Annotated in this window: 59 protein-coding genes, 4 tRNA genes and 2 pseudogenes (2 of these 65 only partly in view); 27 read left to right on the forward strand and 38 right to left on the reverse strand. The window is 70.1% G+C overall.

Going from position 1 to position 54,172, the window contains the following annotated elements:
• A protein-coding gene (locus tag AB0K05_RS15060) for a sugar-binding domain-containing protein (RefSeq protein WP_364229533.1) crosses the window boundary here: on the forward strand, positions 1 to 210 show its end. The gene continues 1,515 nt to the left of window position 1, outside the view; the window shows 210 of its 1,725 coding nt (coding positions 1,516-1,725); its start codon lies beyond the left edge, outside the window; its stop codon occupies positions 208 to 210.
• A gap of 10 nt (positions 211 to 220) precedes the next feature.
• Positions 221 to 1,189, forward strand: coding sequence for an acyltransferase domain-containing protein (locus tag AB0K05_RS15065; protein WP_219542987.1), 969 nt, complete (start codon positions 221 to 223; stop codon positions 1,187 to 1,189).
• Positions 1,190 to 1,270: 81 nt separating this feature from the next.
• On the opposite strand, the pseudogene AB0K05_RS15070 reads toward AB0K05_RS15065, so the two are convergent.
• Positions 1,271 to 1,345: pseudogene (locus AB0K05_RS15070) on the reverse strand (hypothetical protein); the annotation flags it as partial.
• A 587-nt stretch (positions 1,346 to 1,932) separates the two neighbouring features.
• Entirely contained in the window at positions 1,933 to 2,601 is a 669-nt protein-coding gene (locus AB0K05_RS15075) for a hypothetical protein (protein WP_364229535.1), read from the reverse strand.
• Positions 2,602 to 2,782: 181 nt separating this feature from the next.
• Between AB0K05_RS15075 and AB0K05_RS15080 the strand changes: the two genes are divergently transcribed.
• Positions 2,783 to 4,825: a GAF domain-containing sensor histidine kinase gene (locus AB0K05_RS15080; protein WP_364229537.1), complete on the forward strand. Its 2,043-nt coding sequence runs from the start codon at positions 2,783 to 2,785 to the stop codon at positions 4,823 to 4,825.
• Positions 4,826 to 4,966: 141 nt separating this feature from the next.
• Positions 4,967 to 5,596, forward strand: coding sequence for a response regulator transcription factor (locus AB0K05_RS15085; protein ID WP_364229539.1), 630 nt, complete (start codon positions 4,967 to 4,969; stop codon positions 5,594 to 5,596).
• 3 nt (positions 5,597 to 5,599) lie between these two features.
• Here the strand turns inward: AB0K05_RS15085 and AB0K05_RS15090 are convergent, their stop codons facing one another.
• The 4 genes from AB0K05_RS15090 to AB0K05_RS15105 are packed head-to-tail and all read right to left on the reverse strand — an operon-like array spanning position 5,600 to position 9,003.
• The gene (locus AB0K05_RS15090) at positions 5,600 to 6,229 is read right to left on the reverse strand and encodes a response regulator transcription factor (RefSeq protein ID WP_148035327.1); all 630 of its coding nucleotides are present in this window, start codon (positions 6,227 to 6,229) and stop codon (positions 5,600 to 5,602) included.
• Complete coding sequence (locus AB0K05_RS15095) at positions 6,222 to 7,388, reverse strand: sensor histidine kinase (RefSeq protein ID WP_364229542.1); 1,167 nt, start codon at positions 7,386 to 7,388, stop codon at positions 6,222 to 6,224. Before AB0K05_RS15095 ends, AB0K05_RS15090 begins: the two co-directional genes overlap by 8 nt.
• Before the next feature lie 2 nt (positions 7,389 to 7,390).
• Positions 7,391 to 8,086, reverse strand: coding sequence for an ABC transporter permease (locus AB0K05_RS15100; RefSeq protein ID WP_364229544.1), 696 nt, complete (start codon positions 8,084 to 8,086; stop codon positions 7,391 to 7,393).
• A 5-nt stretch (positions 8,087 to 8,091) separates the two neighbouring features.
• Complete coding sequence (locus tag AB0K05_RS15105; protein WP_271277379.1) at positions 8,092 to 9,003, reverse strand: ABC transporter ATP-binding protein; 912 nt, start codon at positions 9,001 to 9,003, stop codon at positions 8,092 to 8,094.
• Positions 9,004 to 9,259: 256 nt separating this feature from the next.
• Between AB0K05_RS15105 and AB0K05_RS15110 the strand changes: the two genes are divergently transcribed.
• Positions 9,260 to 11,296 carry a cellulose binding domain-containing protein gene (locus AB0K05_RS15110; RefSeq protein WP_364229546.1) on the forward strand — a complete coding sequence of 679 codons (2,037 nt, stop codon included), beginning with the start codon at positions 9,260 to 9,262 and terminating at the stop codon, positions 11,294 to 11,296.
• A 302-nt stretch (positions 11,297 to 11,598) separates the two neighbouring features.
• Here AB0K05_RS15110 and AB0K05_RS15115 read toward each other — a convergent pair whose 3' ends face one another.
• Positions 11,599 to 12,414, reverse strand: a complete 816-nt coding sequence (locus AB0K05_RS15115; RefSeq protein ID WP_364229548.1) for a metalloregulator ArsR/SmtB family transcription factor — start codon at positions 12,412 to 12,414, stop codon at positions 11,599 to 11,601.
• Between the two features lie 66 nt (positions 12,415 to 12,480).
• Positions 12,481 to 13,134: an HNH endonuclease family protein gene (locus tag AB0K05_RS15120; RefSeq protein WP_261808938.1), complete on the reverse strand. Its 654-nt coding sequence runs from the start codon at positions 13,132 to 13,134 to the stop codon at positions 12,481 to 12,483.
• Between the two features lie 57 nt (positions 13,135 to 13,191).
• Here AB0K05_RS15120 and AB0K05_RS15125 point away from each other — a divergent pair, with 57 nt between their 5' ends.
• Positions 13,192 to 13,647 carry an NAD(P)H-dependent oxidoreductase gene (locus tag AB0K05_RS15125; protein ID WP_148035321.1) on the forward strand — a complete coding sequence of 152 codons (456 nt, stop codon included), beginning with the start codon at positions 13,192 to 13,194 and terminating at the stop codon, positions 13,645 to 13,647.
• Between the two features lie 7 nt (positions 13,648 to 13,654).
• On the opposite strand, the gene AB0K05_RS15130 is transcribed toward AB0K05_RS15125, so the two are convergent.
• Positions 13,655 to 14,536, reverse strand: coding sequence for an RNA polymerase sigma-70 factor (locus tag AB0K05_RS15130; RefSeq protein WP_364229551.1), 882 nt, complete (start codon positions 14,534 to 14,536; stop codon positions 13,655 to 13,657).
• Positions 14,537 to 14,701: 165 nt separating this feature from the next.
• Here AB0K05_RS15130 and AB0K05_RS15135 point away from each other — a divergent pair, with 165 nt between their 5' ends.
• Entirely contained in the window at positions 14,702 to 16,042 is a 1,341-nt protein-coding gene (locus AB0K05_RS15135) for an FAD-binding oxidoreductase (RefSeq protein ID WP_364229552.1), read from the forward strand.
• Between the two features lie 40 nt (positions 16,043 to 16,082).
• Here the strand turns inward: AB0K05_RS15135 and AB0K05_RS15140 are convergent, their stop codons facing one another.
• From AB0K05_RS15140 to AB0K05_RS15155, 4 genes are all read right to left on the reverse strand, one after another.
• A complete protein-coding gene (locus AB0K05_RS15140) occupies positions 16,083 to 17,324 on the reverse strand; it encodes a prenyltransferase/squalene oxidase repeat-containing protein (protein ID WP_271277383.1) in 1,242 nt (413 codons plus the stop codon).
• A 1,085-nt stretch (positions 17,325 to 18,409) separates the two neighbouring features.
• Positions 18,410 to 19,372: a carbohydrate kinase family protein gene (locus tag AB0K05_RS15145; RefSeq protein WP_364229553.1), complete on the reverse strand. Its 963-nt coding sequence runs from the start codon at positions 19,370 to 19,372 to the stop codon at positions 18,410 to 18,412.
• Positions 19,373 to 19,374: 2 nt separating this feature from the next.
• A complete protein-coding gene (locus AB0K05_RS15150; RefSeq protein ID WP_148035316.1) occupies positions 19,375 to 19,893 on the reverse strand; it encodes an NUDIX domain-containing protein in 519 nt (172 codons plus the stop codon).
• A 356-nt stretch (positions 19,894 to 20,249) separates the two neighbouring features.
• Complete coding sequence (locus AB0K05_RS15155; protein WP_148035315.1) at positions 20,250 to 20,735, reverse strand: DinB family protein; 486 nt, start codon at positions 20,733 to 20,735, stop codon at positions 20,250 to 20,252.
• A gap of 142 nt (positions 20,736 to 20,877) precedes the next feature.
• Between AB0K05_RS15155 and AB0K05_RS15160 the strand changes: the two genes are divergently transcribed.
• The 6 genes from AB0K05_RS15160 (at position 20,878) to AB0K05_RS15185 (ending at position 25,187) form a co-directional block, all read left to right on the forward strand.
• Positions 20,878 to 21,393: a MauE/DoxX family redox-associated membrane protein gene (locus AB0K05_RS15160; RefSeq protein WP_364229788.1), complete on the forward strand. Its 516-nt coding sequence runs from the start codon at positions 20,878 to 20,880 to the stop codon at positions 21,391 to 21,393.
• 128 nt (positions 21,394 to 21,521) lie between these two features.
• Complete coding sequence (locus AB0K05_RS15165) at positions 21,522 to 22,073, forward strand: redoxin domain-containing protein (RefSeq protein WP_364229556.1); 552 nt, start codon at positions 21,522 to 21,524, stop codon at positions 22,071 to 22,073.
• Positions 22,070 to 23,872, forward strand: coding sequence for an ABC transporter ATP-binding protein (locus AB0K05_RS15170; protein WP_364229558.1), 1,803 nt, complete (start codon positions 22,070 to 22,072; stop codon positions 23,870 to 23,872). The genes AB0K05_RS15165 and AB0K05_RS15170 overlap by 4 nt, the downstream gene beginning before the upstream one ends.
• 104 nt (positions 23,873 to 23,976) lie before the next feature.
• Complete coding sequence (locus AB0K05_RS15175) at positions 23,977 to 24,183, forward strand: hypothetical protein (protein ID WP_148035312.1); 207 nt, start codon at positions 23,977 to 23,979, stop codon at positions 24,181 to 24,183.
• Positions 24,184 to 24,293: 110 nt separating this feature from the next.
• Positions 24,294 to 24,713, forward strand: a complete 420-nt coding sequence (locus tag AB0K05_RS15180; protein WP_222709224.1) for a S26 family signal peptidase — start codon at positions 24,294 to 24,296, stop codon at positions 24,711 to 24,713.
• Between the two features lie 108 nt (positions 24,714 to 24,821).
• Positions 24,822 to 25,187 (forward strand): YciI family protein, encoded by a 366-nt coding sequence (locus AB0K05_RS15185; protein WP_148035311.1) that lies wholly within the window; start codon positions 24,822 to 24,824, stop codon positions 25,185 to 25,187.
• Positions 25,188 to 25,202: 15 nt separating this feature from the next.
• Here AB0K05_RS15185 and AB0K05_RS15190 read toward each other — a convergent pair whose 3' ends face one another.
• Entirely contained in the window at positions 25,203 to 26,411 is a 1,209-nt protein-coding gene (locus AB0K05_RS15190) for a DUF6596 domain-containing protein (RefSeq protein ID WP_364229561.1), read from the reverse strand.
• A gap of 175 nt (positions 26,412 to 26,586) precedes the next feature.
• Between AB0K05_RS15190 and AB0K05_RS15195 the strand changes: the two genes are divergently transcribed.
• The gene (locus AB0K05_RS15195; RefSeq protein ID WP_364229563.1) at positions 26,587 to 27,015 is read left to right on the forward strand and encodes a DUF6223 family protein; all 429 of its coding nucleotides are present in this window, start codon (positions 26,587 to 26,589) and stop codon (positions 27,013 to 27,015) included.
• Positions 27,016 to 27,069: 54 nt separating this feature from the next.
• Positions 27,070 to 27,603, forward strand: coding sequence for a GNAT family N-acetyltransferase (locus AB0K05_RS15200; RefSeq protein WP_364229565.1), 534 nt, complete (start codon positions 27,070 to 27,072; stop codon positions 27,601 to 27,603).
• 14 nt (positions 27,604 to 27,617) lie between these two features.
• Here AB0K05_RS15200 and AB0K05_RS15205 read toward each other — a convergent pair whose 3' ends face one another.
• Complete coding sequence (locus tag AB0K05_RS15205; protein WP_364229567.1) at positions 27,618 to 28,253, reverse strand: hypothetical protein; 636 nt, start codon at positions 28,251 to 28,253, stop codon at positions 27,618 to 27,620.
• Positions 28,254 to 28,410: 157 nt separating this feature from the next.
• On the opposite strand from AB0K05_RS15205, the gene AB0K05_RS15210 reads away from it, so the two are divergent.
• Both AB0K05_RS15210 and AB0K05_RS15215 read left to right on the forward strand, forming a co-directional pair.
• Entirely contained in the window at positions 28,411 to 29,574 is a 1,164-nt protein-coding gene (locus tag AB0K05_RS15210; RefSeq protein WP_364229569.1) for a histidine kinase, read from the forward strand.
• Complete coding sequence (locus AB0K05_RS15215) at positions 29,571 to 30,230, forward strand: response regulator transcription factor (RefSeq protein WP_364229571.1); 660 nt, start codon at positions 29,571 to 29,573, stop codon at positions 30,228 to 30,230. The genes AB0K05_RS15210 and AB0K05_RS15215 overlap by 4 nt, the downstream gene beginning before the upstream one ends.
• Before the next feature lie 54 nt (positions 30,231 to 30,284).
• On the opposite strand, the gene AB0K05_RS15220 is transcribed toward AB0K05_RS15215, so the two are convergent.
• Together AB0K05_RS15220 and AB0K05_RS15225 are read right to left on the reverse strand one after the other, a co-directional pair.
• Positions 30,285 to 30,494 (reverse strand): hypothetical protein, encoded by a 210-nt coding sequence (locus tag AB0K05_RS15220; protein WP_219543003.1) that lies wholly within the window; start codon positions 30,492 to 30,494, stop codon positions 30,285 to 30,287.
• A gap of 148 nt (positions 30,495 to 30,642) precedes the next feature.
• Entirely contained in the window at positions 30,643 to 30,948 is a 306-nt protein-coding gene (locus AB0K05_RS15225) for a hypothetical protein (RefSeq protein WP_364229573.1), read from the reverse strand.
• 587 nt (positions 30,949 to 31,535) lie between these two features.
• Between AB0K05_RS15225 and AB0K05_RS15230 the strand changes: the two genes are divergently transcribed.
• Positions 31,536 to 32,081 carry an AAA family ATPase gene (locus tag AB0K05_RS15230; protein ID WP_364229575.1) on the forward strand — a complete coding sequence of 182 codons (546 nt, stop codon included), beginning with the start codon at positions 31,536 to 31,538 and terminating at the stop codon, positions 32,079 to 32,081.
• Positions 32,082 to 32,412: 331 nt separating this feature from the next.
• Here the strand turns inward: AB0K05_RS15230 and AB0K05_RS15235 are convergent, their stop codons facing one another.
• The 6 genes from AB0K05_RS15235 to AB0K05_RS15260 form a co-directional block, all read right to left on the reverse strand.
• Entirely contained in the window at positions 32,413 to 32,820 is a 408-nt protein-coding gene (locus AB0K05_RS15235; protein WP_271277396.1) for a PIN domain-containing protein, read from the reverse strand.
• On the reverse strand, positions 32,805 to 33,065 hold the full coding sequence (locus tag AB0K05_RS15240; RefSeq protein WP_271277397.1) for a type II toxin-antitoxin system prevent-host-death family antitoxin: 261 nt from the start codon (positions 33,063 to 33,065) through the stop codon (positions 32,805 to 32,807). The genes AB0K05_RS15235 and AB0K05_RS15240 overlap by 16 nt, the downstream gene beginning before the upstream one ends.
• 397 nt (positions 33,066 to 33,462) lie before the next feature.
• Entirely contained in the window at positions 33,463 to 34,347 is an 885-nt protein-coding gene (locus AB0K05_RS15245) for a helix-turn-helix domain-containing protein (protein ID WP_364229578.1), read from the reverse strand.
• A gap of 37 nt (positions 34,348 to 34,384) precedes the next feature.
• Positions 34,385 to 35,194, reverse strand: coding sequence for an alpha/beta hydrolase (locus tag AB0K05_RS15250; RefSeq protein WP_271277399.1), 810 nt, complete (start codon positions 35,192 to 35,194; stop codon positions 34,385 to 34,387).
• Positions 35,195 to 35,390: 196 nt separating this feature from the next.
• Positions 35,391 to 35,549 carry a hypothetical protein gene (locus tag AB0K05_RS15255; protein ID WP_271277400.1) on the reverse strand — a complete coding sequence of 53 codons (159 nt, stop codon included), beginning with the start codon at positions 35,547 to 35,549 and terminating at the stop codon, positions 35,391 to 35,393.
• A 1-nt stretch (position 35,550) separates the two neighbouring features.
• Entirely contained in the window at positions 35,551 to 36,522 is a 972-nt protein-coding gene (locus tag AB0K05_RS15260) for a YafY family protein (RefSeq protein ID WP_364229580.1), read from the reverse strand.
• A gap of 80 nt (positions 36,523 to 36,602) precedes the next feature.
• Between AB0K05_RS15260 and AB0K05_RS15265 the strand changes: the two genes are divergently transcribed.
• Complete coding sequence (locus AB0K05_RS15265; RefSeq protein WP_364229582.1) at positions 36,603 to 37,310, forward strand: alpha/beta hydrolase; 708 nt, start codon at positions 36,603 to 36,605, stop codon at positions 37,308 to 37,310.
• A 452-nt stretch (positions 37,311 to 37,762) separates the two neighbouring features.
• Complete coding sequence (locus AB0K05_RS15270; RefSeq protein ID WP_271277403.1) at positions 37,763 to 39,004, forward strand: hypothetical protein; 1,242 nt, start codon at positions 37,763 to 37,765, stop codon at positions 39,002 to 39,004.
• A gap of 130 nt (positions 39,005 to 39,134) precedes the next feature.
• Here AB0K05_RS15270 and AB0K05_RS15275 read toward each other — a convergent pair whose 3' ends face one another.
• Together AB0K05_RS15275 and AB0K05_RS15280 are read right to left on the reverse strand one after the other, a co-directional pair.
• Positions 39,135 to 39,605, reverse strand: a complete 471-nt coding sequence (locus tag AB0K05_RS15275) for an Atu4866 domain-containing protein (RefSeq protein ID WP_261808934.1) — start codon at positions 39,603 to 39,605, stop codon at positions 39,135 to 39,137.
• Entirely contained in the window at positions 39,602 to 40,456 is an 855-nt protein-coding gene (locus AB0K05_RS15280) for a helix-turn-helix transcriptional regulator (protein ID WP_219543009.1), read from the reverse strand. Before AB0K05_RS15280 ends, AB0K05_RS15275 begins: the two co-directional genes overlap by 4 nt.
• A 102-nt stretch (positions 40,457 to 40,558) precedes the next feature.
• Between AB0K05_RS15280 and AB0K05_RS15285 the strand changes: the two genes are divergently transcribed.
• The 3 genes and pseudogenes from AB0K05_RS15285 to AB0K05_RS15295 all read left to right on the forward strand — a co-directional run bounded on the left by AB0K05_RS15285 (position 40,559) and on the right by AB0K05_RS15295 (position 43,610).
• Complete coding sequence (locus tag AB0K05_RS15285; RefSeq protein ID WP_345483003.1) at positions 40,559 to 41,320, forward strand: Atu4866 domain-containing protein; 762 nt, start codon at positions 40,559 to 40,561, stop codon at positions 41,318 to 41,320.
• Positions 41,317 to 42,702 (forward strand): amidohydrolase family protein, encoded by a 1,386-nt coding sequence (locus tag AB0K05_RS15290; RefSeq protein ID WP_364229586.1) that lies wholly within the window; start codon positions 41,317 to 41,319, stop codon positions 42,700 to 42,702. Before AB0K05_RS15285 ends, AB0K05_RS15290 begins: the two co-directional genes overlap by 4 nt.
• Before the next feature lie 180 nt (positions 42,703 to 42,882).
• Positions 42,883 to 43,610: pseudogene (locus AB0K05_RS15295) on the forward strand (site-specific integrase).
• Positions 43,611 to 44,141: 531 nt separating this feature from the next.
• On the opposite strand, the gene AB0K05_RS15300 reads toward AB0K05_RS15295, so the two are convergent.
• The 4 genes from AB0K05_RS15300 to AB0K05_RS15315 all read right to left on the reverse strand — a co-directional run bounded on the left by AB0K05_RS15300 (position 44,142) and on the right by AB0K05_RS15315 (position 46,015).
• Positions 44,142 to 44,215: transfer RNA gene (locus AB0K05_RS15300), tRNA-Phe, on the reverse strand.
• A 5-nt stretch (positions 44,216 to 44,220) separates the two neighbouring features.
• Positions 44,221 to 44,295: transfer RNA gene (locus AB0K05_RS15305), tRNA-Asp, on the reverse strand.
• An 87-nt stretch (positions 44,296 to 44,382) separates the two neighbouring features.
• Positions 44,383 to 44,455, reverse strand: a tRNA-Glu gene (locus tag AB0K05_RS15310).
• Positions 44,456 to 46,015: a metallophosphoesterase gene (locus AB0K05_RS15315; RefSeq protein WP_364229588.1), complete on the reverse strand. Its 1,560-nt coding sequence runs from the start codon at positions 46,013 to 46,015 to the stop codon at positions 44,456 to 44,458. It lies immediately after the preceding tRNA gene.
• A gap of 42 nt (positions 46,016 to 46,057) precedes the next feature.
• On the opposite strand from AB0K05_RS15315, the gene AB0K05_RS15320 reads away from it, so the two are divergent.
• Together AB0K05_RS15320 and AB0K05_RS15325 are read left to right on the forward strand one after the other, a co-directional pair.
• Entirely contained in the window at positions 46,058 to 46,399 is a 342-nt protein-coding gene (locus AB0K05_RS15320; protein ID WP_219543028.1) for a metallopeptidase family protein, read from the forward strand.
• A gap of 109 nt (positions 46,400 to 46,508) precedes the next feature.
• Positions 46,509 to 47,783 (forward strand): MFS transporter, encoded by a 1,275-nt coding sequence (locus tag AB0K05_RS15325; RefSeq protein ID WP_364229590.1) that lies wholly within the window; start codon positions 46,509 to 46,511, stop codon positions 47,781 to 47,783.
• Here the strand turns inward: AB0K05_RS15325 and AB0K05_RS15330 are convergent, their stop codons facing one another.
• The gene (locus AB0K05_RS15330) at positions 47,784 to 48,083 is read right to left on the reverse strand and encodes a PspC domain-containing protein (RefSeq protein WP_148035278.1); all 300 of its coding nucleotides are present in this window, start codon (positions 48,081 to 48,083) and stop codon (positions 47,784 to 47,786) included.
• 93 nt (positions 48,084 to 48,176) lie between these two features.
• Between AB0K05_RS15330 and AB0K05_RS15335 the strand changes: the two genes are divergently transcribed.
• Both AB0K05_RS15335 and AB0K05_RS15340 read left to right on the forward strand, forming a co-directional pair.
• A complete protein-coding gene (locus tag AB0K05_RS15335) occupies positions 48,177 to 49,331 on the forward strand; it encodes an acyl-CoA dehydrogenase family protein (protein WP_148035277.1) in 1,155 nt (384 codons plus the stop codon).
• 49 nt (positions 49,332 to 49,380) lie between these two features.
• Positions 49,381 to 49,456, forward strand: a tRNA-Lys gene (locus AB0K05_RS15340).
• A gap of 153 nt (positions 49,457 to 49,609) precedes the next feature.
• On the opposite strand, the gene AB0K05_RS15345 is transcribed toward AB0K05_RS15340, so the two are convergent.
• From AB0K05_RS15345 to AB0K05_RS15380, 8 genes are all read right to left on the reverse strand, one after another.
• Positions 49,610 to 49,804: a hypothetical protein gene (locus AB0K05_RS15345; protein WP_364229593.1), complete on the reverse strand. Its 195-nt coding sequence runs from the start codon at positions 49,802 to 49,804 to the stop codon at positions 49,610 to 49,612.
• Positions 49,805 to 50,049: 245 nt separating this feature from the next.
• On the reverse strand, positions 50,050 to 51,294 hold the full coding sequence (locus AB0K05_RS15350) for a tyrosine-type recombinase/integrase (RefSeq protein ID WP_364229595.1): 1,245 nt from the start codon (positions 51,292 to 51,294) through the stop codon (positions 50,050 to 50,052).
• A complete protein-coding gene (locus tag AB0K05_RS15355) occupies positions 51,291 to 51,476 on the reverse strand; it encodes a helix-turn-helix domain-containing protein (RefSeq protein ID WP_364229597.1) in 186 nt (61 codons plus the stop codon). Before AB0K05_RS15355 ends, AB0K05_RS15350 begins: the two co-directional genes overlap by 4 nt.
• Positions 51,473 to 52,846, reverse strand: a complete 1,374-nt coding sequence (locus AB0K05_RS15360) for a replication initiator (RefSeq protein ID WP_364229599.1) — start codon at positions 52,844 to 52,846, stop codon at positions 51,473 to 51,475. Before AB0K05_RS15360 ends, AB0K05_RS15355 begins: the two co-directional genes overlap by 4 nt.
• A 97-nt stretch (positions 52,847 to 52,943) precedes the next feature.
• Positions 52,944 to 53,066, reverse strand: a complete 123-nt coding sequence (locus AB0K05_RS15365; RefSeq protein ID WP_364229601.1) for a hypothetical protein — start codon at positions 53,064 to 53,066, stop codon at positions 52,944 to 52,946.
• A 6-nt stretch (positions 53,067 to 53,072) separates the two neighbouring features.
• A complete protein-coding gene (locus AB0K05_RS15370; protein WP_364229603.1) occupies positions 53,073 to 53,234 on the reverse strand; it encodes a hypothetical protein in 162 nt (53 codons plus the stop codon).
• Positions 53,235 to 53,247: 13 nt separating this feature from the next.
• A complete protein-coding gene (locus AB0K05_RS15375) occupies positions 53,248 to 53,592 on the reverse strand; it encodes a hypothetical protein (RefSeq protein ID WP_364229605.1) in 345 nt (114 codons plus the stop codon).
• A 20-nt stretch (positions 53,593 to 53,612) separates the two neighbouring features.
• Positions 53,613 to 54,172 carry the 3' portion of a DUF2637 domain-containing protein gene (locus AB0K05_RS15380; protein WP_364229607.1) on the reverse strand. It continues 130 nt past the right edge of the window, so 560 of the gene's 690 nt are visible here — the last part of the coding sequence; the start codon falls outside the window, past its right edge; the stop codon is at positions 53,613 to 53,615.

A 54,172-nucleotide genomic window follows, 5' to 3' on the forward strand; every position in this document is an offset into this window, starting at 1 on the left:
GACCGGCTGGGCGCGGCCTTCGCCCGGCTGCACGCCGAGCAGATCGTCCCGGCCATCCCGCGCGGCCTGAGCGCCACGGTCTACACCCAGTTGTCCGACGTGGAGGACGAGCTGAACGGGCTGCTCACCTACGACCGCGAGGTGCTCAAACTCCCCGAGGACCTGGTCCGCGCGGTCAACCTGCGACTCACGCTCGACCGGACCCCCTGAGGAGAGCCCTGTGGACAACCCCCTGGACCTGCTCCGCGCCGACGACCGGACGGCCGCCTGGCTCGCCGGGCTGGAGGCCGACGACTCACCGGACGTCGAGGTCGTCCTGCCGGACGCCTTCACCCTGCTCGACCTGGCCGTGCCGCACGAGGACGTCAACGAGATCCTCGCGCTGGCCCAGAAGATCAGGGCCGACCCCGGGCTGTGGTGGCTGCTGGAACGCTGCGCCCGGCGGCTGGTGCGCGGCATCGGGCTGATCGACCACCCCTTCGACCTGCCGTACCTGCCCGCCGGGCTGGGCGCGGCCGGGCGCTACTTCCACCTGTTCGTCTTCGTCGCGGCGCTCCCGCACGTGCGCGCCTACCACCGTGAGCGCGGCGTCCCGGCGGACGTCTCCCGGCACACCCTCGCCGACCTCGGCCGCAACGTCGCCGTCCACCGCAGGCGGCACGGCGTCGGTGGCGTGATCCAGCCCTCCTGGATCAAGATGCACTACCGGGGCGAGATCTACCAGCTGGGCCGGCTGCAGTACCAGCGCGCCACCCTCGGCACCCGCATGGGGACCCTCATCGAGGGCGTCATGCCCGGCGCCCCCTCACTGAACCTGCATATTCCCGACTTCTCCGGGCCGTTGACGCCCGCCGCCTGCGACGACTCGCTGGCCCGCGCCCGCGCCTTCTTCCCTCGCCACTTCCCCGACGAAGAGCCCACCGTCGCCACCTGCTACTCCTGGCTCCTCGACCCCCAGCTCGCCGACCACCTGCCGGAAAGCTCCAACATCGTCGCCTTCCAGCGCCGCTTCCGCCCCGGCTACCCGGCCGAGCAGCCCAACGACGGGGGCCCGATCGAGTTCGTCTTCGGCGACCCCGATCTGCCGCCCGACCAGCTCTCCCCGCGCACCACGCTGGAGCACGCGATCGTCGCCCACCTGCGCGCCGGCGGCCACTGGTACGAGGGCAACGGCTGGTTCCCGCTCTGACGGGGTCCGGAATCCGCCCGTCGGCAGGCCGTACAGGAGCACGCGGACGTGGTCCGTGGCGTCGTCCATGCCGCGCCGCAGGTCGCGTAGCAGCGTGTCGGTGGCGTGCGGGCAGTCCGCCGGCCCGCCCCGGGCCAGGTCGATCGTCCTGGCCATCGCGACGAGCGTCCGGCCGAGCCCGTCGTGCAGGCTGCGGCTCAACCGGCGACGCTCCTCGTCCCTGGCGGCCACGTCGAGCTCCTCGGCGCGCTTCAGCTCGCCGGCCGTCCACAGGGTGTGGGCGAGGCGGGCGGCGTACGGCACGAGCGCGGCCAGCGCCCGGTCCCGGCACGCCCAGGGCAGGCGCCGGGGACCGACGAGCAGCCGTCCGACCCGCTCGCCGTGCCACACCAGCGGCACCTCGCGGGCCTCGGTGCCGGCCCGCCCGCTCTCCACGGAGGTTTCGCCGTCCGCCACCTCCACCGCGACCCCTCGGACGGCCAGCGCGTCACGCGACACCGACACCACCGAGGCCAGCGCCTCCTCCGGGGCGCTGTGCCGCAGACACCGGTCCAGCCGATCGGTCAGTCCCCGGACGGACGTCCAGCCGAGGATCCGCCGGATCGGCAGCCGGGCCAGGCTCTTGCGCAACGGCAGGCAGAGCGTGCCCGCGAGGAGCGCCGCCGCCAGGTCGTATCCGGAGATCAGGCCGCTGATGCCGACGTAGAGGGCGCCGGCGATGGCCGCGGGCGCCAACCGGTCCGTCACACCCGCGTGGAGATCGGGCTGCCGACCCCGCGCCACTCGGCGTCCGGCATGCGCAGCACGCGCAGCGCGATCCAGCCGTAGGCGGCCAGGTGCAGCAGGGCGCCGGTGGACTGCATGACCGGCGCCTGGTCCATGGTGACGAACGGCACGATCGTGCCCGCCAGCGCGGCGACCGGCACCCACCAGGGCGCGACCTTGACCACGGCCAGGGTCACGAGCAGCGTGATCAGGCCGACGTGCAGCAGGAACCCCGGCAGCAGCATCCCGAACACGAATCCCGGCAGCTCGCCGGCCCGCTGGGTGACCGCCTCGGCCTGCGCGTCGGGCAGGACCTGGGCCAGGGCGAGGTCGTAGAAGTCGGTGGTGAAGAGCGTCAGCCCGTGACCGGCGCCGACCAGCCCGAGCGCCGCCCCGATCCCGCTCGCCCGGGGGGCGCGCTCGCGCAGGAGGTGGGCCAGGGCCAGCACGACGGGGATGAGGGCGAGCGCCGCCCACACGTAGAGCAGCGCGCTGACCTGCACGGCCGTCTCGTGCGTACGGAAGACCTCGGGAGCGTGCTCGGCCCCGGGAGGCGAGGTCAGGAAGGCCAGGAACTCGAAGACGGGCCAGGCGAGGAGGGCGATGCCGGCGACAATCCGGCGGAACGAATCAGGATTTTTCAACACTCGCCCAGCGAATCCGAACCCCGTCCCGCCACGCCCGGGCACTCGTCCCCGTCCATCCGGGAGAAATGCCACGGAACTCCCGGGACACCGTCCCGGTGAACCGGGACACAGGACGTATACCGTTTGTCCCGAAATATGGTTTGACCAGGGTTGCGGCAGGCGTCCTGGACGGGAGGGACGGATGGCGACGGCGCGTGTCGCGTGGGCGTGGTGTGCGCTGACCCTGGTCCTGGCGGCGACGGCCGCCACCCTGGCCTTCGCCAACGGCGCCGCCCCGCTCCCGGTGGTCCACCTGCTGTTCGTGGCGGCGTGCGCGGTGGCGGGCGGGCTCATCGGCGCCCACCGCCCCGGTCACATGGTGGGCCGGCTGCTCGCGCTGAGCGCGTTCTGCTTCGCGCTGATGGAGGCCTGCGGCCACTATGCGATCCTCGGCCTCACCCACCCGGGCCTGCCGTTCGTGGCGGCGCTCTCCTGGCCGCAGACCTGGCTGTGGATACCGGCCAACCTGGCGGCCACCCTGATCCCGCTGTACTTCCCCAGCGGCCGGCTGCCCTCCCCGCGCCTGCGCCCGCCGGTCAGGGGAGTGGTGGCCGCCGCCGCGCTCGCCGCCGTGCCGAGCGCGCTCCGCCCGGGCGACAACCTCCAGGTGGGGATGGGAGCGGCGGTGCCCAACCCGCTCGGCGTCCCCGCCCTGGCAACCCCCGCGTCGGCGGCCGAGGCGGTGCTGACCGTCCTGCTGGCGGCGGTGTTCGTGCTGGGCGCCGCGAACCTGGCCGTACGGGCCCGGCGCAGCGAGGACGCCGAGCGCCGCCAGATCGCGTGGCTCGTGTACGTGGTCGCGCTGGAGACGGTGGTGATCGGGGCGCGGCTGGTCGCCGGGCTGACCGACGACGACCCCGCCTCGGTGTGGCCGTCGACCAGCGTCCTGTGGGAGCTGGTCGGCATCGCGGGCGCCACGCTCATCCCGGTCGCCATCTGCGTGGCCATCCTGCGCCACCGGCTCTTCGACATCGACCTGGTCATCAACCGCACCCTGGTGTACGTGCTGCTGTCGGGCTGCGTGACCGGCGGCTACATCCTCGTGGTCGGCTACCTCGGCGCGCTCTTCCCGGCCGGCGACCTGCCGGTCTCCGTGCTGGCGGCCGGGCTGGTGGCGCTCGCCTTCGCGCCGCTGCGCGAACGGCTGCAGAGCTGGGTCAACCTGCTGACCTACGGCGAGCGGAACGACCCGTACGCCGCGCTCACCCGGCTGGGCCGCAGGCTGGAGAGCACCGCCGACCCCGGCACCGTGCTGCCGGGGATCGCCCGGTCGATCGCCGAGGCGCTGCGCCTGCCGTACGTGGCGGTGGAGACCAGCCAGGGCGCCCGCCACGAACACGGTGAGCCGGCCAGGGCCGCCGATCCGGTGCGGCTGCCGCTGACGCACAACGGCGAGCGGGTCGGCGGCCTGGTGCTCTCGCCGCGGCCGGGCGACAGCGGGTTCGGCCCTCGCGACCTGCGCGTGCTCCAGGACCTGGCCCGGCAGGTCGCGGTGGCCGTGCACGCCGTGCGGCTCTCCGCCGACCTGCGACGCTCCCGCGAACGGCTGGTCATGGGCAGGGAGGAGGAGCGGCGGCGGCTCCGGCGTGACCTGCACGACGGGCTCGGCCCCACCCTGGCCGCGCTGACCATGCGGGCCGAGGCGGCGCACGACCTGGTCACCGACGAGCGGGCGCGGCGGCTGCTCGCCGAGATCGTGGACGACGCCGAGACGGCGCTGGCCGACGTGCGGACCCTGGTCGACGGGCTGCGCCCGCCCGCGCTCGACTCCCTCGGCCTGGCCGGGGCGCTGCGCGCGCACGCCATCAGGCAGCCGGCCGGCCTGCGGGTGGACGTGCACGCGCCGCACGACCTGCCCGCGCTGCCCGCCGCCACCGAGGCCGCCGCCTACCGGATCGCGACCGAGGCCCTGGCCAACACCCGCCGCCACGCGGGCGCGACCCGTTCATGGCTGCGCGTCGAGATCGCGGACGGGACGCTCAGGCTGGAGATCTCCGACGACGGCCGCGGCATCGGTCCGGAGGACCGGGACGGATCAGGAGTCGGGCTCGCGTCCATGCGCGAACGGGCCACGGAACTCGGCGGATCGTGCACGATCGAGGAACGCCCCGGAGGCGGCACCCGCGTCCGGGTCGAACTCCCCGCGGAAGCGGAAGGGACCGGCGATGACCCAGGATCCTGGTAGCCGACGACCACGCGGGCGGGGAAGGGGACGGGCGGTGACCCGGCATCCTGGTAGTGATCGGCCACGCGGGCCGCGGTGGGGAACGGCGATGACCCACGATCCTGGTAGCCGACGACCGTGCGGGCAGTGAAGGGGACGGCGATGATCAGGGTCTTGGTGGTGGACGACCATGCGGGGTTCCGCGCCGGGCTGCGGACTCTGCTGGCGACGGCCGAGGGGATCGACGTCGCGGACGAGGCGGGCAGCGGGGAGCAGGCGCTCGCGCTGGCCGGGCGGATCCAGCCGGACGTGGTCCTGATGGACCTGGACATGCCCGGCATGGGAGGCATCGCGGCCACCGAGCGGCTGACCCGCGACCACCCGCACATCAGGGTCCTCGTGCTCAGCATGTCCGACGACGACGACTCGGTGTTCGCCGCCGTCCGGGCCGGGGCCCGCGGTTACGTCGTCAAGGGCGCGCGCCGGGCCGAGCTCGTCCGGTCGGTGCAGACCGTGGCCGAGGGCGGCGCCGTGTTCGGCCCGGCCCTCGCCTCCCGCCTCGTCGGCTACTTCTCCGCGGGCGAGCGCGCCGAGCCCGCCCTGCCCGGCCTGACCCCGCGCGAGCGGGAGATCCTCGCCCTGATCGCCGGCCACCTCACCAACCCGCAGATCGCCGCCCGGCTGGGGCTGAGCCAGAAGACCGTGCGCAACCACGTCTCGGCCGTCTTCACCAAGCTCCAGGTGGCCGACCGCGCACAGGCGATCATGCGCGCCCGGGAGGCGGGCCTCTGACGCTCAGCCGATGAGGCCGCGCCGGAAGGCGACGGCGACGGCCGCCGCGCGGTCGTTCACGCCGAGCTTCGCGTAGATGTGCAGCAGATGGCTCTTGACCGTGGCCTCGCTGACGAACAGGCGCGCGGCCACCTCGCGGTTGGTCGTGCCCTGCGCGATCAGGTCCAGGACCTCCAGCTCGCGGGCGCTCAGCGGGTCGGCCGGCGTGCGCACCTGCCCCACCAGGCGGGTGGCGACGGACGGGGACAGCACCGACTCGCCCCGCGCCGCCGTGCGCACGGCCCTGATGAGGTCGTCGCGCCGGGTGTCCTTGAGGAGATAGCCGGTCGCGCCGGCCTCGATGGCGGGCAGGACGTCCCTGTCGGTGTCGTACGTGGTCAGGACGAGCACCCGGGCCCCGATGCCGAGCCTGGTGAGCTCCTTGATGGCGGCGACGCCGTCCATCCCCGGCATGCGCAGGTCCATGAGGATCACGTCAGGGCTCAGCGCCCGCGCCAGCTCGACCGCCCGGGCGCCGTTCTCGGCCTCGGCGAGCACCTCGAAGTCCGGGTCGCCGGCGAACATGCCGCGGATGCCGTCGCGCACGATGGGATGGTCGTCGGCGATCAGCAGCCGGATCGGGTCGTCAGCCACGCGCCACCGCCGGGACGCTCGCGGAGATCGCGGTGCCGCCGCCGGGCTCGGTCTCGATCTCCAGGGTTCCGGCCAGGCGGCTGACGCGCCCGCGCATCGAGGTCAGGCCGAAACCGCCGCCCTCCCGTACGCGTTCGAGGTCGAAGCCCGCGCCGTCGTCGCGCACGTCCAGCGTCACCATGTCCTCCATGTAGGAAAGGGTCAGCCCCACCCGGGACGCGCCCGCGTGCCTGGCCGCGTTGGCCAGGGCCTCCTGCGCGGTGCGGAGCAGGGTCTCCTCCACCTCCGGGTGCATGGGGCGCACGGTGCCGGTGGTGGTGAAGTCGGCGCGCACCCCGTTGAGCTCGCTCCACCGGGCCACGACCTCGCGCAGCGCCTCGGGCAGCGGGGCGGCGTCCAGCTGGCCGGGGCCGACCGCCTGGACGGAGCGCCGGGCCTCGGCGAGGCTCTCCCGCGCCAGCCGCAGGGCGTTGTCCACGTTGCGGCGCCAGTCGCCGGCCTGGTGTGCCGCCTGGAGCTGGGTGATGATGCCGGTCAGGCCCTGGGCGAGGGTGTCGTGGATCTCCGCCGCCATCCGCTGCCGCTCGTCCATCACGCCCGCCTCCCGGGCCTGGACCAGCAGCTGCGCATGCAGGCCCGCGTTCTCCCGCAGCGTCTCCTCCAGCCGCGTCACCATCTGCTTCCGCTCGGCGCTGCGCGCGGCTGTGATCTCGCCGACGAAGCTGAACAGCCCGACCGCGGCCACGATGGCGGCGGTGAGCAGCAGGTACGAGAGGATCTTGGACGGGACGGGGTCCGGCGGCCCGCCGAAGAAGGCCGTGACGCTGATCGCCGCCGTGGCGGTGACCCCGGCGAAGCGCCACATCCCTTTCAGGTACTCCCATGAGTGCAGGTAGCCGATGAAGCCGAAGAAGCCGGCGAACCACACCGCCTGCGTGCACAGCACGCCGATCAGGACGATCAGCCCGATCACGTAGACGACGCCCCGCGGGACCAGCCGGAGCCACAAGGCGGCCAGCGCCGCCAGCGCCACGACCCGCCATGGCGGGCCGTCCTCCGTGAGGAGCGCGAGCATCGTGCTGGCTGCCAGCAGGACGTACGGTGCTGCCGTCAGCTGGCGCTCCAGCAGGCGCTCCCATCGATCGAGCTGCGCCGTCATGCCTACTCCCAGCGAAAGAACCTGGCCGCGATCATACTGACGACCAGCGCGTACCCGGCCATCACCAGCAGCGGCAGCGGATCGGCCGGGCTGCCCGCCCAGATGTCCTGCAGACTCTGCCGGAAAGCCCCCAGAGGGGTGTATTCACCGACGCGCACCAAAATATCGGGCATCTGGTGCGTCGGCTGCATCAGCCCGGCCAGAAAGGCCATCGGGAAGTACAGCAGGACGCCGATCCCGTTGGCGGACCGCCCGTTCGGGGCCAGCGCCGCGATGAGCAGCCCGATGGCGAACAGGGAACCCGCCCCGAGCAGGAAGACCAGCGCGACCAGCGGCCACCGGGAAGGCAGGTGAGCTCCCAGGACGCCGCCCGCCACGCCCAGCAGCAGGCCGCAGGCGGCCACCGCGAGCACGAGCTGCAGGATCAGCTGCACCACCAGCATCCGCACCGGGCGCACCGGCGTGGCCGAGAGCCGGCGCAGGATGCCCCGCTCGCGGTAGGTGGCCAGGGTGGTGGGCAGCATGTAGAGGCCGACGAGCCCCACCGCGATGGCCAGCGCCATCGGCACCAGCACGGTGTCGCCGGGCTCGATCGAGCTGCCGAAGACCACGAGGATGAACAGCGGGATGAGCAGGGCGAAGATCGCCCCGGGCTCCCTGGTGAGCAGCTTCAGTTCGACGAAGGTCAGCTTGGTCACGGGTCCTACTCCTTGGTGCCGAAGGAACGGCCGGTCAGGGCGATGAAGGCGTCGTCGAGGGTGCGCTTGTCGATGCGCAGGTCGCTCACGAGGACGTGGTGCCTGGCGAGGTGGGCGGTGACCGCGGTGGCGAAGTCGGCCCGCCCGCTGACGACCACCCGGTCGCCGGTCCTGCTCACCCCGGTCACGCCGGGCAGGTCCGCCAGCCCGGCGGGCTCGCCGTCCATCAGCGTGAAGCTCATCCGGTGCTCGGCGTCGATCCCGTCGATCAGGCCCGCCGGGGTGTCGAGGGCGACGACGCGGCCGCGGTCGAAGACGGCGACCCGGTCGCAGAGCTCCTCGACCTCGTCCATGAAGTGGCTGACCAGCACCACCGTCACGCCGCTCGCCCGGACCCGCTTGATCAGCTCCCAGGTGGTGCGCCGGGCCTGCGGGTCGAGCCCGGTGGTCAGCTCGTCGAGGAAGGCCACCCGCGGGTTGCCGACCAGCGCCAGGGCGATGAACAGGCGCTGCTTCTGGCCGCCCGACAGCTTCCCGAACCGGGCGTCGCGCTTCTCGTCCAGCCCCCACTCGGCCATCAGCTCGCGCCAGTCGCGCGGCTGGGCGTAGAACGAGGCGTAGAGGTCCAGGGCCTCCCACACCTTGATGTTCTCCGGCAGTTGCGTGTGCTGGAGCTGCACGCCGATCCGCTCGCGCAGCCGCCTGCCGTCCTTGGCCGGGTCGAGCCCCAGCACGCTGATCGACCCGTCGTCGGGCTGCCGCAGCCCTTCCACGCACTCCACGGTGGTGGTCTTGCCGGTGCCGTTGGGGCCGAGGATGCCGAAGATCTCGCCCTCTTCCACGGAGAACGACACCCCGTCCAGAACCGTCAGCTCCCCGTACGACTTGCGGAGGCCGTTGACTTCGATGACTGCCATGGCTCAAGCGTCGTCCGCCGGCGGCTCCGGCGAATCGACCCGCCGGCCATGATCCGCCGCGGATCCGGCTGGCGCGGAAATCAACCGATCGGTTGATGCGCGGCCGAATCCGGAGCTGAAAGTTTCACCGGCGGTTGACGAACGCACCGCCCGCCGCACATGATCACGCTTGTCTCCTGGTCAGGAGGAGGCGTCGAGTGATGACCGTCGAGTGATGACCGTCCAGTGATGACCACTGCCACGGCGAGGTGCACCGATGCCGAGAACCCTGCTCCGGGCCGCGTCCGCGATCGTGCTGACGCTGGCCGCCCTGAACATCCCTGCCGCCCATGCCCAGGACGCCGCCCCTGTCGAGGTGACCGTCAACACCCGTGCCGCCCTCGCGGCCGTACCCGAGACAGGCATCGGCACCAACCATGCCATCTGGGACACCCACCTGGGCTCGGACCAGACCGCCGACCTCCTCAAGGAGGCGGGCGTGAAGCTGCTGCGCTACCCCGGCGGCTCGTACTCCGACATCTACCACTGGGCCGACCACACCGCCCCCGGCGGCTACGTCGCGCCGAACACCGACTTCGACACCTACATGGCCGGCGTGCGCCGCACCGGGGCCAAGGCGATGGTGACCGCCAACTACGGCACCGGCACGGCCGAGGAGGCCGCCGCCTGGGTCAGGTACGCCAACGTCACCAAGGGCTACGGCGTGAAGTACTGGGAGATCGGCAACGAGAACTACGGCAACGGCCACTACGGCGCCGCCTGGGAGGCCGACGACCACCCCGACAAGAGCCCGGCCGAGTACGCCCGCCACGTCGTCGCCTACGCGGACGCCATGAAGGCCGTCGACCCCACCATCAAGATCGGCGCCGTGCTCACCACCCCCGCCAACTGGCCCGACGCGATCGTGGCCGAGGGCGACGCGGGAAGCTGGAACCAGGTCGTCCTGTCGGCCGCCGGATCCAAGATCGACTTCGTGGTCCTGCACTGGTATCCGGGGGCCCTCGACCGTACGGGACACGTACCCGACATGGTCCAGCTCGCCCGCGAGCAGATCGCCCGGTACGCCGGCCCCGGCGCCGAGCGGATCGGCATCGCGATGACGGAGTTCAACACCGGCTCGAGCAGCAACGGCACCAACACCCAGCCGGGCGCCCTGGCCGCCGCCGACGCGTACGCGACGCTGCTGGCCAACGGCGTGTTCACGGTCGACTGGTGGAACGTGCGCAACGGCATCGGCGCCGTCACCGAGGTCGAGGGGCACACCGACTACGGCGACTTCGGCCTGCTGTCGAGCGCGGCCTGCACGTCCGACGGCTCGGTCTGCGAGCCCGCGCTGAACACCCCCTTCGCGCCCTACTACGCGCTCCAGATGGTCAGCCGCTTCGCCCGTCCCGGCGACCAGTTCGTCCGGGCGGCGGCCGACCAGCCCGCGGTCTCCGCGCACGCCGCCCGCCGCCCCAACGGCGAGCTGGCGGTCATGCTGATCAACACCTCGCGCGACACCTCGTACGCGGCCGCCCTCGACTACGAGGGCTACACCCCCGCCGCGGGCGCGCCCACCGTGCTCACCCACACCAACGGCGCCACCGCGATCACCACCGAGACCGCGGGCACTCCCGCCGGCCGGCTCCTGCCGCCGCTGTCGCTCACCACGATCGTCCTGCGTCCCGCCGCCCCGCCGTCCGGCCCCGGCGCCCCCGGTCAGCCCGCCGCCACCGCCGTGACCGACACCACCGTCACCATCACCTGGCCGCGCGCCACCCCGGGCGCCCGCCCGGTCGCCAAGTACGAGATCCACCGCCAGCACGGCGCCGTCACCGAGCAGCTCGGCGAGACCGGCGGCACCTCGTTCACGGCCGCCAACCTCAGGCCCGGCACCCGCTACACCGTCAACGTGATCGCCCGCGACAGCGGCGGCGGCCTCTCCTGGTCCTCCCCGCCGCTGACCTTCACCACCAAGGCCCCCGCCACGAGCTCCTGCACGGCGAAGCTGACCGTGCAGTCGGACTGGGCCAGCGGCTACGTCGGCAGCATCGAGATCACCAACACCGGCGCCCCGGTCAACGGCTGGACGCTGAACTTCGCCTGGCCGAGAGCCTGGCAGAGCCTCGGCAGCGGCTGGAGCGCGACCTGGACCCAGAACGGCCAGGACGTCAAGGCCGTCAGCGAGCCAGGGAACGGCGCGCTGGGCACGGGCGCGACGACCACGATCGGCTTCGTCGGCAACTACACCGGCCCGAACGTCCTGCCGTCGGTCTTCACCTTCAACGGAAGGGTCTGCGGCACCGGCTGAGCTGACGCGTCATGAAAGGGCATCGAAGGCCGCCATTCGATCGACGGCCTTCGATGCCCTTCAAGTCTTTTTGAAACCGGTGGATTTGTAGTGATTGATCCCCATTTGGGTGCTAGCGTCCTAATTGAAGGATCAATCGAAAAGGGGGAGACGTCGTGAGTAGCGGATATGGCGGCTGCCGCCGCCGTCGGTACCGTCGCTGCCGCCGCAGAAGGTGGTGGGGCTACTGGAACGATTGGGACTGGGACGACGACTGGGGCTACTGGTGGTGACCGCAGTCCCGATCTGACGGATCGCGACGGTCAACGCTCGGCGTTAGATCGCCGTGATCCGTCCTCAACACCGGCCGGATGCCGTTCGAGCAGGGTCTTGAGTTCGGACAGCAGTTCCGGCCATCCCCCCTTGATCATCTCCAGGACGGTGCTGCCCGGCTCGAAACCGTCATGGACGACAGTGAGCTTGACCCGGTCCCCGGCCGGTTCGAGATCGAAGGTCACGCGAGAGCGGGGCTCGGCGGCGATCTCGGCGAGGACGTCCGGGGAGACGCCGGCGTCGTCGGCCCACTCCCGGGTGAAGGTGTGCCAGCTGTACGAGAGCCGCCGGTAGGGGTCGGACTCCAGGACCACGCTGCCGCCGTCGTCGACGACCGAGCCCTCGGTGCGCCAGACGACGGGGGCGCCCTTGGTCCAGGCCGACTCCAGGGTGAGACCCCAGTAGGCCCGGGTGAACTCCGGCTCGGTCAGCGCGCGCCACAGGCGCTCCGGCGTGGTGACGATGTAGGACGTGTAGACGAACTCGGGCTTGGACACAGCCGTCTCCTCAAGGGCTCGCTTCAGCGCCGACAGCGACTGGACGCGCCGCCGGTCGTAGCGGCGGATCCAGCGCTCGGCGATGTCGTTGATCGGGGCGGCGTTGAGGTAGTGGAGCTTCTCCCGGCCGTGCCTGACCGTGGTGATCAGCTCGGCGGCCTCCAGGACGGCCAGGTGCTTGCTGACCGACTGGCGGGCCATGTCCAGCCCGTCGCAGAGCTCGCTCAGGGTCTGGCCGTCACGGGCGTTGAGACTGTCCAGGAGCATGCGGCGGCTGGCGTCGGCCAGCGCCTTGAACACGTCGTCCACAGCTACCACCTCGATTGCGCAGCCGTTTGGCTGCCTATGAACGATAGGCAGCCAAACGGCTGCATGTCAACAGGTGCGCAGCATGTTGAGCAGGGCCGTCTTCTCCTTGCGGGTGACGAAGAGCCGGTAGTGACGCTTCACGGTGATCCACGACGTCGCGTACCGGCACCAGTGGGCGCGGCGCGGCGGACGCCAGCTTTGCGGGCCCTTGGCGCCCTTGGCGATGTTGGCGGAATGGCTCACGGTGAGCAGTTCGGGCCGCCTGATGTCGTTGGCGAACGCGCGCCGCTTGGCCGGGCTCCACCGCTTGGCGCCCGACCGCCAGGCGTACGCGAGCGGCACCACGTGGTCGACGTCCACGTACCTCTCGCTCTTCAGCTTCTTGCCGTCGTACGGGCTGAACCAGACTCCCTTGACCGGGTGGCAGGCCGCGTTCCGGCGGACGCGCCGCCCGTCGCGGGCCAGGACGAGCTCCCGCGTACTGCACCTCCCCTTGCGGTCCGCCCAGTGGGGGCGGAACTTCTCGCGGCTGTAACCGCGGATGGACAACGGCCTGGCGACCTTGAGCTGCGCCAGCATGCTCCGGGCCCGGGCGGCGGCCTGCTTGCGGGATTCGGCCGCCGCGGGCGGGGCAGTGAGAACGGCGGTGATCGGGAGGACGAGGAGAGTGAGCACGGCGACGTTGGTCGCCCGCCGCAGGAAGATCATGGTTTCACCCATGACGAGCGGCATCCCCGCTCGCGGCGCGGATAACCTCGCCGTGAAAGGATCGATGACGTGACGCGCCTGCTGATCGTGCACCACACCACCTCGCCCACGCTCCGCGAGCTCTTCGAGGCCGTCCGGGAGGGCGCCACCACCGACGAGGTCGAGGGCGTGGAGGTCGTCACCCGCCCGGCGCTGGCCGCCACCGCCGTCGACGTGTTCGCGGCCGACGGCCTCATCCTGGGCACCCCGGCCAACATCGGCTACATGAGCGGCGCGCTCAAGCACTTCTTCGACACGATCTACTACCCCTGCCTGGAGGAGACCCGCCGCCTGCCGTACGCCCTGTACGTGCACGGCAACAACGACACGACCGGCGCCGTCCGCGCGGTGGAGTCGATCGCCACCGGACTCGGCTGGGAGCGGGTCCGGCGCCCGGCGTCGGTGACGGGCGCCCCCGGCAAGGACGACCTGGAAGCCTGCTGGGAGCTCGGCGCCACGGTCGCCGCCACGATCAGCCCCGGCTGACGGCGGCTCAGCGGCTCACCGCGGTCTCCCGCTCCATGCGCGACAACTTCTCGGGATTGCGCACGGCGTAGAGCCCGGTGATGAGGCCGTCCTCGACGCGCACCGCCATGACGGTCTCGACCTCGCCATCGGCACGGATGACCAGCGCGGGGCAGCCGTTGACCAGCGCCGGCTGCGGCGACGCCGTGCGGGCGACCCTTTTCAGCAGCGCGGCCACCTGACCGGCTCCCACGACGGGCGCGGGCGCGGCCGGCACGAGCCCGCCGCCGTCCGCCAGCAGGACGACGTCGGGCGCGAGGACGTCGAGGAGCCGCCGCAGGTCGCCCGTCTCGACCGCCCGCCGGAACGCCTCCAGCACGTCGCGGGTCTCGGCCGGTGAGGCGGCCCCGCGCGGCCGGCGGGCGGCGACGTGGGACCGCGCCCGGTGGGCGATCTGGCGGACCGCGGCCGCGCTCTTGCCGACGGCTTCCGCGATCTCGTCGTAGGCCAGGTCGAACACCTCACGCAGCACGAACACCGCCCGCTCGGTCGGCGTCAGCGTCTCCAGCACCAGCAGCATCGCCATCGAGACGCTCTCGGCCAGCTCCACGTCCTCGGCCACGTCGGGCGCGGTCAGCAGCGGCTCGGGCAGCCACGGGCCGACGTAGGACTCCTTGCGCCGGCCGAGCGTGCGCAGCCGTTTCAGCGCCTGCCGCGTGACGATCCGTACCAGATAAGCACGCTGATCCCGCACCGTACCGAGATCGACGCCCGCCCACCGCAGCCAGGTCTCCTGCAGGACGTCCTCCGCGTCGACGGCCGAGCCCAACATCTCGTAGGCGACCGTGAACAGCAGGTTGCGGTGGGCGAGGAACGCCTCGGTCGCCGGATGCTCGCTGCCTTCGCCCATCACTGCTCCTCGCCTGTCCGTTCCCGACCGTGCCACGCATACGATCCCGCTCGCCGCCGCCGTGTGACACCCGGACTCGGTGACATACGTCACACCCGCCGCGCTGTCACAAGCGTCGCGCCGCCGGGATCTCTTGCTCGTCAGACCGCGTACGGAAGGAACATCATGAGTTCAGCACTGGAAGCCCTGCGCCGCGACTTCGGCGGCGACATCGTCGAACCGGGATCGGCCGAGTACGCGTCGGCCGGCCGTTCCGTGCTGGTGACGGGCAGTCCTGCCTGGGTCCTGCGGCCCAGGAGCGTCGGGGACGTGCGGGCGGGCGTGAGATTCGCCGCCGGCGCCGGCCTCCGGCTGTCCGTACGAGGAGGCGGCCACGCCTTCGCGGGCTTCGGCACCAACGACGGCGGCGTGGTGATCGACCTCGGCGCGCTCGCGAGCGTGGAGGTCACCGACAAGGAGCGTCACCTCGTACGGATCGGCGGCGGCGCCACCTGGGGCCAGGTCGCGACCGCGCTGGCCCCGCACGGCCTGGCGATCTCCTCGGGTGACACCAAGGGAGTCGGGGTCGGCGGGCTGACCTTGAGCGGGGGCATCGGCTGGAAGGTCAGGAAGCACGGCCTGGCCCTGGACAACCTGGTCGCCGCGGAGCTGGTCACCGCCGATGGGGAGACCGTGCGGGCCTCCGCGCGGGAGAACCCGGAGCTGTTCTGGGCGATCCGCGGCGGCGGCGGGAACTTCGGGATCGTGACCGCCTTCGCGTTCACGGCACACCCGACGACGGACGTCTTCTTCGGCCGGATCGCCTTCCCCGCGCGGGAGGCGGCGGCCGTGCTCCAGGGCTGGGCGGACCACCTCCGCACCGCCCCGGAAGAGCTCACCTCCGTCGCGGAGTTCGCCAACCCCTTCGCGGGCGGCCCCGAAGCGCCCGTCGAGATCCGCGTCGCCTTCGACGGCGACGACCCGGAGCGCGCGGCCGGAGCCATCGACCCGATCCGCCGCCTCGGCACGGTCGTCGACGACGACGTCGCACTGCGGCCCTTCGCGGACACGCTCGTGGACGGCGCCACCCCGCCGCCGGGCTTCCGCGTGTTCACCCGGAGCGCCTTCACCGGCGGTGACGCGGCGCCCGCCGCGCTCAAGGTGCTGGCCGAGGCCGGGGCGTCGGAAAGGCCGCCGTTCATCGCCGTCCGCAGCGTCGGCGGCGCCGTGTCCCGCGTGGCCCCCGACGCCACCGCCTACGCGCACCGCCAGGCGGAGCTGATGTTCACGACCACCGTCGCGGGCCCCGAGCCGGTCGTCGAGGCCGCGCGTCCCGCCCTGGAAGCGCTCTGGGCGAAACTCGCGCCGCACGCCGGCGGCGCCTACGCCAACTTCCTCGCAACAGCCACCGAGGAGGACGTCGCCGCCGTCTACCCGGCGCCGACCTACGAGCGGCTCGCCGCGGTCAAGCGTCAGTACGACCCCGGCAACCTGTTCAGCGGCAACCACAACATCCGGCCCCGGTAGACAGGAACCGGCCGGCCATGTCAGTGGCCGGCCGGCCGCGTCACTGGCGTTTGCGATCGATGAAGCGCTGGAGCACCAGGAGGACGATCGGCAGGATCAGCCCGAAGGCGAACTCCGTCAGCTGGATCAGCCGCGTCGCCAGCCCCACGGCTCCTCCCGCCACGAAGAGCGCCAGCGACACCCAGGCCCAGTGCCTCCGCAACCACCGCAGGGACCCGGCCCACCGGCGCCGCGGCAGCAGAGGACGCAGGACCTTCTCGATCGGCAGGTTCTTCCCGTCCTTCTGCCGGATCACGATCGCGCCTTCCATCCAGACGATCTGATCCCCGGCGCGAGCGAGCCTGACGCTCCTGAGCGACGCCAGAGCCTCCACGCACGGCCACACTCCCCACAGAGTGATGTGCGTGCTCATGCTGTTGGGCCAGGACCCGTCCTGACACTGCTCGGTGACGATCGTGTCGAAGGACTGCGCCAGCTTCCCCGCCACGTCGATGCTCTGGAACCGCGGATGGTGCATCAGCGCCGTGGTCGCCACCGGCAGCGCGTAGTGCGTCAGCGACGGCGGGAGCCAGTATTCCTCGCCCTTGTCCGTGCGCAGGAAGAGGACGTTGGACCGTTCCTCCCGGTTGCCGATCTCCACCAGGGAGGAGGTGTCCAGGTTGGCGAGGAGCCAGTCGAAGCCCTTGGCCACCTTCTCGGACGCCGGGTCGACGCCGGCCTTCACCAGCGTGGTGAGCGCCGACGCGGTGTGGGCGACGCGTGCCTGGTTCTGGCGGGGCTCCGGGGCCCAGCCGCCGGAGGGCAGCTGCTGCTCGATCAGCCACGCCACCCCCTTGTCGACCGCCGGGTCCTGGGGAGCCGCCTCCAGCAGGGCCCGCAGGGCCAGGCACGTCAGCCAGACGCGGGGCGGGCAGCCGTGGAAGGAGCCCCAGCCGCCGGACCTGTCCTGGTTGTTGCGCAACCAGGACACCGCCCGTGAGAGGTCGGGAGTCGTCGGCTGGTCGTCGCACCGCAGCGCGGCCAGGCACCGCACTACCCAGGCGGTCGCCTCGACCACCGGCTTGTCCTTGCTGGTGTTGGTCCACCAGCCGCCGTCGACCTTCGGGTCCTCGTCCTTGATCTGGCGGACCCTCAGGAAGTTGAGCGCGTCCTCCAGGTGGGGCGGAGACTCACCGGCGACGTGGAAGGTCAGCAACGCCACGGCGGTCGCGGTCGCCCCCGGCGGGACGGTGTCGAGCAGGTGGTACCAGCCGCCCCCACCCGCGGGACTTTCGTTGTACATGTGGCGCAACAAGTCCATCGACTTGTTCAACGCGCTCTCGGACTGTGACAGATCGATCTCGTGCAACAAGGCCGTTCCCCCGTCGCCGCTTTTCCCGGAGCGTACCGTTCCCCCCATTGCAACTAACGTCACGCTTTGATATAGCCGAAGTGTCCGGTCGCCATACCTCATTCGGGACGGTGCAGATCGGTGGTTTCTGGCTTTCATATTGAGGACGGCGATATCCTCGCGATCGGCGGCACGACCGAGTGGGCCCGATCCCTTCCCCGGCGGGCTTCCCTGGCCCATCTCACCACCGCCACCGGGACCTGGGCCGCGGAGGAGGGCATTGTTACCCGCCCGATCCCGGGTGCCCTGCCGTATCCAGCGGGTTTCTACCGACGCATTCACTGCGACATGGAGACGGCCGGTCATCTGCTGCCGGAAGCCTTCGAACTTCTCCCGCCCGGCGGAGTCCTCATTCCACGGTACGGCACGCCCGAAAATCGAGACGGCGCCGTCATGCTTTCTGAAAACGTGTCAAAAACCGGCCAAGAGGAGGATTGTGTATTTTGCGGTCGTTTCCGGTTTCGGATGAACCAGGACGCCGGTGTTCCCGGTGCGGCCGCCCTGCTGTGGGGTGACGAGTTCCTGTGGTGCGCGCCGGATCTGGCTCCTCTCACCGAGGGTCATCTCCTGCTGGTCTCCACCCGCCACTTCCCGTGCTTCGGCGCGTGCCCACCGGGCCTGGCGCGGGAGGTCGCCCGGCGGAAGCGGGAGGTCACCCGGTGGCTGGAGGCGGTCTACGGCCGCCCCGTGACGGTCTTCGAACACGGCCCGGCCGGCCCGCACGGCGCCGGCTCCTGCATCGACCACGCGCACCTGCACTTCCTGCCCGGGGCCGGCCCGGTCCGCGCCGGGATCGAGCGCGAGGCCCTGTCCGGCGCCTCCGCCGGCCCGGCGGAGCTGTTCCGGAGCGGCGTCTCCTACCTCTACCTGGAGGACGCCGAGGGAACGACCACCTACCCCTGCCCGGGATCGTTGCCCACGCAGTTCCTCAGGATGTGCGCCGCGCCGCCCGGCGAGCGGTGGCGCTGGCAGGACATCTACGGGCTGCCGGAGACCCGCGAGCGGTTCATGGCGACGCTCCGGAAGCTGCTCCCGTCCGCGGAGGCCGGGGCGAGGCCCGTTGACAGCAACCAGCGCAGCTCACGCGCGGTGAGCAGGTCGCCGAAGCCCATGGGGTCGGAGACGCGCTCGTAGCCGGTGGGGTAGTCGACGTGCAGGCGGTCCTGCTGGTAGATCGTCGACCGGCTCGCACCACCGGCCCCCGAGCGGATCATCCACACCGGTGCGGCCTTGTGCACCGCGTCGAGCAGGGGAAACAGAAGTTCGGGGCCGCCCTCAGGGGCGCCCACCACGCCGCGCAGCGTTTCCAGCTCGCCCACCACGACGTCCGCCGCCTCCAGGAGCGGCAGCAGCCGGGCCGGGGGGATCCTGCGGTGGATGTCGTGCGGCACCAGGTCGAGGCAGATCACCGTGGAGTGCGACCGGGCGACGGCCGCGGCTTCCAGCACGGCTTCGGCCGACCGGGCGTGCAGCAGCTCGTATCCCGTCAGGAAGAGGGCGTCCGCCGCGGCGATCTCCCGGATCGCCGCCCGCACGTCCGACACGCCCAGCATCTGGAGGTCCGACAGCGGTTCGGCGACCATCAGGCGGACCCCGTGCCCCTCCGAAGTGTCACGTATGACGAGCACCCTCGCGGTCGAGGAGCCTTCCACCACGGTCAGCCGCGGCGTCACCCCCATGGCGGTCACCTGGGCCCGTATCGGATCGGCGAACTCGTCACGCCCGATCCTCGACACCAGCGTGACGGTGGCGAAGAGGCCGATCGCCTGGCGGGCCATCTGCAGCGCGACGCCCGCCGGAGTGATGCGCACCGGCGCGTAATGGAACTGGTCGCCGCACACGTCGCGAAAGCGAAGGGAGTCGACCCGCACGCGGACGTCGATCCGGATCTCACCGATCGCGACCAGACTGAACCGGCGCTCTCCGTCGGCGGGAATCATGGTCAGCGGCGGCAGACGGCTTCGGACGGATGCGCGCCGCGCAGCCGCAGGAACCGCTCCACCGCCCCATCGATCCCGGGAATGAGCGGATAGCGGGCGACGGCGTCGAGCCGCACCCACCGCACCTCGTCGATGTGGTCGCCGGAGATCTGGCCGGAGGTGGTCACCTCGTGCGACAACGCCCGGCACTGCCGGGCCACGGCGATGACCCGGACACAACCGCCGTCGTCGGCCGGCATGGCCCAGTCCCACATGTGAAAGGGAGGGCCGGGCTCGATCTCGATGCCCGCCTCCTCGCGGACCTCGCGCACGATGTGCTCGTCGAGCCCTTCGTCCGCGCCCCGCATTCGCCCGCCGGGAACCTCCCACAAACCGGGGTTGTAGGGGTCGGATGGCGATTTGCGGACGAGCAACAGGCGGTTCCTGTCGGCCATGAAGGCTTTCTGCGCGACGACGATGCGCACTTTTTCCTCATTCGCCAGATCAGCCTCTGTCAGGCCGCCCAAGAGCCGGTCCACCATAGACTTCACCTTCGCCGAGTGGGAACGCCTGAACGCCGGTCGCGACACGGCCGGCGCCCCACACTAGCGCTTCTACCTCGTCCGTCAGGCAGTTTCCACCAGTCGTGAAGCGTTCGACAGCGCCTTGGCGGCGGTGGATCATCCGAAGTGCGGCTTTTTCAGTGTGGCAGTTCGGGTCGCCGACATCCAGACTCCGCAATAATGTTGCCCGAAAGCGACTTTATGTTGCCTGCCCTCTGAAGCCCCGTTTAAGACGCCCTTTCCACGCTGCATCCGGGAACTCTTCGACGCCGACGAGCGTGCAGCCCTTCACCTATCGCCGACCGCTCGGCCATGAAAGTGAAGAGGGCCGGGCGCTAGCGGGGCCCGAGCCCGGTCTTCCCGTCGATCAACTCGCGCACGACGTCGAGGTGTCCGGCATGACGGGCGGTCTCCTCGATCATGTGCAGCGCGATCTGCCGTAAGTCGGTGATCCGATCTCCCGGCGGATGGGGATGGCGCCCACGGGGCCGCATCGACAGCGGCATGGCGGCGAGGACGGCGTCGGACCGCTCGCACTGGGCGCGGTAGAAGGCCAGCACCGTCGACGGTGAGCGCGGGGTCGTGAGCGGCTCGTGGTCGTCGGCCGGCCAGGGCAGGGGCTCGGCCGAACCCAGGGCGACCTCCTGGAACCAGTGCCGCTCGGCGTGACCGAGATGCTCGACGAGACCCAGCGGCGTCCACCCCGAGGGCAGGACGGCGGTCGTCAGGGCGTCGTCGCCGAGACCGTCGATGATCGCCAGCACGGCGGCGCGCTGCGCCTCCAGGAATGTCAACAGGGACTGCTTCTCGCTGTCGCCCACCGGCCCACACCCTTCGCCGACCAGCCCGCCGCACCGCAGGCTAGCGGCCGGCCCCGACAGTTCCCGGGCGCCCGCCCTCCGGTTACGCGGTTGTGGTGGCTGGGCGCGGTGGATAGGTTGGCCCACCGTGCACTATTTGGACGTGGCCTGTCGGCTGCTGCTCGCGGCGGTCTTCGTCACGGCGGCCTGGACCAAGGTCTCGGGGAAGGCCGGCTGGGCCGCCTTCGTCGGTTCGCTGCGCCAACTGGACCAGGTGCCCGGCCCCCTCCTGCGGCCGGCGGCGTTCGCCGTGGTCGCGACCGAGATCGTCGTCGCCGTGCTGCTGCTCGTCCCCGTGCGGGTGGCGGGGTGGGTCGGCTTCGCCCTGGCAGGCTGCCTCCTGCTGTCCTTCACCCTGGTGATCGGGCGGGCGCTGTCGCGCGGCAACCGCGCCCCCTGCCGGTGCTTCGGAGCGTCGAGCACGCCCCTGGGCCCGATCCACATCGTGCGCAACCTGATCCTCGTCTGCGTCGCCGTCCTCGGGCTGGCCGGCGCCTCCGCGCCGGGCGCGTTCGAGGTGCCGTACGCCCTGCTCGCCGGTGTCGCCGGACTGGTCGCCGGCATCCTGATCACGGCGTTCGAGGACCTCGTCGCGTTGTTCAGGCCGACGGCGAGATAACAGCCGGTTTGATCCCTATGTCGTGTTATGCGCAGAGAATGCCCTGTCGATAATCATGGACCGCTTCGCCTGACTAGACCTGTACTATCCTGGCCGCTCCGAAAACGATCAACTCGGAGGATTACGCCGTGTCAGTCTTGTGGGCCGCGTTAGCGATCGTCTTCATCATCTGCCTGCTCAACCTGGTGCTCACCGTCGCGGTGATCCGGCGCCTGCGCGAGCACACCGAGCTGATCAACCGAGGGGGCGGGCATCCCCCCGGACAGGAAGAGATCACCCTGCCCGCCGGCGCCCGCGTCGGCGAGTTCAGCGCCGTCACGGGCGACGACCGGACGGTGACCCGTGACGATCTGCGGCCGGGGATGCTCGTGGCCTTCTTCTCGCCGCGCTGCCCGACCTGCGAGGAGCAGAAACCCGCCTTCATCCGGTACGTGTCCGGCCTGCCGGGCGGGCGCGACCAGGTGATCGCGGTGCTCCTCGGCTCGCCCGAGGAGCTCGGCGGGCTGCGCGAGGAACTGGGCGGGATCGCGCAGATCGTCATCGAAGGGGACGTCGACGGCGCCATGGCCGCGGCGTTCGGCCTGCGCGGATACCCGGCCTTCTGCCTCATGGGCCAGGACGGCGTCCTCCAGGTGACCGGTTTCAAGGTCGACGTCCTTCCCGACTCCGTGGCCCTGTGACGACCGGCAGGCGGGTTGCTCTCGCCGCCTGGCGGCTGGCCTGGCGGTTCGCGGCGCGTACGACCATCGCCCAGCTCGTGCTCACGGTGCTGGGCGCGGGGGCGCCGGTCGCCGTCGCCTGGCTGACGAAGATCGTCTTCGACCAGCTGAGCGCCCCGGGCGGGCCCGCGGACCTGACGGGGCCGATCGCCGGCCTGGTCGCCGCGGGCATCCTGACGGCCCTGCTTGCGCAGGTGCTGCGCTACCTGCGGGCCGAACAGGGACGGATCGTCGCACTCGCCGCCCTCGACCAGCTCTACGCGGCGGTCAACCGGCTGGTCGGTCTGGGACGGTTCGAGGACCCGCAGTTCGCGGACCGGTTGCGCTTCGCCCGTCACGCCGGCGGCTCAGGACCGGCCGAGATCGTGGCCGTGAGCCTGAACCTGCTCCAGCAGGTCCTGGTGACCGCCGGGTTCGTCGTCTCACTGGTCACGGTCAGCCCCGTTCTGGCGGTCGTCGTCCTGGTCGGCGCGCTCCCCGCGGTCGGCGCCGAGTTCGCGCTCGCCCGCCGGCGGGCCGAGACCATGAACACCGTGGGGCCGCACGAACGGCGCGAGCTGTTCTACGGCCAGCTGCTGTCCGACGTCGAGGCGGCCACCGAGGTGCGGCTGTTCGGCGTCGGCTCCTTCCTCCGGGGACGGATGCTCGGCGAACGCCGTACCGCGAACCGGGTGGAGCGGGCCATGGACCGGCGGGCCCTGAGCACGGAGGCGCTGCTGACCATGCTCTCGACCGGGGTGGCGGGCGGCTGCCTGGTCTGGGTGGTCAACGCCGCGGCCGCCGGAACGGTCACCGTCGGTGACGTGGCCATGCTGGTCGCCGCGGTGGCCGCGGTGCAGGCGGCGCTGCTCGGCGTCGTGCGCGACCTGGCCGGAGCGCACACCCAGCTGCTGATGTTCGGTCACTACCTCGCCGTCGTGGAAGCGGACCAGGACCTGCCGGTGCCGGCCCGCCCCCGTCCGGTGGAACCGTTGCGGCACGGCATCGAGCTGCGGGACGTCTGGTTCCGCTACCGGGAGGACCTCCCGTGGGTGCTGCGCGGCGTCACCGTGACGATCCCGAAGGGCCGGGCGGTGGCCCTCGCCGGATACAACGGCGCCGGCAAGAGCACGATCATCAAGCTCCTGTGCCGCTTCTACGACCCGGACCGCGGCGAGATCCTCTGGGACGGCGTCAACCTGCGCGACCTCGACCCGGCGCAGCTGCGCGCCCGGATCGCGGGCGTCTTCCAGGACTTCGTCTCCTACGAGCTGTCGGCCGCCGAGAACATCGGCATCGGCGACGCGGAGGCCCTGACGGACCGCCCACGCATCGAGGCCGCCGCGCGGGACGCGGGAGTGCACGACATCCTCAGCGGGCTCCCGCACGGGTACGACACGCTGCTCAGCCGCATCTACTTCGCCGGCGACGAGCTCAACGGGACGACCCCGGGCACCACGCTCTCCGGCGGGCAGTGGCAACGGGTCGCCATCGCCCGCAGCTTCCTGCGCGGCGGCCGTGACCTGCTCATCCTCGACGAGCCGAGCGCCCGCCTCGACGCCGAGGCCGAACACGAGATCCACCAGGGCTTCCGGCGGCTGCGCGACGGCGGCACCAGCCTGCTGGTGTCGCACCGGCTCGGCACGATCCGGGACGCGGACCTGATCCTGGTGCTCGACGGCGGCACCGTGGCGCAAGCCGGACGGCACGACGAGCTGGTCGAGGCAGGAGGGCTCTACGCCGAGCTGTTTTCCCTCCAAGCCGCCGGATATCGGGATTGACCCGGACCTGAATGGATCTTTACTGTAGGTCGAAACGGGTCAAGATCGGGCGACGCCTACCGGCGTCAAGGAAACGGCCCGTGAACCTCACAAGGGAGTAGAGCATGCTGCGACTCTTCAACACCCTCGGCGACCGTATGTTGTCGGCTTTCGTGCCCAAGGTCACCGCTCAAGCCGCCTGCACGACCTGGAAGGAATTCTGCTACTGCAGCGGCGTCTATTCCATTTCCCGGTGGTGCGACCGCGGTTGCGACAGCAGCCAGACGACCTGCGGCCCCTGCAACGTGAGAGGGGCCAAGTACAGCTGCTAGCCGACACGTAGGCGCGAGTGGCCGCCGGCACGGAGCCGGTGGCCGCTTCCGCGTCAGTGTCCCCCTACCCCGCAGTTCCGCCGACGAGTGAGGCGCCTTCCGTGCAGGTCGTGATCGCAGTGCTCCTGGCCGGTGCCGGCGTGGCGGCCTTCGCCGCGGTGCTGCGGCGCAGGTTCGTGCTGGCCACGGTCGCGGGCTTCAGCATGGCGCCCACCTTGCGCCCCGGCGATCGTCTCCTCGTACGCCGCACGCCCCTGTCACGCCTGAGCGTGGGCGACATCGTGGTGGTCGTGCCGGACGCCCGGATGGCGGACCCGCGCCACCCCGCCGGATACGTGATCAAACGGCTCGCCGCCGTACCGGGGGACCCCGTACCGGATCACGTACCGTCGCCCGCGCACGAACGCATCCCACCGGGCCGGATGGCGATCCTGGGCGACAACCCCGACGCCAGCCGCGACTCGCGGGACTACGGCCTGGTCACCCAGGAGCAACTCGTCGGCGTCGTCGTACGCGCCATCGGCACCTGAATCCCTGACGCCGATTCTGCGGCGAGAATTCTCGCGGAACCTGTCGAGGATCGGTGCCGCCCGTTCGTCACCCGGACGACGCAGTTCTGTCGACCACGAGGAGTGACGATGAAGTACGCGATGCTGATCTTCGGCGACGACCGCGAGTGGAGCGGGCTGTCCCCGGCCGAGGAGCAGGACGCGATGAAGCAGGTCTACGACTGGTACGAGCGGTGGCAGCCGACCGGCAAGATCGCTGACGGCGGCGCCGAGCTGCAGCCCCGGGAGACGGCGAAGACCGTGCGCGCCGACGGGACCGGTCAGCCGATGATCAGCGACGGACCGTACCTGGAACTCAAGGAGGTCATCGGCGCGGTCGTCATGCTGGAGTGCGACGACATCGACGAGGCCGCGCGGATCGCGGCCACCTGGCCGCTCACGGCCGGGATGAGCGCGCTGGAGGTCCGTCCGGTGATGAGCCGCGAACAGCTCTGACGCTGGGCGCCGGTCTCACAGCCGGCGCCTCAGCTCACCCACTCGACGCGACATCAGCTCCCGTTCGGCCGGGTTCGTCGCCAGCTCCAGAGCCCGCTCCGCCGCCGTCAGCGCCTCGGCCGTACGGTCGAGCGCGGCCAGCAGGTCGGCCCGGGCGGCGTGCCACAGGTGATAGCCGGCGAGCCGGGTCCCGAGCGCGTCGACCTCGTCCAGCGCCGGAGCCGGGCCCACCGCGAACCGCGTGGCCACCGCCCGGTTCAGCAGCACCACCGGAGACGGGCCCAACGCGTACAGCCGGTCGTACAACCCCCGCACGCCGGCCCAGTCGGTGGCCTCGTACGAGACGGCCAGGGCGTGGAGCGCGGCGATGCCCGCCTGCACCTGGTACGGCCCGGGCCGGCCCTGGCGCACCGCCGCCCGCAGCCGCAGCGCCGCCCGTCCGATCGCCGCCCTGTCCCACAGCCGCCGGTCCTGCCGGCCGAGCAGCACGATGCGGCCCCGCGAGTCGAACCGCGCGTCGACGCGGGCTTGGTGCAGCTCCAGCAACGCCGCCAGACCCGCGGCCTCCGGCTCACGGGGCAGCAGCCCGGCGAGCTGGCACGCCAGCTCGACCCCTTCGCGGGCCAGCTCGCGCCGCTGGGCGGACCGGCCACTGGACAGATAGCCCTCGTTGAACACGAGATAGATCACCGCGAGCAAGGTCGGCAGCCGGTCGACGTACTCATGCGGCTGGGGCACCTCGAACCGGATGCCCCGCTTCCGCAGCAGACGCTTGGCCCGGGAGAGCCGCTGCGCCATCGTCGGCAGCGGCACCAGGAACGCGGCCGCGATCTCGGCCGTACTCAGGCCACCGGCGGCGTACAGCGTCAGCGCGACCCGGGCCGGCTCGGGGAGGTCCGGGTGGCAACACGCGAACACCATGGCCAGCCGATCGTCCACGCCCGGTTCAGGCGGCGCTTCCGCCGCCAGCCGCGCCATCTTCTCCCGGCCGACGGCGTCGCGGCGCAGCCGGTCCAGCGCCCTGCGCCAGCCCGTGGTGACCAGCCAGCCGGTGGGGCTGTCCGGCACGCCCTCGTCGGGCCAGCGCCTGAGCGCCTCGGCCAGCGCGTCCGACAACCCCTCCTCGGCCCGGTCGAAGTCGCCGAGCCGCCGGCTGAGCGCGCCGAGCATGCCGGCCGCGTCCGTCCGCCAGATCCGGTCCAGCAGTTCCGCCACGTCACTCACCGCACCAGTCTGCAGTCCTCGCAGGACGGCGCAATCACCTACCGCGGACGCGGTAGATTCGCGGTTCCTGCGGCGTCCGCGGTAGGGAGAGATGTCTCCGTCAGCGGGATGACCGGCGGCGGGTGCAGCGGACATAGTTCTTGGCGTCCAGTCGCGGGAAGCGGAGGAGCGCCTCATGTCCGTCCTATTCGACCTCGCCGCACAGGTGGCCTCGCCCGTGTGCACGACACCGGCGGAATGCGCGGGTCAAGGTGTCGACACGTTCCTCGGGACCCCTGAACGCGTCTGGGCCAGCGCGGCCGCACTGGTGGCGGTGGGCGGCGTGGTCATCGGCTGGCTGGCGTGGCGCTCCGTCCGCCGGGCCGGCAGCGGCGGGAGGAGGAGAGCCATCGCGGCCCTGGTGATGGGGCTCGTCGGCGGGCTCAACGGCGCGGTGAAACTGGCCGTCGCCGACGGCGGTCTCGGCACCGGCAACGGAGTGTTCGGGGCGGCCATGGCCCTGGCGCTGGGGCTGGCCGGCGCGGCCCTCGGCGGGCTGGCCCTGGCCCGCTCCCGCCGCGTTGAGACACACCCCGCGTCTCCGCGGGCTTCTGCCGGCAAGTGAACGGCCGACCGCCCATGACCGCGCCGCCACGGAGATCGCCATTACATTGGCCGCATGACCGACCCCGGACCCGTCGCCTGGCCGCCCGCCCCCATCAGGACCGAGCGGCTCGTCCTCCGTGAGCCCGAGGCCCGCGACCGTACAGCGATCATCGAGCTGTTCACCTCGCCCGAGGTGGGCGCCTACCTCGGCGGCCCTCGACCGCGTGAGGAGTTCGAGCGCGCGTTGCCTGCCGTGCCCCGGCGCCGCCCCGGCCTGTTCGCGGTCGATCTCGACGGGTCGATGATCGGCGTCGTCGACATCAAGCGGCGCGAGGCCGATCGTCCGGGTCGCGTCCGTCCGGACGGCGGTGAGGTCGAGCTCGGCTACATGTTCCTGCCGGAGGCGTGGGGATTCGGGTACGCCGCCGAGGCGTGCGCGGCGGCACTCGACTGGGTCGCCGGCGCGCTTCCCCGCGAGCCGGTGGTGCTCACCACCCAGACCGCCAACGACCGTTCGATGCGCCTCGCGGCGAAGCTGGGGTTCACCGAGGTGGCACGGTTCGAGGAGTTCGACGCCGAGCAGTGGTTCGGCGTGTGGTCCGGTTGAGCGGGGCCGGTACGTCACGCCCGCGCGGCCACAGGAGCCCCGTCGGTCGTCTCCAGCACGAACAGCCGTGCGGCCAACGGTGCCAGCGCGACACCCATCAGAGCGAACATCATGATCCCGGACACGGCGTCCGGCGCCGCGAAGTCGGCTGCCAGCGCCACCACCAGTGTCGCCGCCGCCCACCGCGGTGCCAGCCGCGTCCGCCAGAAGGCGACGGCGAGGGTGAGAGTGCCCACGACGGTCGTCAGCAGCACCGGGACGATGAGCACGGCGAAGGGCGGCGCCGCGAACATCGCCCCGGCGATCTCGGCCGCACCCGCCCGGTCCGTGTGGTGGGCGAGCGGGTACTGGGCCATCACGTACGCGACGGGACCGATGTGGAGCGCCCACCCCAGCGCCGCGAGGACCGCCCCCGTGACGCCGAGCCGCGAACCCCGGGCGCGGAAGAGCCCGGTGAGCCCGAGCAGGGCACCGGCGAAGCACAGGAACGAGACGACGAGCAGCACGTTCGCACCCATCCAGAGGGCGGGCCGAGCCTCGATCAGGGCGAGCTGGGCGGCGGCGTCGGCGGACGACGGCAGGAGGATCGTGCCGGCCAGGCCGGCGACGGCGGCGGTGAGCAGTGCGACGGCGGTGCTTCGGCGTGACATGTGGACCTCCGGGGGAGCAGTGGTGGTGCCGCCGACGCTAGGGACGACCGGCGCCGGAATCGTCGGAGGTCACGCCGAACCGCGTACGAGCCCGCTCGTACGCGCCTACCTCCCCGGGGCGATGCCGCACGGGCAGCGCGCCGCTATGGTTCGTGCCATGACCGACGACGGCGCCGGCGCCCTGGCGCGGTGGCTGCGGGCCCGGCCGCGGCTCGTCGACTTCACGGTGGCCGCCGTCCTCGTCGCGCTCGGCGCCGGGCAGGTGATGGCCGGGGACGGCGGCGCGACGGCGCTGATCTTCTCGGTCGCCATGACGGCGCCCGTCGTGTGGCGGCGGCGACGGCCCCTGCCGGCCGTCCTGATCGGGTGGTCGGCCCTCTTCGTCGCGGAGGGCCTGGGCGCGGACGTCACGAGCCAGGGGTACGCGGCGGTGATCGCGCTCGTCATCACCGTCTACTCGGTCGCCGCCCACGCCCCGCTCCGCCAGGCGCTCGCCGGCCTGGTCGCGGCCCTGGCCCTGGTGTGGGGCGCGATCCCGTTCGCCGCGTCACAGACGGTGGCCGACTTCGCGTTCACCGGGCTGATCACGCTCGCGCCCTGGCTCGCGGGCCGCACCATCCGGGACCGGCAGCTGCGCATCACCGAGCTGCGACGCCTGGCCCGCGAACTGGAGCACGAGCGGGAGGAACGGGCCCGTGAGGCGAGGGACGCGGAACGTTCCCGCATCGCCCGGGAGATGCACGACGTGCTCGCCCACACGGTCAGCGTCGTGGTGGTCCAGCTCGGCGCGGTCGAGCGCATCGTGGAGTCCGATCCGGCCAAGGCCCGCTCCGTGGTCGCCTCGGTGCGCGCCACCGCGAAGTCCGCGCTCTCCGAGCTGCGGTTCCTGCTGGGCCTCGACGGCGTGCCCGCGGCCGGGCCGCGTCCTTCCCTGGCCCGGCTCGGCGACCTCGCCGACGACATGCGCGCCGCCGGCGTGCCGGTCGAGCTGACGGTCACGGGTCCGGTCGGCGGGCTGCCGCCGGCGGTCGACCTGGCCGCCTACCGCATCGTCCAGGAGTCCCTCACGAACGTCATGCGCCACGCCCCGGGCGCACCCACCCGTACCCTCGTGGTCGTGGACGAGCATGCCGTGCGTCTCACGATCGAGGACGACGGCGCCACCCGGCCAGGGACACCCGAGCGGGCCGGCTACGGCCTGATCGGGATGGCGGAGCGGGCCCGGCTGTGCGGGGGCGACCTCGAGGCCGGGCCCCGGCCGGGCGGAGGCTTCCGCGTCCACGCGCGGCTGCCCCTGGTGCGGGCCGTGAGCGTGGCGTGATCCGGATCCTGCTGGCCGACGACCAGTCACTCGTACGCGCCGGGTTCCGGCTCATCCTGGAGACCGAGGAAGATCTCGAGGTCGTGGGCGAGGCCGCCGACGGCCGGCGGGCGGTCGCCGCCGCCCGCGAGCTCCGACCGGACCTCGTGCTCATGGACATCCGGATGCCCGTGCTCGACGGGATCGGCGCGACACGTGAGCTGGCGAGGGCCGGCGCCACGTCGAAGGTCCTGATACTCACCACCTTCGACGACGACGCCCTCGTCCACGACGCGCTGCGCGCCGGCGCCAGCGGGTTCCTCCTCAAGGACGTGGACCCTCCCGACCTCGTCCATGCCTGCCGTACCGTAGTCCGTGACGAGGCGCTGCTCGCGCCGGCCATCACCCGCAGGCTCATCGAACGGTTCCTCGCCACCCCGCCTCCGGGCCGCCCGCCGGCCGCGTTCTCCCGGCTGACGGCGCGCGAGCTCGAGGTGTTCACGCTGATGGCTCGGGGCTTGGACAACCAGGAGGTCGCCGACCGGCTGGTGATCTCCGCCACGACTGTCCGGACCCATATCACCCGCATACTCGCCAAACTCGGCCTGCGTGACCGGGTGCACGCCGTAGTCCTCGGCTACGAGTCCGGGTTGGTCCGCCCCGGCGAGGGCGGCTGATCAGCCCGCTGCCGGTGATCGGACCTCGCTGCGAAAGCACTCCTGGAGCGCTTTTCAGTACTGCCACTTCTCATTTCGGCGGTGCCTGGTCGGCTCCGGTTCCTCACCCCGTAGCAGGGTCAGCCGCACGCGCTGCCGGGCCTTCCGCTCAGCGATGTTCGCGTCTTTCCCGATGCCCTCATAGGACCCGCCGACGTCATGCCTGAAGCGGCGGCCGTCCTGCTCCTGAATGCGTAGCGGCATGGTGTTATCGGTCCGGCTCACACCGGGAATTCTGGCAGCCGCACAGATGCACATGCCACCACCTGTTGCCGTCAACACAACGCAAACGCCCCGGAGCGACAATCGCTACGGGGCATTCTTGCTGTTCAGGCGAGGTGGTCAGGGTCGGGGCCGATCCGCGGCAACGTGATCAGTCGACGCACATCGCGTCATGGGCGGACTCGAAGACCCATGTGCCGCCACCCGGAGAGGAATAGACCAACAGCGTGCTATAGGTCCCAGGGGTGCAGTCGTGGCCGACCGCGAGGACGTCTTGTCGAGCCCGCTGTTCGGCCGCCGCTAACCCGGCCGCGTAGGTGTTGCCCGCCCCCCGAGCAGTGGCGCTGCGGGCAGTGTCATAGCCATCGGCGTGCGCGGCCATGGGCGCGGTTGCCAAGCCGACCGCCACCACCGCTGAGACGAGACCGAGCCGGCGGAGCCAAGTGACTTTCTGCATGCTTCTCCTTACTAGGGACGGGCATTTGATATCGATCAAAACAGATCCAGCGCATATCGATCTAGCGGCGGTATCGACCACTTGGTCAACAAAAATCCGGCGGCCGTTATCCTCACGGTGAAACGCATGGCCAAGGGCGCTCTGGGGAGTCAGTCTTCGATTGTTCGTACGGGCCGGTTTCCGCACCCGATGATGTAAGTTTCATCCCGCCGTCGGAAGTCATCCAGGACAAGGGGAACAGCGGGCAGCTAATGCGAGGACGCCGTCCGCAAAAGCCTCCCGATTGAGCGCCTCGGCCGCATCGGCCATCTCCACGTCGACTTCCCAACCAGTCACTGCGGCGAAACCCGTTCGTCAGAGCAACTTGTTCGTCGGCATGGTTACGAACATGTTGGCGAGCAAGCTCGGGATTCACGTAGAGTGCGGCCAAGAGGGTCCAGAGGCTTGTCCTCATGCACGGATCATTGAGGCCCTCGCTCCTGTCGCGGGCCGGAACTCGGGATCTCCTCCTCCGGATGACCGCCGATCACACCATCTGACAAAGCGGGCTGGGCCGCGTCCATGTCCGAGACGTACGAAGGCGGTCGATGAAGCGCTACATCCTGACCGGCACCCCTGGAGCCGGGAAGACGACGATCCTGCGTTGGCTGGAGTGTGACGGCTACACCGTCGTCGAAGAGGCGGCGACGGACGTCATCGCCCTGGAGCAGGCTCGGGGTGAACCCGAGCCGTGGACGAAGCCGTCCTTCGTGGGGGCGATCGCCGCCCTGCAGCGCCGACGGCAGGAACAGGCCGCGGCCCTTCCCGGTGATGTACAGATCTACGATCGATCGCCCGTCTGCACCTACGCCCTGGCCACTTACCTCGGCCATCCTGTCTCTCCGGCTCTGTCCCGCGAATTGGAACGCATCCAAGCTCAGCGGATCTACGCCAAGAAGGTGTTCTTCGTTCAGAGCCTCGGGTTCGTCACACCAACCGACGCGCGATCGATCACCTTTGAGGAGTCGCTGCGATTCGAGCAGATCCACCAGGACACCTACACCTCACTCGGCTACGAGTGCGTGCCGATCGCTCCAGGCCCGCTGCCGGACCGGGTGGCGACGGTCAAGAAGCTGCTCGAAGCCGCATCTTGACCAGCCCGCGGACTCTGCGCATTTTGTCCTGCCAGCGGACCGCTCAGCTTGCCACAGGCCGAACTTCCACCTCAGCCAATAGGCTCTCGGCAAGCTGGAAGACGCCTCAGCTGATCGTCACTCCGCCACAACGCCCCGCGAGCTCACCCGCTCCGAGGCATTCTTGCTGGTCAGATGAGGTGGTCAGGGGAGGGGGCGAACCGCCGACCTTCCGCTTTCAGGTGTGGCGATCGCCCTGCTGACATGCCGCGGCCTGGAGGTCGAAGGCCGTCAACGGTGCCTCACGTATGGCTACGGTGATGAACGTTGCCATCAGGGTTGCCGTCGGTATTCAGCGAGGAACCACCTGAGCGCTCACGCCGGGGAGATCGTCGAACGCGGCCGACGCGTCCATCGTCAGCACCGTTCTCGCGGTGGCCGCGGCCGTAGCCGCGATCAGCAGATCGTACGCGCCTCGCGACTTCCCCTCTCGTCGGACATGCGCCATCAGACGGGCATGGACTCTGGCGACGTCCGTCGTGTACTCCTCAACAGGGATCAACGCGAGAACTTGGTCCACAAAGGTCTGCCGATCGGGCCGTCGTGCCGCATCGGCCAGCTCCACGCCGACGAGCAGCTCGGCCACAGTGATCGCCGAGATCGCAACATCATCGGCGTCTCCTATCACCGCGTCAACGGATGCCTTGCCTCGCTCGGCCGCAATGAGCACACCGGTGTCAAGGATCAGGCGTCGGGCCATGTGCCCCTCATCTCGCTGTCGATCGCCTCGCGGGCCGCCGCCACGTCAGCTTCGAAATCGGCGTCCAACGTCCCGGCTCTGCTTGCCAAAAACGCCTTGACCATACGCCCCGGCGCTGTCGGTGCGGGCCCGATCACAGCGATCTGCTTCCCACCGCGAGTCACCACGATTGTCTCCCCGCGCTCGGCCTCGTCGAGCACCGACGCAAAGCTTCGAGACGCCTCAGTGGCAGTCATCACCTTCATAGATATCAGATTATCTGATCCCATGAGGATGAGCCAGCCGAACCGATGACGACCCTCCGTGTCAGCGGACACCAAAACGCCCGCGGAGCGATGATCGCTACGGGGCATTCTTGCTGGTCAGATGAGGTGGTCAGGGGCGGGGTCGAACCGCCGACCTTCCGCTTTTCAGGTGTAGCGATCGTCCTGCTGACATACCGCGGCCTGGAGGTCGACGGAGGAGGGCCCCAGCAGGCGATCGCCCTAGCCAGGTACGGCAGGCACCGAAGTCGGCGATCGTCACGGCCTCTGCAGAACACTTGCTTACGAGCTTGGCTGCGGGGCCTAGTGATCCAGTTCTTACAGTCGCACCGTGCCGTCCACGCAGCACGTGGAAGCCGCATCTTCGTAGGCAGGCTGTTCAACGAAGGTCGGGGCTGCGTTCGCCATTCTTCGCAGGGCTCCGGTTTGGCGATGAGGCCGGCCACGCAACGTCGTCGATCGCGAGCCACGGCGCGGCGGCCACGGCCGTGGGCGTGAGCCCGGCGAACGTCTTGACCTCACGGTGGAGGTGGGATTGGTCGACATAGCCGCTCTCGGCGGCGACGCCGGCGGCGGTGTTACCCGCCGCGAGAAGGTGGGCGGCGTGGTCGAAGCGCACCAGTTGGGCGGCGCGTTTGGGGGTGATGCCGAGCTGGGACCGGAATCGGGACCACAGGCGTTTGCGGCTCCAGCCGACCTCGTCCGCCAGGCCGTCGACTCGCACCCGCCCCCGGCTGGTGAGCGTCCGCCGCCAGGTGTAGGCGACTTCCGGATGAACCGGCGGGCGGGCGCGCAGCCGTGGGCCGAGGACATCCGCCACGATCGTGAACCGTTCGTCCCATGACGCAGCGGCGCGCAGCCTGTCCTCGGCTTGCTCGGCGTCGCGACCCCAGACATCCTCAAGGGCTACCAGCGTCCCGGTGAGCTCGATCGATGCGCCGAACACCGCGGCCGCCGCCACCGGCTCGAACCGGATTTGGAGGCACTGTCCGACCCCTCGGCCGGTTGCTCGAAAATCGCCTGGGAGGAGCCCGACGACGACACTGCCGCGCTCGCGTCGGCCGTGGATGTCGTAGACGATGCCTTCTCCGTCGCTCAGATCGACGAGCAAGGTGACGGACGGGTGCGCGACCATGGCGATGTCGACGGGTGCGGGGGAACGGTGATGGAACCCGGCCATGCTGATCCCCGGCAGCCGACCTGATGGGCGCGGGACGGCGACCTCCACCTGCGCCCAGTCGGGTGGTGCCCCTGTCGACAGCACATGACCACTCTAGGCGTCAGGGATCGCGGGCCTGGTGTCAGTGGCATGTTCCCGTGAAGTCCAGCAGCAGTTCGCTGGTCGTCTCGGGGGCTTCCAACATGGGTAGGTGCCCGACGCCGGGCAGCAGTTCGACCCGGGAGCTGGGCACCGCGTCGTACTGGTGCGCCGACGACGGCTTCCAGCGGGGGTCGGCGGCGCCGAAGATCACCATAACCGGTACCTGGAGGGCGGCCAGACGCTCGGGCACGCTTCGCTCGGCGATGTACGCGCTGTTTCGGCGCAGCACCGTCCTGAACACGCGGTAGGAGATCCCTCGCAGTTCGGCGACCATGTCGTCCGGGATCTGCACCGGGCGAGCGGCCGTCGCGCTGAGCCCTCTGCGGATCATCGCGTCCGAACGCCTCGACCACAACAAGGGACCGAGAGGCGGGCCCAACAGGACCCGGAGGATGAACGGCTGCGGAAGCAGCGCATCGGGACTCGGGCCGGTGCTGATCAGCACGAGCGACCTCACCAGGTCGGGGCGCTGTTCTGCCAGCGCGGTGGCGACGTAGCCGCCGCTGGAGTGCCCCACCGCGGCGACGGGACCAAGGCCGAGGTCGTCGAGCACCGCCGCCACCCGGACTGCTTGGTCGGGCACCTCGTACGATGGCGCGGGAGGGGACTGGCCGCAGCCTGGGAGGTCGACCCGGATGAGGTGATGGTGGCCGGCGAGTTCCGGGACCATCGGGCTCCAGGAGGCGCCCGAAGCCCCCGATCCGTGGATGAGCAGCAGTGGCGGCGCCTGTCGCGGGCCGTTGTGGATCACGTGCATCCGATGCGAGCGCTCGAACTCGTACTTACTCATGCACGGGACTATGCACGGACGCTCGACCATCAGTCTTGGACGAATGTTCCCGCAGGCTCGACGACCGACGGACCAGCATGGGGCACGATCGATCAACCAGCACTGCGTGCCCGCGGGCAGGGCGCGTGGGGACGGTGGCGCGGATGCGTCGGTGTGTGGGGACGTTGCTGTCAGCGCTGTGTCACCGCAGCCATGGTCACCGGATGACCAGCCACGGCGAGCGGCTGTTCGTCTTGGGCTGGGCTTGGGCGTTGTGCCAGCGTACGTAGGCGCCGATCGCTGTGTTCCGCTCGTCATGACTGCGGTGGTCGGTGCCGTTCAGCGCGGTGCGACTCGGCTCCGTCCCGGGTCGCACCTCAGTGGCATGTCGGCTGACGGTCGCCGTCGGCGCCGAAGGTCAGCAGGCGCTCGGCCAGGCGCTGGACGGCGGTCCGCAGTTCCCTCGGCGACACGATCGTGAACCGGAAGCCGAGCCCGGCGAGCATGGCGGCCATGCCGTCCAGGGACTCGGCCCGCATCCGCAGGAGGACTCCGTCCGGGGCCTCGGTGAGGGTGGCCACCGACGGCGGGACGCGGCGGGCAGCCTCGGCGAGGGGAACGTGCAGGACGACCTCGACGACGTGCGCGTACGGCACCTGGGCCAGCGACGCGGTCACCTGCCGCACCGGGTCGGACTCCTCGGGAATCTCGTAGGAGGCAGTCCCCGGCACGACGGTGGAGATCCGGTCGAGCCGAAAGGTGCGGGTCTCGCCGGACCGGTGGTCGTGACCGGTCACGTACCAGCGGCCGGAGTGGAAGACCAGGCCGTGGCCGTCCAGTTCGCGTTCGGTCTGGTCGCCCTTCCAGGAGCGGTAGCGCAGGGTGACCCGGCGGCGGTCGCGGATCGCGGCGGCCAGGGTCAGCACGGCCCGGCTCGCGGGTGTCGTCGCCGCACGTTCGGCGAGGGTGAAGCCCAAGGTCTCCTCCAGCGCGCCGACCTGTTCCCGTAGCGTGATCGGCAGCACCCGCCGGATCTTGGCCAGGGCGGCCTCGGTGGCCTCGGCGGCGAGGCCGAGGCGGCGTCCGGCGAGCAGGCCGAGAACCACGGCGGTGGCCTCGTCGTCGGTGAGCATCAGCGGGGGCAGCTTGTAGCCGGGCATCAGGTGGTAGCCGCCGTAGCGGCCGCGCTCGGCGGTGACCGGGATACCCAGTTCGGCGAGCCGGGCGGCGTAGCGCCGGACGGTCCGCTCGTCCACACCGAGGCGCTGCGCCAGGTCGCGGCCGCCCAGCTCGTGGTGTGCCTGGAGCAGTTCGAGCATCGCCAGCATCCGGGTCGCCGGGTATGACACAGGTCACCTCTTAATCCGGGCGGTTTCTGTCCGCTATCAGCTTTAGCGTAGCGACGTCGGCTCACTGGAAGGACGATGAGATGGCGAACTACGTGCTGGTTCCCGGCTTCTGGCTCGGCGCCTGGGCCTGGGACGAGGTGGCGCAAGAGCTGCGCGCCGCGGGACACCAGGTGCGGGCGGTCACCCTGACGGGGTTGGCGGAGCGGGCCGGGGAGCTGTCGCCGGAGGTCGGCGTGGAGACCCATGTCCTGGACATCCTCGCGGCGATGGACGGATGGGAGGAGGTGGTCCTGGTCGGGCACAGCGGGGCGAATGTCCCGGTGACCGCGGTCGCCGACCGGCATCCCGAGCGGCTCAGCCGGGTGGTCTATGTCGACACCGCGCCGCTGCCGTCCGGTGTGGCGGTGATCGACTTCAATGACGAGGCCACGCAGAAGGCCTGGCGCGCTCAGGTCGGGGACGGCTGTGCGCTCGACCCGCCCGCCTTCGAAGAGGGAGAGGGGATGTTCGCCGGACTGACCCGGGAGTATTGGGCGCAGATCAGCGCGAAGGCGACGGCGGAGCCGTGGGGCGCGGTCACCCAGTCGGTTCAGCGGCCGGGGCGGATCCCGGCGACGCCGAAGACCATGGTCGCCTCGACGATGCCGGTGGCGGTGATTCGCGAGCTGATCGCCTCGGGGAATCCGGCTTTCGCCGAGCTCGGCACACCCCAATGGACCTTCGTCGAGCTGCCGACCGGCCACTGGCCGATGTTCACGCGACCGGCGGACCTCGCCGCGTTGCTCTGACAATCTCCTCGTTCACCCTCGTGAGAAGCGAACCTCAGTGAACAAGCGGGCCAGGGATCAACGCGAGACGTCGTCCCCGAAAGCCTGATCGTTGGGCCGTCGGCCACATCGAGGCCATCTCCACGCCGACAAGCAACTCAGTCACAGCGATCGCCACGATCGCGGGTGCGGCGTTGTTCGGCGGGCCGTCTCCTCCGCGCACGTCGGTGGCAGCCATCGCAGTCCGAACGTCCGATACCGCCGCACCCAGCAGGAACCGCTCTTCCCCCGCGCAGCTGAAGCGTCGACACCGCGCTCTGCCTCGGCCTGCGCCGTGGGGAACTCCTCGGGATCACAAAGCTGTCTGACTATATTGATTTACCACTCTATAAATCGATGTCAAGCTATTGATTGCCCCGTAAACACATGAAATATCGGAGGCATCCCCTCAAGTAAGCACAGAGGAGCCTCCGGTGAAAATCCCCCCAATCACCGCACGCCTGGCAGTGGCGCTGGGAGTCGCCTTCGCCATGGTCGCAGTGGGCGCCGTCCAGGCCACCGCGGCCCCCGCCGCCGTCAAGGACGCCGCCGACACCGCCGAGGTCCCGGGTGGTTTCGCCTCCTGGAAGGATCTGGTGGCCACCCAGGAGAAGCTGGTCAAGGCCGCCGACCGCGTCACCGCCGCCGTCAAGACGCGGGGCGACACCGGGTTCGCCGGCATCGTCGCGGCGCCGGAGAACCGTGAACTGCGCGTCTACTGGAAGGGAGACACCCCCGAGCGCATCGACGACCTGGTCGGCCGACTGCGCCGGGACGTCCCGGTCAGTGTCCTGCCCGCGGCCTACTCGGCCCGGGAACTGGAGAGCGAGATGAACCGCCTGGTTCGCGCCTCCGGCGGCGCGATCACCTCGATCGCGCCGAACGTCGACGGCTCGGGCCTGACGGTCTCGGGCGCCGACCACGGCCTGACCCGCTCGAAGGTCGCCGGCTCGGCGGTGCCGGTCACCGTGGAGGCCGGCGTCACGCCGGCCCCGGCCAGCCGCTGGAACGGCGACGCACCCTGGCTGGGCGGCGCGGCCTGGCGCAACGCCGGCACCGGGCTCGGCTGCTCGACGGGCTTCGCCGTCACTCTCGGCGGGGTGAGCTGGATGCTGTCCGCGGCCCACTGCGGCAGCGTCGGGCAGACGGCCACCGACCCGACCGGCCAGGTGATCGGCCCGATCGCCTATGCCAACACCAGCCGCGACGTGATGCTGATCCGCGCGAACACCGCCGGTCGTGTCTACAACAACGACCCCGCCGCCACACCCCCGGAGTTCAGCAACCCGGTCGTCGGCACCTCCGCCTCCTACGTGGGCATGTGGCTCTGCACCTCCGGCGCCTACTCGGGCACCGTCTGCCTCTGCCAGGTGAAGGCGATCAACGTCACGATCTTGGGTCCCAGAGACACCTTCCGTGGCCTGGTCCGCGTCGAGAGTCCGACGTACAAGAACGCGGCCGGCCAGGGCGACAGCGGCGGCCCGGTGGAGACTCCGGAACCGTCCGGCATCACCCAGCAGTACGCGGTAGGGGTCATCTCCCTCATCGACACCAGTGCTCAGGTGCCCTGCACCGGCTACGTCGTCACCGGCCGGGTCTGCTCCTGGCGGCTGTACTACGCGCCGTGGAGCAACGCGACCTCCGCATTCCCGGGAATCGCCGTCATGACCGGCTGACGCCTCGACCTGACGAGAGGCCGAACGGGTACGCGGGCGGGACCGAAGAACGCTCTTTGAAAACCGTCGGGTGTGGTGATGAGCAGGACGGGTGTGCCGATCGTCGTCGTCGCCGCCCGTGCCCTGTTCGTCACCGTTGTTCCTCCTCGGCTCGTCGGTGCGCGTCGCTGCCCTCTCGGTAGAAGAGGTAGCCCCCGTGGTGCAGTACGTCTCCGTCGAACGTCCCGTCCGCGCTGAATCCGGTGTCGTCGGCGTACTCGATCCGGGTCCCGGAGACCACATAGGAACCCGTGTAGGCGCTCTCCCGCTCTCCGCGGGCCTCGTCGTAGCGGCCGTTCGCGAGCAGCTCCTGGCGGATGTGCCCGTCGGCCGTCACCCACATTCCGACGTACGGGTGCGGTGACGCCTCTCCGTTCTCGTCCGGGCGTGTCCGCGGTGTCGCCGTGGCGGGTGACGGCGTCTCCTGCCGGCCGTGCTGCGCCGCGTTGTCAGGGCCTGCGAGTCCTTCGCTGTCCGGCCCCGCGGAGCACGCGGCGAGACCTCCGGCGAGGAACACGGCGACGCCCATGCCGCCGACCATGGTTTCGAGGCGGGTCTTCACGAGGTCCTCCCCCGCATATCGTCCCGGTCTCCGGAGCGAGTCACCGTCAGCGAGCCGAGCAGACGCAGCGCGTTCGCGGTCCGGGTGCCCTCCTGAGCGTGGTAGACGATCAACTGCTGCCCTGGAGCGGAGCGTACGTCGAAGGCCTGTAGCTGCAGGGTCAGTTCGCCGACATCGGGATGAAGCAGGACCTTCGCGGCGTCACTCTTGCCGCGTGCGTCCCGCCGCCGCCAGAGGTCGGCGAACTCGCGGCTGTTCTCCATGGCAGTCCGCAGCACCTCCTGGATCCTCGGGTCGTGCGGCCAGGCGCCTTCGAGGAAACGGAATCCCGCGACCACATTGGCGGCGGCCTTCTCCCAGTCGATGTAGAACGAGCGAACCGACGGGTCGAGGAAAATCGTGAGCAGCAGGTTCGTGCCGGGTTGGAGGTGGTCGAAGACCGCGCGCCCCAACGTGTTCGCGGCCAGGACGTCGTAGGCCCGTCCCAGGAGCAGGGCCGGCGTGCGGTCCCACAGCTCGGCCAATGCCAGCAACTGGGGGGCCGCCTGCTCGATGCTGCCCTGCCGGCGTGGGGGCGGGATCACCCCCCCGATCCGGTACAGGTGCAGCCGGCCGTCGTCGTCCAGCAGCAGCGCGTCACTCAGCGCGTCCAGGACCTGCGGCGATGGCCGCCGCTCACGGCCCTGCTCCAGCCGCAGGTAGTAGTCCACGCTGATGCGGGCCAGCATCGCGACCTCTTCGCGGCGCAGGCCGGGGACGCGCCGCCGCCCGTCCTCGGGCAGACCGACATCGGGCGGCGCCACCTGCGCGCGCCGGGCCTGTAGGTAGTCACCCAGTCTTGAGGTTGTCATGCCGACCAGGCTATGTTTCCCCGCGGCCGGGAGCCTGGTCCCAGTGCACCCAGGACGAACACGGCCTTCTCCCCTGACCAGGCCCTGTCAACAATCAAACGCATGACCGAAATCTTCACTTCCGCTGACCTTGACGCCGTCCTCACGGGCGCCGCTCGTCCACTGCTGCTGACCGATGCCACCGTGCACACCCTCAACCCGGTCATCGGGACCATGGAGCACGCCGACGTGCTGATCGGCGCGGGACTCGTCGTCGGTGTCGGCCCGGGCATCATCACCGCCGCCGAAGACGACAACGCCGTGGTGATCCGTGCCACGGGTACCACGATCATCCCCGCCGTCCTGGACATCAGCGCCATGCTCGCGTACGCCCCGCACACAGAGGGTCCGGGCACAGCGGGTTCGGGCACGCTCACCCCGGGTGTCCCGGCGCACCTCGCCGTCCTGGACGACGCCGACGCGCCGGACCTGCCCACGGCGCTGCGTACCTCGCTGACCGATCCGGGGCGGCTGCGCGCGGTCCTGCGTGACGGCGTGCCGATCGCATGGGGCGGGACCGTGCTCGCCCCGTCGTCGCGGCACCCCGCGACGACGGACGCCGACGCAGGCGTCGCGGGCCGCGTCGACCCGGACCGGGTCGGCGTCTGGATCGACACCGAGGACTTCCTGCACCAGGAGCTGACCGCCGACGGCCGCTACGACGAGACCCGCGGCGGACGCGCGCACGCGTACCAAGGCCGCTACTGGATCGACGGCGAGCGCATCGACTATCTCGACGACCTCGGATTCTGGGCCTTCGGCCAATTCGACGGGGACACCCTGCACCACGCCGGCTACACGATGCGCCGTAAGGACGTCCGATGACAGAGAACCTCCTGCCCACCCTCGAAACGCTCACCACCGCCGAGCGTGATCCGGACCGTCTGGTCCTGCTCACCGGCGGTACCGTGGTGACCGTGGACCCCGCACTGGGGACGCTCGAAGACGCCGACGTGCTCCTGCGCGGCGATCGGATCGCGGAGGTCGGCCGCGGCCTGACGGCGGCGAACGCGATCGTCATCGACGTGTCGGGTTCCATCGTCGCACCCGGGTTCGTCGACACGCACCGGCACTCCTGGCAGGCCCAGATGCGGCGCACCATCCCCGACGTCAACGACCTCGCGGGCTATCTCCAGTCCACGCTCATGCAGGTCGCGCCGCTGTACCAGCCGCACGACATGTACGTCGGAACCCGCCTGGCGGCGCTCACGGCGCTGGACTGCGGGATCACCACGATGCTCGACTTCTCCCACAACTCCCGAACCGGCGCGCACTCCGACGCCGCGATCACCGCGTTGCTCGAATCCGGCATCCGCGGCGTACACGCGTCGATGAGCCCGCATTTCGGCGACTGGGACCAGCAGTGGCCGCACGACCTGGCACGACTTCGGACGACCTACTTCTCCACCGACGACCAGCTGGTCACGCTGAGACTCGCCGCTCTCGCCACCCCTGACATCGCCGGGGCACGCCTCGCCTACGGCCACGACCTGGCCCGGGTCGCGGCTGACCTCGGCATCGGAGTGAGCCTCGACGTCATGTTCGGGGCGGCGGCGTCCGAGGCGATCGTGCGGTGGGAGCGAGAAGGACTGCTCGGACCGCACATCGAGTCGATCCACTCGACGGCCCTGTCCGGCGACGCGTGGTCCGCGATGCGCGACACGGGCGTCACCGTGTCGCTCGCGCCGACCTCCGACATGCAGATTGGCCTCGAAGACGCCGTCCCACCGGTCGACGAGGCGCTCGAACACGGCATCCGGCCCGGTCTGTCGGTGGATGTCGAGGTCGCGCTCGCGTCGGACATGTTCACGCAGATGCGTACCCTGCTCGCCGTCCAACGCATGCGCGCCGTCCACGCCGCCTACGGCACCGACAACGAGCCCGTACGCATCACGACACGCGACGTCCTGGACTTCGCGACGCTGTCCGGCGCCCGAACGCTCCGGCTCGACGACACCACCGGGTCCATCACACCCGGCAAGCAGGCGGATCTCATCGTCGTCGACGCGGAGGACCTCAACACCATGCCCCTGCACGACCCGGTCGGGACTCTCGTGCTCGGTGCCGACCGTGGCAACATCACCTCGGTCTGGGTCGCCGGTCGCGTCCGCAAGTGGGCCGGGCGCCTCGTCGGCGTCGACGTGGACGACCTGCGCACCCAGGTGCACGACTCGGTCGACGCCATCACCGGTCGGCAGGCCGCTTGATGCCCTGAGCGCCCGGCCTGATTCCGCCGACGGGTAGCGAGACGTTCGGGTCTTCATCAACCGCGTCCGGAAGGAATGCCAGTGCTGCAAGCAAGCACGGATGGGACGCCTCCCGTGAGCGACTCACCTGCTGCGCCCTTGAGGCTCCGAAATGCTGCGGGGTCGTATCTGTCCACACGGATGATCCAGTCCATCCACGCGGTCCTTCGGAATGCACTCGAACGGGCCGTACGTGAGGAGATCATTCCGCGGAACGTCGCGAAGCTCGTCACGGTCTCCGTGCCCTCGTACAAGGTGAACCATGGTCTGACGACCGAGCAGGCGCGACGAGTGCTGAGGGTATCTCGTGAGGATCGGTTCCACGCGCTGTACGTTCTGGCGCTCTGCCTCGGCCTGCGGCGCGGGGAACTGCTCGGCCTTCGCTGGGAGGACGTCGACCTCGACTCGGGCACTTTGGAGGTGGTCCAGACTCTCCAGCGCGTCGGTGGCGAGCTCCGGTTCGTCCGTCCCAAGACGGAGAACTCCGAACGCACGATCCCGCTGCCCGAGATCGGTGTCGATGCTCTCAAGGAGCACCGTAGGCAGCAGTTCGCCGAGGGGTCAGACGCCTGGCCTGACTGGGAGGATCACGGGCTCGTCTTCCCGTCTCGGCGGGAACGCCGATGGAACCCGACAATCCCCACCGAAGCTGGGGAGCCGTCCGTCAGGCCGCCGGCCTCGGTGAGATACGCCTTCACGACATGAGGCACACCTGCGTGAGCCTCCTCCTGGACCTCGGCGTCCCGCCGCACATCGTGCCCGAGATCGTCGGCCACAGCGACATCGAGGTCACCATGACGATCTATGCCCATGCTTCTCTCGATGAGAAACGAAAAGCACGTCGACGGCTCGGAGATTCACTCCAATAGAAGTCTTAAGGGGTTTTCCCTCACTCGGGAAGGCCCCTTAGCTCTGTGACCTGGGACTTCAAGCCGCCAGAGCTGTCAACCTCCTGCTTTCGGGCAGGCTAGCGCAACTTAGCTTGTTAGGACTTTTTAGGGCAACACCACGCTTGGGCGACGATTTATCGTCGTGTCTCCACCGTGCCCCGCGCCAGGCGATCCAACTGGTCATGCCACCGGAGAGGAGCATGAACCCTATTTGGGATGGCGTGGGCGCTTCATCGAAGCCAGCGGCTGCGGCCCCCATCGCAGCCAGACCCGGTATGAGGGCATCGACAGGCCGCGGCTGTGTGGGCCGCCGGTTCCGGCGGCGCGCGCGCCCTCCCATGGATCACATTATGCCCACATGTCCCGCAAGTCGCGCGGGAATCTCTGGGGATCTCTCAACTGCTCGCGACGCTACAGGTAGAGGACGTTGCCGTCAGGGTTGCCGTCAGCAGACACAGAAACGCCCCGGAGCGATGATCACTACGGGGCATTCTTGCTGGTCAGTTGATGTGGTCAGGGGCGGGGTCGAACCGCCGACCTTCCGCTTTTCAGGCGGACGCTCGTACCAACTGAGCTACCTGACCTAGAGCGGTCCTGACGGGACTTGAACCCGCGACCTCCACCTTGACAGGGTGGCGAGCACTCCAAACTGCTCTACAGGACCTTGCTTCGTTCGTTTTGCGCTCGCTTAGCTTACCAGCTCCCCGGTGGCCTCAGACCATCCGTTTCGCGGTGCGCTTCGCGCTCGCAGTGCCCCCAACGGGATTCGAACCCGTGCCGCCGCCTTGAAAGGGCGGTGTCCTAGGCCGCTAGACGATGGGGGCTCAGGATTCCCTGTCGCCTTCCGTCGGAGACCTCTGAAGCATAGGGGACGATCGCCCCTCATGCCAAAGCGGCATTCCGTTGGCCGGCGTGGTCGGGCCGTTGACCGTTCCCGATGGCGACGGGGCGCTCGTTGGCTCTGGGGAGATTGTACGTGCCGGGTCGGGTTCCACGTGACGTTGGACGTACACCGATTGCTCGCCGAGGCCGCCGAGGGTGATGTCGTCCCAGGCCTGCAGGCGTTTCGTCTCCTTGTCGAAGTACAGAACGGACGCCTGGACGGGGGTGGGTTCCTCGTGTTCGAGGGCGCGCAGGCCGGCGCCGCCCGTGGAGCCCTGGACGATGACGCGGGTGCCGGTGGGCAGCATGGTGGTCTTGCGGACGTGGGCGTGGCCGGACAGGACGAGCGGGGTGGTGCCGGAGAAGCCGCGGGCGACGATGTCGTCGTGCACGGCGACGAGGTCGGCGTCCTCGACGGCGGCCCGGTGGTCGCGGCCGAACTGTTCCATCGAGGCGGGGTCCGGGTTGACCGCGGTGGTCTTGTCGGGGGTGAAGCGGGGGTCGCCGAGGCCGTAGATGTCCAGGCCCTCCACGTTGCGCATCTTGTCGTCGAGGACGATGGCGTTCTTCTGTTTCGCGACCGCGCGCTGGGTGGCCTTGGAGTCGTGGTTGCCGCGTACGAACACGTAGGGGACGCCCAGGGTGCCGATCTCCTCGACGAACTTGTTCTCCGCCTGCGTGCCGTGGTCGGAGATGTCGCCGGTGTCGATGATCAGGTCGACGGAGAACTGGTCCTTCAGGGAGCGGATCACGTTCCAGGCGATCGGGTTGATGTGGATGTCGGAGACGTGCAGGACCCGGATGGACCGGTCGTCGGCGTCGTACAGAGGAAGGGTCGAGACGGCTTCGTACAACTTTGAGACATTCGTCACAAGCTTGGTGAGCTGCGCGCGGTACGACTCGAATCTGGTCACGATGGCCTCCGCGCTGCCCACCAGGGAGGGCGCGGCGGCGATCAGGCCGGAGTAGCGGGGCTCGACGAGCGAGCTCGGCTGGAACGTACGGACCGCGAACATCCCCGTGCCGGCCAGCGCCACCGACGCCGCGATCAGGCCCGCCAGGGCCACCAGCGGACGCCTGAACACCATCAGGACCGCGAGCAGCGCGCCGGCGCCCGCGCACAGCAGTGAGCGGATCGCGAGCTCGCCCACGCCGTCCATCAGGTCGCGTTCGATGATGCCGGGCAGCCGGTCGGTCAGCCTGGGGTCCTCCAGGAGGAGGCGGGCGCGCTCCTGGTCGATGTTCTCCAGGGTGATGCGGAGCGTGAGGGGCGCGTCGTGGCTGCGGAACGTGAGCGTGCCCAGCGGGCTGGCGTCCACGATCGTCTCGCCGGTCCACGACGGCCGGACGGTCATGCCGGTCTCGACCGGGCCGATCTGCGCTCGTACGGTGCCGCTCAGGAAAATGCCCAGCCAGGCGCCGGCCGCGGCCACCAGGAGCACCGCCGCAGCCTTGGTCACTCTCGACTGGATGACCTTTTTGAGCATGTCCGAGAAGTTCATACGCCTTCTTGGATACCCGAGCCGAGAGGCAGAATGACAATTGTGATCGAGGTTTCGCCGGAGAGGTTCGATGAGCTCGTGTCCGAGGCGCTGGACACGATCCCGCCCGACCTGACCCGGGTCATGAGCAACGTCGTCGTGACCGTCGTCGACGATCCACCAGAACCCCACCTGCTAGGCCTGTACACCGGCATTCCTCTCACCGAGCGCGGCGACTGGTACTCAGCCGTTTTGCCCGACCGGATCGAGATCTACCGCAATCCGATCTGTCAGATCTGTGACACCGAAGAGCAAGTGATCGAGGAAGTACGGATCACGGTGGTTCACGAAATCGGCCACCACTTCGGCATCGACGACGCCCGCCTGCACGAGCTGGGCTGGTAACTCTTTGCACAGGACGCGCTGCTTTGGGTTGCACGTTGCCGATTGATCGGGCACCTTAGGTGACATATTCAACACTGTGAGTCAGGCACAGCGGAGTCCAGTGGGGGCCATGCGGGCGCGACGGCTGACGGGGCGGCACAGGCGATCCACTGAGCGCCAAGCCACCTATGGCGAGGTCATCGCCGTCAAAGAGTTCAGAGCGCTCTGGTACGCACAGGGCCTGTCGCTGCTCGGTGACCAGCTCGCTCAGGTGGCGCTGGCCGTGCTCGTCTACGACCGCACCAAGTCGGCGCTGGCCACCGCCGCCGTCTACGCGCTCACCTACCTGCCGTCGATCCTGGGCGGGCCGCTGCTCGCAGGGCTGGCCGACCGGTTCGCGCGCCGGGGCGTGATGTTGGTCTGCGACCTGCTGCGGGCCGGGCTGGTGTGTGTGATGGCGCTGCCGTTCATGCCCTTCCCGGTGCTGTGCGCGCTGGTGTTCCTCGTCGTGCTGCTCAGCGCGCCGTTCTCGGCCGCGCGCGCGGCCGTGCTGCCCGAGGTGCTCGCAGGCGACCGGTACGTGGTCGGCTCGGCACTGCAGAACATGACGAACCAGGCCGTGCAGATGCTCGGCTTCGCCGCGGGCGGCGCGATGATCGCCGCCATGGGCCCGTACCGCGCCCTGGCCCTGAACGCCGCCACCTTCCTGGCGTCGGCGCTGATCCTGGTCACCGGCGTGCGGCGGCGGCCCGCTCCGGGCCGTCCCGGAGCCAGGCCGTCCATATGGGCGATGACCAGAGCCGGAGCCAGACTCGTCTTCGGTGACCGCAAGTTGCGCACGCTCGTGCTCTTCGCCTGGCTGTGCGGCTTCTACGTGCTGCCCGAAGGCATCGCGGTGCCGTACGCGGTCGCGCTCTACACCGGCGTCATGCCCATCCCGGTGATCACCGGTCTTCTGATGGCGGCGATGCCGGCCGGCACCGTGGTGGGCGCGTTCCTGTTCAGCCGGTTCGTCTCGCCGCCGGGCAGGCTGCGGCTGATGGGGTGGCTGGCCATGCTGAGCTGCGCGCCGCTCGTCGTGACCGCGATGCGGCCGCCGTTGGAGGTGGTGCTGGCGGGATGGTTTCTATCCGGGGTCGGGGGTGCCTACCAGCTCGCGGCGAACGCGGCGTTCGTCCAGCGGGTGCCCGACGGCCAGCGCGGGCAGGCGTTCGGCCTGGTGCACTCCGGCCTGATGGCGGTGCAGGGGATCGCCATCCTGATCGGCGGTTACGCCGCCGAACGGCTCGGCCCCGAGCCGGTGGTCGCCCTGTCGGGCGTCACCGGCCTCACGGCCGCCGTCGTGCTGACCGTGATCTGGGCCGACGCGCGCGGCGCCAGGATGCGCGCGCAGGCCACTGCCTGATCACTGCCGCGGCTTGTGGTCGTCCTCGGTCCAGGGGCTGCCGGTGCTGCTGCTCTTCTGCTGCTGCTTGGCCAGCAGGTCCTGCACGATCGAGGTGTCCTTGCCCTCCTCGGGCAGGAGCAGCCAGCCGATCGCGTAGACGCCGATGCCGAGGCCGCCGAAGAGCGTGACGATCGCCAGGCCGATGCGGATGATGTTGGGGTCGATGCCGACGTACTCGCCGACGCCGGAGCAGACGCCGCCGAGGATCCGGCCCTTGTGGGTCCTGCGCAACTGCTTGCTGCTGTGATATTCGCTCATGACTCAAGACTGCCCTCAACCCTGGCATTCGCACATCAGGATTGCCCCTGGTAGAACCCTGGTAGCCCCCTATAACGAGGAGAGGAGCACGTCATGGACGATCTGCTGCGCCTGGACGACCGCCTCGACGGTGACCAGAGGTTGATCAGCGACACCGTCCGCTCCTTCGTCGCCGACCGCGTCCTGCCGCACGTCGGAGACTGGTTCGAGGAGGCCACGTTCCCGGCGCGCGAGCTCGCGCCCGAGCTCGGCTCGCTCGGCCTGCTCGGCATGCACCTGCAGGGCTACGGCTGCGCCGGCACGGACGCGACCTCGTACGGGGTGGCCTGCCGCGAGTTGGAGGCCGGCGACTCGGGGCTGCGGTCGTTCGTGTCGGTGCAGGGCTCGCTGGCCATGTTCCCCATCTGGCGGTACGGGTCGGACGAGCAGAAATCGGAATGGCTGCCCCGGATGGCCAGTGGTGAGGCGATCGGGTGCTTCGGCCTGACCGAGCCCGACCACGGCTCCGACCCCGCGAGCATGCGCACGTACGCCAAGCGCGACGGCTCCGACTGGGTGCTCAACGGCTCGAAGATGTGGATCACGAACGGATCCGTCGCGGACGTCGCGGTGGTGTGGGCGCAGACCGACGACGGCGTCCGCGGCTTCGTCGTCCCCACCGACACCCCGGGCTTCTCCGCCCCTGAGATCCACAAGAAGCTGTCCCTCAGGGCATCGGTCACCTCATCGCTCTACTTCGACGACGTGCGCCTGCCCGAGTCGGCCGTGCTGCCCGGGGTCCGAGGGCTGAAGGGGCCGTTGTCGTGCCTGTCCGAGGCGCGCTTCGGGATCCTGTGGGGGGCGGTGGGCGCCGCGCGGGCCTGCGTCGAGGCGGCCGTCGAGTACGCCCAGACCCGCGTCCAGTTCGGCAAGCCGATCGGCGCCTTCCAACTGACCCAGGAGAAGCTGGCGTGGATGTACGTGGGCCTGGCCCAGGCGGGGCTGACCGCGCTGCACCTGGGCGCCTTGAAGGACGCGGGTGAGCTTGAAGCCCGGCAGATCAGCTTCGGCAAGATGGCCAACGTGCGCTCCGCCCTGGACATCGCCCGGCAGGCCCGGTCCATTCTCGGCGGCAACGGGATCACGCTGGAGTACCCTGTGATCAGGCACATGAACAACCTGGAGAGTGTGCTCACGTACGAGGGGACCCAGGAGATCCACACCCTGGTGCTGGGCGAGGCGCTGACGGGGCTGGCGGCATACCGGTAAAGGGCGTCGCGGGGTTGGCGGTAACCTCGGTACGCTTGGCTGTTGCTAGGGGGCGTTAGCTCAATTGGCAGAGCTGCGGACTTTTAATCCGTAGGTTCCGGGTTCGAGCCCCGGGCGCCCTACCAGGCATTACATCCCCGGAGCGATCTTTGTCCGAAGGTGTTTGCTAACGGATCTGCTAACAGGAAGTTCTTCCTGCTCAGATCATCTCCCCGACGGTCCTGGCCGTGCAGGTTCCCAGCGGCCTAGGAGCGAGCTGGGAACCTGCAAGCCAGGCGTCACAGCACCTTGAGCGCGTGGAACACGCCGAGGAACAATGCCACGCTTCCGGCGAAGGCTCCGCCGCCGGCCATGAAGCACTGGGAGATACTTCCTCCGTCGATGGCGACCAGAATGCCCGTGGTCTCTCCAACGATGACTCCAATGAGTGCCGCGATGAAGAGCAGGAACACTCTGCGGGAGGTCTCAGTCACGCTTTCCCCTTCTCGGCTCTGACCACCCGGGAGCCCTTGATCAACGATCAGGACATAGCTCCGCCCGGGTATCCAGATAGAGAGGCCGCCGAGAAGCGCCCCAGTGTGCTGGCCCCACTGGCCCACGCAGCCTGTCTCATGGACAAGGCGGCAACATACTAGGGCATTCAAGATCCGCAGAAAAGAAGAACTGGACGACCTGAGGATCTGCATCCTCAAGCCGCCCAGTCATATGCGCCTGAGCGCTAGGCCGACTTGACCACCTCTGCGAAGACCTCCGCCGCGCGCGCCTCGGCCGTACGGATCACGTGCGCGTAGACCCGCAGAGTGATCGCTGGGTCGGCATGGCCGAGACGGGCTGCCACGACATGCACAGGCACACCGGCGAGCAGCAGAGTCGTGGCGTGGATGTGCCGGAGGTCGTGGAGGCGAGCGTAAGGCAAGGGTTCCCTGGGCTTCGGGCCACTCTTGGGCTCGTTGTACGCCCTGACGAGGTCCCGGATGAGCTGGGTCACCGTGTCGGGGTAGATGGGATGGCCCCAGCCGTTCGCGAAGACGTAGCCATTCCTCTGGCCCCGCCACTCGTCGCCGACGAGGAGCTGGTCCTCGGCCTGACTTTTGCGATGCTCGCGCAGCACGTTCACGGTCTCCTCGTCGAGGGTGACCAGACGCGTTCGCCCGCTCTTCGTGGTGCCCTCGATCCGTTCACCATCCACCATCCCCGCTGAGCCCGCGATGGTCACCGTCTTGCCATCCAGATCGAGGTCCGCCCAGCGCAGGTTGAGCAGTTCTCCGCGACGGGCGCCGGTGTACGCGGCGAGGTGGAAGAAGGCGTACAGCCGATGCTGCCGTGCCAGTGTGAGGAAAGTGCGGAGCTGGGCAGGCGTCCAGACCGTGCCCGGTTCGGCGCACTGGTACTTCGGGCGCTTGGCCCGCTCTACTGGGTTGAAAGCGATGAGCTGGTCTACATCCACGGCGTCGCCAAACGCCTTGCGAAGAACCGCGTGAACGTAGATCACCGATCTGGATGAAAGGCCTTTGCCGTCCTGCCCACCGGAGGTCAGGAGGTCTCGGTACAGCTTCGTGATCGTCATCGGGCGGACAGCCTGAAGCCTCAACCGGCCGATGTTCGGCTTCACGTACAGCCGGATGATCATGCGGTAGTCCTTGAGGGTGCGCGGCTTGATCTGCATGGCGTGAGCCTCGATCCAGTCATCGAGGTACTCCCCCACCGTGATGGTGTTGCGGTCGACGTAGTCGCCCCGTCGAGCGGTCACGCGTGCCTCATCACGGGCCGCCTTGGCCTCGTCCTCGGTGGCATAGCCGCCTACCCACTTGGGTTTGCTGAGGCCCGTTTCCGGGTCCTTCACGCGAATGACGTAGTACCAGGTCGTTCCGCGCTTGATGATGCCGTGACGAAGCTTGGGCTTCTTGCCACGCTTGCCTTTGGAAGCGGGCTCGTCGGGAGTAGGTTCCTTGGCCTTGGTCATGCTGCTACCTCCTTGTCGGCGAGAGCAGAGATGAAGGATTCGAGGGCGGAGACCGGGATGCGGCGGCAACGGTCGATCTGGACGTACGCGAGCGCGCCGGACCCCATGAGCTGATAGAGCTTGGCGCGGGAGATGGCCAGGGCTTCCGCGGCTTCGGAGACTGTGAGGAGGAGTCGCGTCATGGACGACCTCCGGGCGCGGGCTTACTTGTGAGCGCTGCGGCCAGGAGAAGATCCCCGGCGGAATGGCCCTTGCCTGCGTACTCCCATTCGCTGACGACCAGGACGCTGTCCTCCTCGAAGAGGGGCAGCCGACCGGTGGTGATCTCGGTGTCGCGGGCGTGGTGTTCGCGGGCGGCGCGGAGTTGGCCAAGGGTGGTGGAGTAGCGGCGGGATCGGGTGGAGAAGTGGCCGCGGAAGCCGAGCATGTGGGCCCAGTCGGCGAGGCGGAGTTCGGCCAGTTCTCTGATCGCGCCTAGTGCCAGGCAGGTGGTGATCAGGCGGCGGGCGTGGGCGCGTAGGCCGAAGGCTTCCAGGTTGTCGAGGGGGTTGATGCGGCGGTCCAGGGTGCCGACGCATTCGGCGGCCTTGGTGGCGTACTTGGCGATGTAGCCGGCGACAGCCTGGTCGGTCAGGTCGCCGTCCAGGGTGATGGAGCGGATGTCGATCTGGTCGCCCCAGCGCAGGACCCGTTCGGGCTGGTCATGGTAGGCCGGGGCAGTGGCCTTGACCGCCGTAACGGCGTGCTGGATGGCTCGCGTCAGGACCTCGGCGGTCGCCCAGGCCGGGGGCGGGAACGCGGGGCCGTCGGGGCCGTCGAGGCGGATGACGGCGTGGAAGTGGACGACGCCGCGGCGCTGGTATTCGGCGACCTTGGCGAAGGAGAGGGTGAGGTGGTGGCGGAGTTCTTTGAGCGTGAGGCCGCCGAGTTTGGCCAGGCGGCGGCGGACGGCGTCGGCGAAGCGCTTCCACAGCAATGGGGCCAGGGCGTTGAACATGACCGAGCCGGTGTAGTCGTAGCAGTCGGGGCACAGCGGTTCGCCGAGGCGGGGGTCGTCCTTATGGTGCCGTTGCGTGCAGGACATGACGCGGCCGTGCGGGCAGGTGGCGGCGTTGCGGCGGGCGTGGCAGGGCTGGACCTTGCCGCCGTGCTCGCGTCGTGCGTGGACCGTTCCGAAGGACGGGGCGGTGAGCGTGGCGAAGAGGGTCGGGTGTTGGGTGACGGTCTCCGGGACGCCCTTGCCGCCGACGAGGCCGGCGCGGATGAGGTGGTAGGTGTCGGAGCGGTAGGTCTCGGCGCAGGCGGGGCAGCGGGAGGCGCGGCGGGTCTTGCACGGGACGCGCAGGATGCCGTCCGGTTCGTGCTTGGTGGTGTAGCGGTGCAGGAGTTGGCCGGTGGCCTGGTCGTAGTGTTCGACCTTGCCACGCAGGTGGATGGGCTGGCGGCAGCCGCCGGTGGCTCGGATCTGGCTTGCCCAGCGGTCGTAGTCGGGCCGGTTGAGTCGGGTGATCATGCCGGTGATGGCGTGCGCGTTGGCATGGGTTGCAGGCAAGATGGAGACCTCCTCTCACTCGTTCGGGTGTGGGGATGGCCCCCGACCTGGCGTGTGTCTTGGCGGATGTGCGGCCAGGCCGGGGGTGCTGCGCCTTTTAGGCGCCGTGGTTGTCGATGCCGGTGCCGTCACAGTCGAAGCAACTGGCGTCGTCGGCATCGAGGCCGGTGCCGTTGCAGGTACAGCAGCGGTAATGGATCACCGGCATGCGTTCAGGCATGAGCGGTCACCTCCCTTCGCGGGGTTGGGTGGTGAGGTAGATGCGCCAGTGGCGGGGCCGGGCGCGGTCGGGGTAGGCGCGGGAAACGTCGGCGACGGTGAAGTTCAGGCGTAGACGGAACAGGGCGTCGGTGAGTTCGACGCGGGTGCCATCGAGACGGATGCGCATGATCAGGGGCTCCTTATCTGGTGGCGGGCACTGGGTCGGGTTCGATGCAGCCGCGGTATGTGGTCTCGGCGTCGTAGCGGGCGCGGGCGGCAGCCAGGATGGCGACGGCCCGGTACTCCACGGGACCGAAGAAGCGCGAGGTCGCGTAGTGGCCGGAATGGTCTCCGCTGTAGGTGGTGGGCGCCTCGATGCGGGTGGCGATCTGGTCGATCTCGGCGCACTGTTCGGCGTCGCTGTCCTGGCGGGGGAAGTGGTGCAGGGTCAGGCTGCGAGGGGTGGGCACGTCGGGGTGGTCCTGCAGGAACGCGGCCAAGGCGAGCAGGCCGTTGATGAGCGCGGTGCGGTGGTCGTGGGTCATCGGTCGGGTCTCCCTTCTGGTCAGGTGGTGCGGAGGGTGCGGAGCAGGTCGGAGGCGAGTTGGTTGGACACGCCCAGGCGTGCGCGCAGGGCGTCGCGGGTGATGGGCTTGCCGTGTTTGGCGTGGTGTTCGTCGGCGACGCGGCGGGCGTAGTCGACGAGTGCGGGTGCGAGGTCACCGTCCCGCGCGTCGTCCTGGCCGTCCTGGCGGTCGTCCTCGTCCGAGCCGTGGTGCGGGACGAGTTCAGGGACGTGGGACGAAGCCAGGACGGGTGCGGACGAGACCGCCTCTGCGGCCATGGCGGTGGCCGCCGGGGTGACGGGTTCCGGGCGGGTGGCGCGGCGTTCCAGCATCGAGATGGCGATGAGGAAGGCTGCGGCCGGGGTGGCGGCGGTGATCCAGCCCCAGACGGTCGGGTCCGCTTGGGCGAGGTTGGCGGCCAGGGACAGGACGACGCCGCCGCTCAGGACGAGGACGGGCCAGGTGATGCGCCCGTGCCGGCCGGTGCCGCGTCGCTTGTCGCGTTGGCGTTCGCGGGCGGCCATGACGCAGGTCAAGTCGATGCAGACGGCGATGGCCC

The sequence above is a fragment of the Nonomuraea sp. NPDC049486 genome, from assembly GCF_040676925.1.
Taxonomy (GTDB): domain Bacteria; phylum Actinomycetota; class Actinomycetes; order Streptosporangiales; family Streptosporangiaceae; genus Nonomuraea; species Nonomuraea ferruginea.

What these genes read in the sequence shown, in the direction of transcription:
- AB0K05_RS15080 (WP_364229537.1), top strand. Translation starts at nt 2,783, where the DNA reads ATGGCGACGGCGCGTGTCGCGTGGGCGTGGTGTGCGCTGACCCTGGTC.
- AB0K05_RS15085 (WP_364229539.1), top strand. Translation starts at nt 4,967, where the DNA reads ATGATCAGGGTCTTGGTGGTGGACGACCATGCGGGGTTCCGCGCCGGG.
- AB0K05_RS15095 (WP_364229542.1), bottom strand. Translation starts at nt 7,388, where the DNA reads ATGACGGCGCAGCTCGATCGATGGGAGCGCCTGCTGGAGCGCCAGCTG.
- AB0K05_RS15105 (WP_271277379.1), bottom strand. Translation starts at nt 9,003, where the DNA reads ATGGCAGTCATCGAAGTCAACGGCCTCCGCAAGTCGTACGGGGAGCTG.
- AB0K05_RS15110 (WP_364229546.1), top strand. Translation starts at nt 9,260, where the DNA reads ATGCCGAGAACCCTGCTCCGGGCCGCGTCCGCGATCGTGCTGACGCTG.
- AB0K05_RS15120 (WP_261808938.1), bottom strand. Translation starts at nt 13,134, where the DNA reads ATGGGTGAAACCATGATCTTCCTGCGGCGGGCGACCAACGTCGCCGTG.
- AB0K05_RS15130 (WP_364229551.1), bottom strand. Translation starts at nt 14,536, where the DNA reads ATGGGCGAAGGCAGCGAGCATCCGGCGACCGAGGCGTTCCTCGCCCAC.
- AB0K05_RS15135 (WP_364229552.1), top strand. Translation starts at nt 14,702, where the DNA reads ATGAGTTCAGCACTGGAAGCCCTGCGCCGCGACTTCGGCGGCGACATC.
- AB0K05_RS15140 (WP_271277383.1), bottom strand. Translation starts at nt 17,324, where the DNA reads ATGTACAACGAAAGTCCCGCGGGTGGGGGCGGCTGGTACCACCTGCTC.
- AB0K05_RS15145 (WP_364229553.1), bottom strand. Translation starts at nt 19,372, where the DNA reads ATGATTCCCGCCGACGGAGAGCGCCGGTTCAGTCTGGTCGCGATCGGT.
- AB0K05_RS15150 (WP_148035316.1), bottom strand. Translation starts at nt 19,893, where the DNA reads ATGGTGGACCGGCTCTTGGGCGGCCTGACAGAGGCTGATCTGGCGAAT.
- AB0K05_RS15175 (WP_148035312.1), top strand. Translation starts at nt 23,977, where the DNA reads ATGCTGCGACTCTTCAACACCCTCGGCGACCGTATGTTGTCGGCTTTC.
- AB0K05_RS15185 (WP_148035311.1), top strand. Translation starts at nt 24,822, where the DNA reads ATGAAGTACGCGATGCTGATCTTCGGCGACGACCGCGAGTGGAGCGGG.
- AB0K05_RS15195 (WP_364229563.1), top strand. Translation starts at nt 26,587, where the DNA reads ATGTCCGTCCTATTCGACCTCGCCGCACAGGTGGCCTCGCCCGTGTGC.
- AB0K05_RS15200 (WP_364229565.1), top strand. Translation starts at nt 27,070, where the DNA reads ATGACCGACCCCGGACCCGTCGCCTGGCCGCCCGCCCCCATCAGGACC.
- AB0K05_RS15205 (WP_364229567.1), bottom strand. Translation starts at nt 28,253, where the DNA reads ATGTCACGCCGAAGCACCGCCGTCGCACTGCTCACCGCCGCCGTCGCC.
- AB0K05_RS15210 (WP_364229569.1), top strand. Translation starts at nt 28,411, where the DNA reads ATGACCGACGACGGCGCCGGCGCCCTGGCGCGGTGGCTGCGGGCCCGG.
- AB0K05_RS15225 (WP_364229573.1), bottom strand. Translation starts at nt 30,948, where the DNA reads ATGCAGAAAGTCACTTGGCTCCGCCGGCTCGGTCTCGTCTCAGCGGTG.
- AB0K05_RS15230 (WP_364229575.1), top strand. Translation starts at nt 31,536, where the DNA reads ATGAAGCGCTACATCCTGACCGGCACCCCTGGAGCCGGGAAGACGACG.
- AB0K05_RS15235 (WP_271277396.1), bottom strand. Translation starts at nt 32,820, where the DNA reads ATGGCCCGACGCCTGATCCTTGACACCGGTGTGCTCATTGCGGCCGAG.
- AB0K05_RS15240 (WP_271277397.1), bottom strand. Translation starts at nt 33,065, where the DNA reads ATGAAGGTGATGACTGCCACTGAGGCGTCTCGAAGCTTTGCGTCGGTG.
- AB0K05_RS15250 (WP_271277399.1), bottom strand. Translation starts at nt 35,194, where the DNA reads ATGAGTAAGTACGAGTTCGAGCGCTCGCATCGGATGCACGTGATCCAC.
- AB0K05_RS15265 (WP_364229582.1), top strand. Translation starts at nt 36,603, where the DNA reads ATGGCGAACTACGTGCTGGTTCCCGGCTTCTGGCTCGGCGCCTGGGCC.
- AB0K05_RS15280 (WP_219543009.1), bottom strand. Translation starts at nt 40,456, where the DNA reads ATGACAACCTCAAGACTGGGTGACTACCTACAGGCCCGGCGCGCGCAG.
- AB0K05_RS15285 (WP_345483003.1), top strand. Translation starts at nt 40,559, where the DNA reads ATGACCGAAATCTTCACTTCCGCTGACCTTGACGCCGTCCTCACGGGC.
- AB0K05_RS15290 (WP_364229586.1), top strand. Translation starts at nt 41,317, where the DNA reads ATGACAGAGAACCTCCTGCCCACCCTCGAAACGCTCACCACCGCCGAG.
- AB0K05_RS15315 (WP_364229588.1), bottom strand. Translation starts at nt 46,015, where the DNA reads ATGAACTTCTCGGACATGCTCAAAAAGGTCATCCAGTCGAGAGTGACC.
- AB0K05_RS15325 (WP_364229590.1), top strand. Translation starts at nt 46,509, where the DNA reads ATGCGGGCGCGACGGCTGACGGGGCGGCACAGGCGATCCACTGAGCGC.
- AB0K05_RS15330 (WP_148035278.1), bottom strand. Translation starts at nt 48,083, where the DNA reads ATGAGCGAATATCACAGCAGCAAGCAGTTGCGCAGGACCCACAAGGGC.
- AB0K05_RS15335 (WP_148035277.1), top strand. Translation starts at nt 48,177, where the DNA reads ATGGACGATCTGCTGCGCCTGGACGACCGCCTCGACGGTGACCAGAGG.
- AB0K05_RS15350 (WP_364229595.1), bottom strand. Translation starts at nt 51,294, where the DNA reads ATGACCAAGGCCAAGGAACCTACTCCCGACGAGCCCGCTTCCAAAGGC.
- AB0K05_RS15355 (WP_364229597.1), bottom strand. Translation starts at nt 51,476, where the DNA reads ATGACGCGACTCCTCCTCACAGTCTCCGAAGCCGCGGAAGCCCTGGCC.
- AB0K05_RS15365 (WP_364229601.1), bottom strand. Translation starts at nt 53,066, where the DNA reads ATGCCTGAACGCATGCCGGTGATCCATTACCGCTGCTGTACCTGCAAC.
- AB0K05_RS15370 (WP_364229603.1), bottom strand. Translation starts at nt 53,234, where the DNA reads ATGCGCATCCGTCTCGATGGCACCCGCGTCGAACTCACCGACGCCCTG.
- AB0K05_RS15375 (WP_364229605.1), bottom strand. Translation starts at nt 53,592, where the DNA reads ATGACCCACGACCACCGCACCGCGCTCATCAACGGCCTGCTCGCCTTG.